General features: G+C 71.7%; 41 protein-coding genes and 1 pseudogene. 20 read left to right on the top strand and 22 right to left on the bottom strand.

The window, feature by feature from the left end; all coding sequences use genetic code 11:
- The first annotated feature begins 319 nt into the window (after positions 1-319).
- Entirely contained in the window at positions 320-1801 is a 1482-nt protein-coding gene (locus ACFVYF_RS07480; protein WP_389452258.1) for a catalase, read from the top strand.
- 392 nt (positions 1802-2193) lie between these two features.
- Positions 2194-3021, top strand: a complete 828-nt coding sequence (locus ACFVYF_RS07475) for an MIP/aquaporin family protein (RefSeq protein WP_389452255.1) — start codon at positions 2194-2196, stop codon at positions 3019-3021.
- Between the two features lie 114 nt (positions 3022-3135).
- Here ACFVYF_RS07475 and ACFVYF_RS07470 read toward each other — a convergent pair whose 3' ends face one another.
- The gene (locus ACFVYF_RS07470; RefSeq protein ID WP_389453558.1) at positions 3136-3627 is read right to left on the bottom strand and encodes a nucleotidyltransferase domain-containing protein; all 492 of its coding nucleotides are present in this window, start codon (positions 3625-3627) and stop codon (positions 3136-3138) included.
- A 221-nt stretch (positions 3628-3848) separates the two neighbouring features.
- Between ACFVYF_RS07470 and ACFVYF_RS07465 the strand changes: the two genes are divergently transcribed.
- Complete coding sequence (locus ACFVYF_RS07465) at positions 3849-4520, top strand: TetR family transcriptional regulator (protein WP_389452253.1); 672 nt, start codon at positions 3849-3851, stop codon at positions 4518-4520.
- A complete protein-coding gene (locus ACFVYF_RS07460; RefSeq protein WP_389452250.1) occupies positions 4520-4750 on the top strand; it encodes a hypothetical protein in 231 nt (76 codons plus the stop codon). Before ACFVYF_RS07465 ends, ACFVYF_RS07460 begins: the two co-directional genes overlap by 1 nt.
- Before the next feature lie 92 nt (positions 4751-4842).
- Here the strand turns inward: ACFVYF_RS07460 and ACFVYF_RS07455 are convergent, their stop codons facing one another.
- A complete protein-coding gene (locus ACFVYF_RS07455) occupies positions 4843-5241 on the bottom strand; it encodes a MerR family transcriptional regulator (RefSeq protein ID WP_389452247.1) in 399 nt (132 codons plus the stop codon).
- A 65-nt stretch (positions 5242-5306) separates the two neighbouring features.
- Between ACFVYF_RS07455 and ACFVYF_RS07450 the strand changes: the two genes are divergently transcribed.
- Positions 5307-6587 (top strand): MFS transporter, encoded by a 1281-nt coding sequence (locus ACFVYF_RS07450; RefSeq protein WP_389452244.1) that lies wholly within the window; start codon positions 5307-5309, stop codon positions 6585-6587.
- A 104-nt stretch (positions 6588-6691) separates the two neighbouring features.
- On the opposite strand, the gene ACFVYF_RS07445 is transcribed toward ACFVYF_RS07450, so the two are convergent.
- Both ACFVYF_RS07445 and ACFVYF_RS07440 read right to left on the bottom strand, forming a co-directional pair.
- Complete coding sequence (locus tag ACFVYF_RS07445) at positions 6692-7495, bottom strand: SAM-dependent methyltransferase (RefSeq protein WP_389452241.1); 804 nt, start codon at positions 7493-7495, stop codon at positions 6692-6694.
- 132 nt (positions 7496-7627) lie between these two features.
- The gene (locus ACFVYF_RS07440; protein WP_389453555.1) at positions 7628-8191 is read right to left on the bottom strand and encodes a TetR/AcrR family transcriptional regulator; all 564 of its coding nucleotides are present in this window, start codon (positions 8189-8191) and stop codon (positions 7628-7630) included.
- Between the two features lie 324 nt (positions 8192-8515).
- On the opposite strand from ACFVYF_RS07440, the gene ACFVYF_RS07435 reads away from it, so the two are divergent.
- Positions 8516-9469 (top strand): NAD(P)-dependent oxidoreductase, encoded by a 954-nt coding sequence (locus ACFVYF_RS07435; RefSeq protein WP_389452238.1) that lies wholly within the window; start codon positions 8516-8518, stop codon positions 9467-9469.
- A 75-nt stretch (positions 9470-9544) separates the two neighbouring features.
- Here ACFVYF_RS07435 and ACFVYF_RS07430 read toward each other — a convergent pair whose 3' ends face one another.
- A complete protein-coding gene (locus ACFVYF_RS07430; protein WP_389452235.1) occupies positions 9545-9985 on the bottom strand; it encodes a PPOX class F420-dependent oxidoreductase in 441 nt (146 codons plus the stop codon).
- A gap of 87 nt (positions 9986-10072) precedes the next feature.
- On the opposite strand from ACFVYF_RS07430, the gene ACFVYF_RS07425 reads away from it, so the two are divergent.
- The 3 genes from ACFVYF_RS07425 to ACFVYF_RS07415 all read left to right on the top strand — a co-directional run bounded on the left by ACFVYF_RS07425 (position 10073) and on the right by ACFVYF_RS07415 (position 13543).
- Entirely contained in the window at positions 10073-10651 is a 579-nt protein-coding gene (locus ACFVYF_RS07425) for a TetR/AcrR family transcriptional regulator (RefSeq protein ID WP_389452232.1), read from the top strand.
- On the top strand, positions 10648-12108 hold the full coding sequence (locus ACFVYF_RS07420) for an MFS transporter (RefSeq protein WP_389452229.1): 1461 nt from the start codon (positions 10648-10650) through the stop codon (positions 12106-12108). The genes ACFVYF_RS07425 and ACFVYF_RS07420 overlap by 4 nt, the downstream gene beginning before the upstream one ends.
- A 208-nt stretch (positions 12109-12316) precedes the next feature.
- Positions 12317-13543 carry a serine hydrolase domain-containing protein gene (locus ACFVYF_RS07415; RefSeq protein WP_389452226.1) on the top strand — a complete coding sequence of 409 codons (1227 nt, stop codon included), beginning with the start codon at positions 12317-12319 and terminating at the stop codon, positions 13541-13543.
- Positions 13544-13598: 55 nt separating this feature from the next.
- Here ACFVYF_RS07415 and ACFVYF_RS07410 read toward each other — a convergent pair whose 3' ends face one another.
- Genes ACFVYF_RS07410 through ribA form a run of 5 tightly spaced genes read right to left on the bottom strand, consistent with a single transcriptional unit; the run spans position 13599 to position 18648 of the window.
- Positions 13599-14762 (bottom strand): saccharopine dehydrogenase family protein, encoded by a 1164-nt coding sequence (locus tag ACFVYF_RS07410; RefSeq protein ID WP_389452223.1) that lies wholly within the window; start codon positions 14760-14762, stop codon positions 13599-13601.
- A complete protein-coding gene (locus tag ACFVYF_RS07405) occupies positions 14755-15810 on the bottom strand; it encodes a saccharopine dehydrogenase (RefSeq protein ID WP_389452220.1) in 1056 nt (351 codons plus the stop codon). Before ACFVYF_RS07405 ends, ACFVYF_RS07410 begins: the two co-directional genes overlap by 8 nt.
- Entirely contained in the window at positions 15807-16946 is a 1140-nt protein-coding gene (locus ACFVYF_RS07400; protein WP_389453553.1) for an NAD(P)/FAD-dependent oxidoreductase, read from the bottom strand. Before ACFVYF_RS07400 ends, ACFVYF_RS07405 begins: the two co-directional genes overlap by 4 nt.
- 2 nt (positions 16947-16948) lie before the next feature.
- Positions 16949-17932, bottom strand: coding sequence for an ornithine cyclodeaminase family protein (locus tag ACFVYF_RS07395; RefSeq protein WP_389452218.1), 984 nt, complete (start codon positions 17930-17932; stop codon positions 16949-16951).
- The gene (gene ribA, locus ACFVYF_RS07390; RefSeq protein ID WP_389452215.1) at positions 17929-18648 is read right to left on the bottom strand and encodes a GTP cyclohydrolase II; all 720 of its coding nucleotides are present in this window, start codon (positions 18646-18648) and stop codon (positions 17929-17931) included. The genes ACFVYF_RS07395 and ribA overlap by 4 nt, the downstream gene beginning before the upstream one ends.
- Positions 18649-18709: 61 nt before the next feature.
- Between ribA and ACFVYF_RS07385 the strand changes: the two are divergent.
- A pseudogene (locus ACFVYF_RS07385) lies at positions 18710-19540 on the top strand (creatininase family protein); the annotation flags it as partial.
- On the opposite strand, the gene ACFVYF_RS07380 reads toward ACFVYF_RS07385, so the two are convergent.
- The 5 genes from ACFVYF_RS07380 to ACFVYF_RS07360 all read right to left on the bottom strand — a co-directional run bounded on the left by ACFVYF_RS07380 (position 19423) and on the right by ACFVYF_RS07360 (position 24643).
- The gene (locus ACFVYF_RS07380) at positions 19423-20928 is read right to left on the bottom strand and encodes a lysylphosphatidylglycerol synthase domain-containing protein (RefSeq protein WP_389452212.1); all 1506 of its coding nucleotides are present in this window, start codon (positions 20926-20928) and stop codon (positions 19423-19425) included. The pseudogene ACFVYF_RS07385 and the gene ACFVYF_RS07380 sit on opposite strands and share 118 nt — an antisense overlap.
- Positions 20925-21890: a class I SAM-dependent methyltransferase gene (locus ACFVYF_RS07375; RefSeq protein ID WP_389452209.1), complete on the bottom strand. Its 966-nt coding sequence runs from the start codon at positions 21888-21890 to the stop codon at positions 20925-20927. Before ACFVYF_RS07375 ends, ACFVYF_RS07380 begins: the two co-directional genes overlap by 4 nt.
- A complete protein-coding gene (locus tag ACFVYF_RS07370) occupies positions 21887-23098 on the bottom strand; it encodes a glycosyltransferase family 4 protein (protein WP_389452206.1) in 1212 nt (403 codons plus the stop codon). Before ACFVYF_RS07370 ends, ACFVYF_RS07375 begins: the two co-directional genes overlap by 4 nt.
- Entirely contained in the window at positions 23095-23493 is a 399-nt protein-coding gene (locus ACFVYF_RS07365) for a 6-pyruvoyl tetrahydropterin synthase family protein (protein WP_389452204.1), read from the bottom strand. The genes ACFVYF_RS07370 and ACFVYF_RS07365 overlap by 4 nt, the downstream gene beginning before the upstream one ends.
- Before the next feature lie 169 nt (positions 23494-23662).
- On the bottom strand, positions 23663-24643 hold the full coding sequence (locus ACFVYF_RS07360; protein WP_389452202.1) for a zinc-binding alcohol dehydrogenase: 981 nt from the start codon (positions 24641-24643) through the stop codon (positions 23663-23665).
- 108 nt (positions 24644-24751) lie between these two features.
- Here ACFVYF_RS07360 and ACFVYF_RS07355 point away from each other — a divergent pair, with 108 nt between their 5' ends.
- The 4 genes from ACFVYF_RS07355 (at position 24752) to ACFVYF_RS07340 (ending at position 27494) form a co-directional block, all read left to right on the top strand.
- On the top strand, positions 24752-25558 hold the full coding sequence (locus ACFVYF_RS07355) for a CDP-alcohol phosphatidyltransferase family protein (protein ID WP_389452200.1): 807 nt from the start codon (positions 24752-24754) through the stop codon (positions 25556-25558).
- Between the two features lie 198 nt (positions 25559-25756).
- Positions 25757-26443 (top strand): hypothetical protein, encoded by a 687-nt coding sequence (locus ACFVYF_RS07350; protein ID WP_389452198.1) that lies wholly within the window; start codon positions 25757-25759, stop codon positions 26441-26443.
- On the top strand, positions 26440-26733 hold the full coding sequence (locus ACFVYF_RS07345; protein ID WP_389452195.1) for a BON domain-containing protein: 294 nt from the start codon (positions 26440-26442) through the stop codon (positions 26731-26733). The genes ACFVYF_RS07350 and ACFVYF_RS07345 overlap by 4 nt, the downstream gene beginning before the upstream one ends.
- Entirely contained in the window at positions 26730-27494 is a 765-nt protein-coding gene (locus ACFVYF_RS07340; RefSeq protein WP_389452192.1) for a metallophosphoesterase, read from the top strand. Before ACFVYF_RS07345 ends, ACFVYF_RS07340 begins: the two co-directional genes overlap by 4 nt.
- Positions 27495-27509: 15 nt before the next feature.
- On the opposite strand, the gene ACFVYF_RS07335 is transcribed toward ACFVYF_RS07340, so the two are convergent.
- Entirely contained in the window at positions 27510-28961 is a 1452-nt protein-coding gene (locus ACFVYF_RS07335) for an MFS transporter (RefSeq protein ID WP_389452189.1), read from the bottom strand.
- Between the two features lie 203 nt (positions 28962-29164).
- On the opposite strand from ACFVYF_RS07335, the gene ACFVYF_RS07330 reads away from it, so the two are divergent.
- Entirely contained in the window at positions 29165-29743 is a 579-nt protein-coding gene (locus tag ACFVYF_RS07330) for a TetR/AcrR family transcriptional regulator (RefSeq protein ID WP_389452186.1), read from the top strand.
- Positions 29744-29839: 96 nt separating this feature from the next.
- On the opposite strand, the gene ACFVYF_RS07325 is transcribed toward ACFVYF_RS07330, so the two are convergent.
- Together ACFVYF_RS07325 and ACFVYF_RS07320 are read right to left on the bottom strand one after the other, a co-directional pair.
- On the bottom strand, positions 29840-30679 hold the full coding sequence (locus ACFVYF_RS07325) for an alpha/beta fold hydrolase (RefSeq protein ID WP_389452184.1): 840 nt from the start codon (positions 30677-30679) through the stop codon (positions 29840-29842).
- Positions 30680-30807: 128 nt separating this feature from the next.
- Positions 30808-34029, bottom strand: a complete 3222-nt coding sequence (locus ACFVYF_RS07320) for a GH92 family glycosyl hydrolase (protein ID WP_389452181.1) — start codon at positions 34027-34029, stop codon at positions 30808-30810.
- Positions 34030-34266: 237 nt separating this feature from the next.
- Between ACFVYF_RS07320 and ACFVYF_RS07315 the strand changes: the two genes are divergently transcribed.
- Positions 34267-34707: a PAS domain-containing protein gene (locus ACFVYF_RS07315; RefSeq protein ID WP_389452178.1), complete on the top strand. Its 441-nt coding sequence runs from the start codon at positions 34267-34269 to the stop codon at positions 34705-34707.
- 258 nt (positions 34708-34965) lie between these two features.
- On the opposite strand, the gene frc is transcribed toward ACFVYF_RS07315, so the two are convergent.
- Together frc and oxc are read right to left on the bottom strand one after the other, a co-directional pair.
- Positions 34966-36222: a formyl-CoA transferase gene (gene frc / locus ACFVYF_RS07310; protein ID WP_389452176.1), complete on the bottom strand. Its 1257-nt coding sequence runs from the start codon at positions 36220-36222 to the stop codon at positions 34966-34968.
- Positions 36223-36300: 78 nt separating this feature from the next.
- Positions 36301-38049 carry an oxalyl-CoA decarboxylase gene (gene oxc, locus ACFVYF_RS07305; protein ID WP_389452173.1) on the bottom strand — a complete coding sequence of 583 codons (1749 nt, stop codon included), beginning with the start codon at positions 38047-38049 and terminating at the stop codon, positions 36301-36303.
- Positions 38050-38317: 268 nt separating this feature from the next.
- On the opposite strand from oxc, the gene ACFVYF_RS07300 reads away from it, so the two are divergent.
- Positions 38318-39910 (top strand): FadD7 family fatty acid--CoA ligase, encoded by a 1593-nt coding sequence (locus tag ACFVYF_RS07300; RefSeq protein WP_389452170.1) that lies wholly within the window; start codon positions 38318-38320, stop codon positions 39908-39910.
- Between the two features lie 35 nt (positions 39911-39945).
- Here the strand turns inward: ACFVYF_RS07300 and ACFVYF_RS07295 are convergent, their stop codons facing one another.
- Positions 39946-40878 carry a LysR family transcriptional regulator gene (locus ACFVYF_RS07295; protein WP_389452167.1) on the bottom strand — a complete coding sequence of 311 codons (933 nt, stop codon included), beginning with the start codon at positions 40876-40878 and terminating at the stop codon, positions 39946-39948.
- Between the two features lie 233 nt (positions 40879-41111).
- Positions 41112-42113 (bottom strand): 2-dehydropantoate 2-reductase, encoded by a 1002-nt coding sequence (locus tag ACFVYF_RS07290; RefSeq protein ID WP_389452164.1) that lies wholly within the window; start codon positions 42111-42113, stop codon positions 41112-41114.
- 147 nt (positions 42114-42260) lie between these two features.
- Between ACFVYF_RS07290 and ACFVYF_RS07285 the strand changes: the two genes are divergently transcribed.
- Genes ACFVYF_RS07285 through ACFVYF_RS07275 form a run of 3 tightly spaced genes read left to right on the top strand, consistent with a single transcriptional unit; the run spans position 42261 to position 45068 of the window.
- On the top strand, positions 42261-43376 hold the full coding sequence (locus ACFVYF_RS07285; protein WP_389452161.1) for a Re/Si-specific NAD(P)(+) transhydrogenase subunit alpha: 1116 nt from the start codon (positions 42261-42263) through the stop codon (positions 43374-43376).
- Complete coding sequence (locus tag ACFVYF_RS07280) at positions 43376-43687, top strand: NAD(P) transhydrogenase subunit alpha (protein WP_389452158.1); 312 nt, start codon at positions 43376-43378, stop codon at positions 43685-43687. The genes ACFVYF_RS07285 and ACFVYF_RS07280 overlap by 1 nt, the downstream gene beginning before the upstream one ends.
- The gene (locus ACFVYF_RS07275) at positions 43680-45068 is read left to right on the top strand and encodes an NAD(P)(+) transhydrogenase (Re/Si-specific) subunit beta (protein ID WP_389452155.1); all 1389 of its coding nucleotides are present in this window, start codon (positions 43680-43682) and stop codon (positions 45066-45068) included. The genes ACFVYF_RS07280 and ACFVYF_RS07275 overlap by 8 nt, the downstream gene beginning before the upstream one ends.
- The last annotated feature ends 59 nt before the right edge of the window (positions 45069-45127 follow it).

The raw sequence follows: 45127 nt of genomic DNA, 5'->3' as shown, positions 1-45127 counted from the left end.
GGTCTTCACACCGCGCGTGTCGCTCTCCGGCGGGTTCCGCGTGGGGCTGGTGTGTTTCGGGGGGGGGGGGGGGGGGGCCCGCCCCCCCCCCCCACTTTGCCTTTCCATCACTGATTCCACCCCACCCGCCACCTCCCCTTTCTGACGATCAGCACGCCACCCGTCACCTTTCGTGATGCCCGATATGACCCGGATGGTTGCCTTATAAATACTCTCTCTTGGTTTTTATATGCACTTGTCCATTTTTATCCTGAGGGAGACCGGGCCTCGCCCGCACCACAGGACCGGGCCTCTCACGATCGGACCTTCGGAGGCCGAAGTGACGACAGAACAGCAAGCCCGTCGCACCCTCACCACCGAGGCAGGCGCACCACTGGCGGACAACCAGAACACCGAGACGGCCGGTCCGGGTGGGCCGGCGCTGCTCCAGGACCAGCACATCTTCGAGAAGCTCGCGCACTTCAACCGTGAGCGGATCCCGGAGCGCATCGTGCACGCGCGCGGCGGCGCCGCGTACGGCACCTTCACGCTGACCCGTGACGTCTCGCAGTGGACCCGCGCCAAGTTCCTCTCCGAGGTGGGCAAACAGACCGAGACCTTCCTGCGCATGTCCACGGTGGCGGGCAGCCTCGGCTCCGCCGACGCCGTGCGCGACCCCCGCGGCTTCGCGCTGAAGTTCTACACCGAGGACGGCAACTACGACCTCGTCGGCAACAACACCCCGGTGTTCTTCATCAAGGACGCCAGCAAGTTCCCCGACTTCATCCACACCCAGAAGCGCGACCCGTACACGGGCTCCCAGGAGATGGACAACATGTGGGACTTCTGGGGTCTGTCCCCCGAGTCGACGCATCAGGTGCTGTGGCTGTTCGGCGACCGCGGCATCCCGGCGTCCTTCCGCAACATGAACGGGTACGGCTCGCACACCTACCAGTGGAACAACGAGGCCGGCGAGGTCTTCTGGGTCAAGTACCACTTCAAGACCGACCAGGGCATCAAGAACCTCACGGTGGAGGAAGCCGTGAAGGTGTCGGGTCTCGATCCCGACTCGCACCAGCGTGATCTTCGTGAGTCCATCGAGCGCGGCGAGTTCCCGTCCTGGACCGTGCGGATGCAGATCATGCCGGAGGCCGAAGCGGCGCACTACCGCTTCAACCCCTTCGACCTCACCAAGGTCTGGCCGCACGAGGACTACCCGGAGATCGAGATCGGCCGGCTGGAGCTCAACCGCAACCCGGAGAACGTGTTCGCCGAGGTCGAGCAGGCCGCCTTCAGCCCGGCCCACTTCGTCCCCGGCATCGGGCCCTCCCCGGACAAGATGCTCCAGGGCCGCCTCTTCGCCTACGCGGACGCCCAGCGCTACCGCATCGGGGTCAACGCCGACCACCTGCCGGTGAACCGCCCGCACGCCACCGAGGCGCGCACCTACGAACGCGACGGCGCCCTCTACGACGGCCGGCACAACGGCACGAAGAACTACGAACCGAACAGCTTCGGCGGACCGGTGCAGACCGACCGGCCGCTGTGGTCGCCGACTTCCGTCGACGGACAAACCGGCAACCACGAAGCCCCCTCGCACGCCGAGGACAACGACTTCGGGCAGGCGGGCGACCTCTACCGGCTGATGCCGGACGACGCCAAGGACCGTCTGGTCACCAATCTGGCGACTGCCATCTCCGGTGTCTCCGCCGACCGCGACGACATCGTCGACCGGGCGGTCGGCAACTTCGCCCAGGCCGACGGCGATCTCGGCAGGCGACTGGAACGCACGGTGAAGGAACTGCGCGGGCAGCACAACTAGCGTTGCGGCAGAGCCCTTTGCTCCTCGCGATCACCGGGGCATCCGGTCACCCGGGTACCTGGACATCCGGTCACCTGGATAGCTGGATACCTGGGCATCCGGCCACGTGAGCATCCGGTTCACCGCGCGGCTCCCCGATCCGCCCCTCGTCCGGCGCTCGCCTTGACGCCCTGCGTCTTTCGCGACAGCTCAACGGCGCCCTCGTGGCCGGTGTTTCGCCCAGGGCTTCGCCTCGCCGGCGGCCCCCGTCCCGGCACGCACCCCGCGGCTCCCTCGTATCCAGGGTTTCCGCTTCGCCGTTGCGGCGCCTCGCGCCCACGGCGCCCTCAGTCCCGGCGGACCTCCCGCCGGTCGCACAGCCCCAACCCGCCAGTCTCATAAGGACGCGCACCATGGCTGTACATGCCGATTCCCCCACCCGATTCCACCTCCGCACCCACCGCAGCTCCCCGCGAGCGGCCTCCCACAGCGTCGCCGGCGCCTATCTGGCCGAGTTCACCGGAACCTTCATCCTGGTCTTCGCCATCACCGCAACCGCCACGTCGGCCGGCCTGGCCCAGTCCGTCGCCGGATCCGCGTACGGTTCACTGGCCATCGTGCTGGTCAACGGCCTGGCACTGGCCGCGCTGGTCGGCGGCCTCGCCCATGTCTCCGGCGCGCACTTCAACCCGGCCGTGACGATCGCGATGGCCGTCGTCCGCAAGTTCTCGTGGCGGCACGTGCCCGGCTACGTGGCGGTCCAGATGGCGGGCGGCATCGTGGCGGCCCTCGCCACGTGGGCCATTCGCGGTGACGCGGCGCGCACCGTCATGCATCTCGGCGCGACCAACCCGAAGCCGGGTGTGAGCGACGGGCGGGCACTCCTCGTCGAGTTCCTGATCACGTTCATCCTGGTCTTCGTCGTCACCGCCGCCGCAACCGACCGGCGTTTCCCGGCCCCCGCCGCCCCCCTCGTCATCGGATTCGCCCTCGCCACCGCGGTCTTCATCGGCGGTCCGACCGACGGCGCTGCCGTCAACCCGGCCCGCGGCCTCGGCCCGATGATCGCCTCCGGTTCCTACGGCGGCTGGTGGGTGGTCCTCGTCGGGCCGGTGCTCGGCGGTGTTGTCGCCGCCGTGCTGTACCAGATGTTCGTCCGCAAGGGCCAGGCCCCGGTGGTCGAACAGGCGCCCAAGGACGCCCGCGACCTGGACAGCCACACCCGGCACGCGGTCCGCTGAGCCGCACTCCCCAGCGCGCGCAGGCCGCGCCCCGACGGAACGATCGCCCGCCCCGAATACCGAGGTCCCGCCCGAAAGCCAACGGCGGGGCCTCGGTGCCATGACCCTCGGCCGTCAGAAGTGGGTGGCGATCCCGAAGGCCTTGCGCAGGAGCGCCATGTCGTGACGGTCGCGGTCAGCGGGTTCGTAGCCCTGGTGGAAGTAGACCTGCTGTTCGGGCGACAGACACGGGACCGTCGTCCCCCGGACCGTGCCGGTCACGAAGCACTCGGCCGGGTACCGGAACGGCCTCGCTGGGTCGGGCGAGGCCTGCACGGCGGAACCGTCCGCGGCGAAGACCAGGGGGTGCAGATCGATCTCGCGACCGCCGGGGTCGGTGACCACGAAACGTACGGGGCGCCAGTCGAGCGTCTCGGTGAATCCGGCGGCGGCCAGGGCCGCCACGAGGGCCGGCTCCTGCTCCTGACGGTGCGCCAGATCCAGATCGCGGTGCGGGCGGGTCTCCTCCCCGACCAAGGCGTCGATGCCCCAGCCGCCGCCGATCCAGATGTCGACGCCGGCCCGGCGCAGCAGGGACAGGAGGGACAGGACGTCGTCAGCCGTCATCACGCTGCGCACGCTAGCGGCGACCACCGGGCCGGGCGACCGCTTTGCCACATCACCGCTGTCGCACCGCGACGGGCGTCAGGAGGACCCGGCTGTCGAGAGCGGGGCCGGGCGCAGGTCGAGGCGGACGGGGCGGACGCCCGCCAGGGCAGAATGCCCACCGCCTCGCCCCCGACCTGCTTCTACAATCGCGAGCACTGGCCCCCGCCCGAAGGAACCCGATGACCAGCGTCGAAGAACCGGCACGACCCAAAGGCCGCGTTCGCGACGCCGTGCGCACCAAGGCCGAGATCCTCGACGTGGCCACCCAGGAGTTCGCGCGTGCCGGCTACACGGGAGCCCGCGTCGACGAGATCGCCGCCCGCACCAGCACCACCAAGCGGATGATCTACTACTACTTCGGCGGCAAGGAACAGCTGTTCACGGCCGTGCTGGAGCGGGCCTACTTCGTGATCCGCGAGGCCGAACAGGAGCTGGACGTCGAGCACTTGGACCCGGTCGCGGCCATCCGCCGGCTCGCCGAGGCCACCTTCGACCACCATGAGAAGCACCCCGACTTCATCCGCCTGGTCAGCATCGAGAACATCCACGGCGCGCAGCACATCGCCGCCTCCGAGGAGCTCGGCACGATCGGCTCGCCCGCTCTGGAGGTGATCCGCCGCATCCTGGAGACCGGGCGCGGCTCCGGTCTGTTCACGGCCGAGGTCGACGCCGTGGACCTGCACGCGATGATCAGCGCGTTCTGCTTCTTCCGGGTCGCCAACCGGCATACGTTCGGTGCCCTGTTCGGCCGCGACCTGGTCGCCCCCGCCCAACGGGAGCACTACCGCACCATGCTCGGCGACATGGTCATCGCGTATCTGACCGCGGACCGCCCCATTCCAGTGGGTTGATGAGCCGGATCGCGCCCGGCTCGGCCGGCCCGCACACTCCGGGGCCCCGGCGCCTGCCCTTCTGGCATGGCGTCGCGGTCGCCGTCGTCGGCTACGTCATCCGCCGCGGCCCTCCGGACTGCGCGACCCCGCTCGACGTCATCCCGGCCTTCGTCGACCTGGGCGCGCAGGGCGCGGTCAAGGCGATCAAGGCACTGCGACGGGCGGACACCGTCCCCGCGGGCCCGTAAAGTTCGATACCGCGCACACCGGCCGGGTTCAGGGACGGCCGGTGTGCGCGGTGTTGGCGGAGGTCCCGGTCAACTGGGCGTCGTGGCACGGGTCATGGCACCGGCGTCGCTTCGCGGTCGCGCACGGGGCCGATCCGGGCGCGTACCGCGTCGAGGTAGCCGGCGATGGCGTCCCGGTTGCGGGTCAGGCAGTTGATGCGTTCGGTCATCCGGTCGCGCTCGCCCTCGAGGGTGGCCAGCATGTCGGGGGTCGCGTCCGGGAAGTGGATGGCGCGGGGTTTGTCGAGGCACGGGAGGATCTGCTTGATGATCCGGGTGGGGAGCCCGGCATCCAGCAGGCCGCGGATCTGCCGCACCCGGTCGACGTACAACTCGTCGTAGTTCCGGTAGCCGTTCGCGCAGCGGTCGGCGACGATCAGGCCCTGCTCCTCGTAGTAGCGCAGCAGCCGCCGTGGGGTGCCGGTGCGTTCCGACAGTTCTCCGATGCGCATGTGACCGCCCTCACAGGTTCTCGAGTTGACCCTCACACCGATGTGAGGGTTCGAGCATACGCAGCATGCGAAACGACCGGACCCGAGAAGCGGCACCAGCGCCGGGGCAGGGCCCCGCTGCCCCCCGTACGAACCCGCCTGCCCCGCAAGGGAGTTCAGCCGACCGAGCCGGCGGACGCGGCCTGCCCCTGTCCGCGCTGCTCGCGCTCGCCACCGCCGTGTTCCTCACCAGTCTCACCGAGACCCTGCCCGCGGGGCTGCTGCCGGCGATGAGTGCGGATCTCGCCGTCGGCCAGTCCGCGATGGGTCAGTCGGTCACCGTCTACGCGGTGGGGACCGCACTCACGGCGATCCCGCTGTCCGCGGCCACGGCGGGATGGCGGCGCAAGCGACTGCTGCTCACCGCGATGGCCGGGTTCGCCGTCGCCAACACGGTCACGGCGGCCTCGAGTTCGTACCCCCTGACCATGGTGGCCCGCTTCGTCGCCGGTGTCGCCGCGGGTCTCGCCTGGGCCCTGCTGGCCGGATACGCCCGCCGCCTGGCCCCCGCCCGGCTGCAGGGCAAGGCGATCGCCGTCGTCATGACCGGCATTCCGGTCGCCCTGTCGCTGGGCGTTCCGGCCGGGACCTTCCTGGGCGGTGCGGTGGGCTGGCGGGTGGCGTTCTCCCTCATGACGGTTCTCACCGGGGTGCTCCTGATCTGGATCGCCGTGGCCGTGCCCGACCGGCCGGGGCGGCAGAGCGAAGGGCGTGCCCCGCTGCTGCGGGTCCTCACCGTGCCGGGAGTGATGCCGGTCCTGTTCGTCACGCTGGTCTTCGTGCTGGCCCACACCATCCTCTACACCTATATCGCCACCTATCTGGAGCACCTCGGCATGGGCGGCTCGACCGACCTCGTCCTGCTGGTCTTCGGCGGCGCGTCCCTGGCGAGCATCTGGATCGTGGGCGTTCACATCGACCGGGGACTGCGCGCACCGACCCTCGTGAGCACACTCGCCGTCGCCGCCGCGGCCACGCTCCTCGCCCTGGCGGCCGACAGCCCCGTTCTGGTCTACGTCGCCGTCACGCTCTGGGGGCTCGGCTGGGGAGGCGCGCCCACCCTGCTGCAGACCGCCGTGGCCGACGCGGGCGGCGAGGTGGCCGACGCCGCGCAGGCCATGCTCGTGACCTTGTGGAACGCGGCCATGGCGGGCGGCGGCGTGGCGGGCGGGATCCTCCTCGGTCTCAGCGGCCCGAGGTCCCTCCCCTGGAGCGTCCTCGCCCTGGTGCTCCCGGTGCTGGCGGTCGTGATCGCCGCCCGCGCCCACGGCTTCCCCGCCCGGCGCCCGACGAGCGGGATGCGGTGACGCGGTGACGGTTGACGCGGCGAACCGCCGGGAGCGCCCGGCTGCATGCCGGTCGCACCAACGGGCGTGCGCGCCCCGAGGTACCGCACCAACAGCCGTGCGCCCTACGGCTTCCGGGCCAGCCCGGCGTGCACCATGACCTCCGCGTCCTTGGCGTCCGTGAGCGGTTCGCCGGGCTCCGGGTGCCAGCGGTGGGCGGTGACGATGCCGGGGTCGACGAGCTCAAGGCCCTCGAAGAAGCGGGCGACCTCCGCGCGGGAGCGGCCCTGCACGGAGATGCCGCCGGACCGGTAGACCGTCTGGACCTCGCTGAGCTGGTCCTGCTCCTCGTTCGAGAAGCCGTGGGTGAGCACGAGGTAGCTGCCGGAGGGCAGGGCGTCGACGAAGGACCGTACGAGGTCGTAGGGGCCGGCCTCGTCGGGGACGAAGTGCAGCAGGGCGATCAGACTCAGCGCGACGGGCTGCGACAGATCGAGGGTCTCGCGGAGTTCGGGCGACTGGAGGATCTTCTGCGGTTCGCGGGCGTCGGCGTGCAGATACGCGGTCCGCCCTTCCCGGGTGCTGCGCAGCAGGGCTCGGGCGTGGGAGAGCACGACGGGGTCGTTGTCGGCGTACACGACCCGGGACTCCGGCGCGATGCCCTGGACGATCTGGTGGAGGTTGGGCTCGGTGGGGATGCCGGTGCCGATGTCGAGGAACTGCCGGATCCCCGCCTCGGCGGCCAGCCACCTCACGGCACGCTGCATGAACAACCGGTTGGCCCGTACCGCGGTCCTGGCGGTGGGGGTGAGCGCCAGGATCTGCTCGGCGGCCGCCTCGTCGACGGGGTAGTTGTCCTTGCCACCCAGCAGATAGTCGTAGATACGGGCAGGGTGCGGCCTACTCGTGTCGATCCGCTCCGGTGCCATGCGGGTCTCCCTGTCTCCGTGGGCCGGCAGCCGCGGCATCGGCGCCGTGATCAACTGCCCGAGCCTGCCGGAAGCTTAAGCCCACCCGCTGCACGCCCACCGGTCAACTCCCCTTCCGCGGACAACCGTTGGTCACGTCCCGTCGGTGACGGCCGCGTCCAGCAGTGGCCCCAGCTCGCGAGCCACGGCGGTCAGGGCGCGTACGTCCCGTTCGGCTCTGGCGATCAGGACGGCGCCCTCCAGCGCGCTGATCATGAGGGTGGCGAGCGACTCGGCCCGCCCGGCCGGCACGCCCATGTCCGTCAACGCCCCTGCCACCGGCCGGTTCCAGCAGGCGAACGCGGCGGCGGCCACCTCCCGGGTGGACTCGGTGGACTCCGCGCAGTCGACGGTCGCGGCGGCCACCGGACAGCCGGAGGCGAACCCGGCCGTCCCGTACTCATCGGTCCACTGCCGCACCATCGCCGCGAACAGCCCGCTCGGGGTCGGCTCGTCCAGCCCGGCGAGGAAACGGGCGACCCGCTTGCCCGCATAGCGCCCCGCCCACGCCACCGCCTCGTTGACCAACTGCTCCTTGCCGCCCGGGAAGTAGTGCTGGAGCGAGCCGCGGGGCGCGCCCGCGTGCACGGCGACGTCCCGCATGCCCGTCGCGGCGACACCGTCGCGCCGGATGAGCTGCGCCGCGCTGAAGACCATCCGCTCGCGCGGCCCACGCACCGCCCCCTCACGCGGACCGTCGACCGCCCCCTCACGCGGGCCGTCGACCGCCCCTTCGCGCGCACCGTGGATCAACCGCTCGCGCGGACCCTCTCCAGAAACCGCCATGTCCGACCTCCCATCACGCCACGCCACATGCCACGCCCGGCCGGTGCCGCGTGCGGTTCACCGTCCACTATGACAGCCGTCATGATGGACGGTACTATGACCGTGGTCATAGCCAACGAGTGACGGCGCCCCACCGGACGCGCCGGGCAGAAACGGCGGTGCCTCGTGTACGTGGGTTTCCTGGGCCTCGGAGTCATGGGGCAGCCGATGGCGCTCAACCTGGCCCGGGCCGGCACACCCCTGGTCGTCTGGAACCGCACCGCCGGCCGGGTCGAGCCCCTGCGGGCGGCCGGCGCCGGCCTCGCGGACTCCCCCGCCGAGGTCCTCGCCCGCGCCGGCGTCACGTTCCTGATGCTGGCCGACGAGTTCGCGATCGACTCCGTCCTGGGCCGCGGTACCCCGGGCTTCGCCGCGCGGGTCGAGGGACGCACCGTGGTCCACATGGGCACGACGTCACCGGAGTACTCGCACGGTCTGGAGGCCGACATCCGGGCGGCGGGCGGGAGTTACGCGGAGGCGCCGGTCTCCGGGTCCCGGTTGCCCGCGGAGGCGGGGCGGCTGGTGGCGATGCTGGCGGGGGACGACGACGTGGTGGCGGCCGTACGCCCGCTGCTCGGCCCGATGTGCCACGAGACGTTCGTCTGCGGCCCGGTACCGAACGCGCTGACGATGAAACTGGCCGTGAACCTGTACCTGATCACGCTGGTGACGGGTCTCGGCGAGGCGTTCCACTTCGCCGAGCGGCAGGGCCTGGACCGGCGGCTGTTCCTCGACGTGCTGGACGCGGGGCCCATGGCCAGCGGGGTCTCCCGCATGAAGGCGCCCAAGCTGCTGACCCGGGACTTCGCCGTCCAGGCGGCGGCCCGGGACGTACTGCAGAACAACCGGTTGATCGCGGAGGCCGCACGGAAGGCGAGCCTCGCCTCGCCCCTGCTGGACGTCTGCCACGCCCTCTACGACGAGACCGTCACGCTGGGGCACGGCGGCTCCGACATGGTCGCCGTGCTCCGCGCGATCGAGGCACGGACCGACGGCGACCACGAGGGCGGTGGGGGGCCGGTTTCCGCACGGGACGCCGGCGACCACAAGGCCGGCGAGTCGTCGGCGTCCGCACGGGCCGACGGCGATCACGGGGGCCGTGCGGGGTGAGCGTCCGCGGGGGCCGGCGGCGATCACGAGGCCGGCGGCTCGCGGACCAACGGCGACCACCGGAGCGGTGAGCGGTCAGCGTCCCCTCGGGATGCCGTAGGCACGCTCCACCCGGAGCCGTAGCACCAGACGGCGGTCGCGGACCATGGCGGCGCGGTAGTCGTCCCAGTCCGGATGCTCGCCCAGTACGTCGCGGTAGAGCCGGATGAGTTCCTCGACCGTCTCGTCGTGCGGGTCCTGCGCGACGGGGGTGAGGTCGGCCGTCCCCTCCACGACCGTGTAAGCCCAGCGGTCGTCGCTGGTCACGTGGTACGACGCCCGTGGATCCCGGCGCAGATTGCGGGTCTTGGCGCGGTCGTCCGTGAGCGAGACCCGGACGGTCCGCTCCTCGGGGTCGTAGGCATGGCTGACGTTGGAGAGCTGGGGCCGGCCGTCGCGCTTGAGGGTGACCAGCACCCCGCCGGCGTGGTCCGAGAGCAGCTGGAGCAGTGCGTCCTGCGTCGCGTCCTGAGTCATGCAGTGATCAACGCCCTGGCGCCGCATGGCATTCCAGCCGTCCGCACGTGCGTAGACACTGTCTACTCAGACTGGTAGACAGTGTCTATGCATGAATCCGACACCGGGCTGCGTGCCCGTCTGGTCCAGGTCGGGGTCGACCTGGTCACCGCCGAGGGGGCCCAGGCCCTGTCCCTGCGGGAGATCGCCCGGCGGGCAGGGGTCTCGCACGGCGCCCCGCGCCGCTACTTCCCGACGCACCTCTCCCTGCTCTCCGCCATCGCGCGGCGCGGCTTCACCGACCTCGGGGCCCGCGCCACGAAAGCGCTCGCCGCCGGCGGGGCGAGCCCACGGGACGACCTCGCCACGCTGGGCCGCGTCTATCTGGACTTCGCGCTGACCAACACCGGGATGTACGAGCTGATGTTCCGTCACGACATGCTGCGCAGCGACGAGTTGGGGCTGCGGGAGACCAGCCTTCCGCTCTTCGGCGTGCTGGTGGACCTGGTCGGCCGGGCACGGCCCGGGGTGGACGCCCGGCTCGTCGCGGGGTCGCTCTGGGCGAACCTGCACGGCATCGCCCAGCTCTGGAGCTGGGGCAGTCTCCAACTCGCCACCGGAGCGGATGACTTCGGCCCCCTGCTGGCCACGGCACTGGACGCGCACCTCGGCCCGGTGGGCCGATGACACTCCACCGCCGTGTCATCCTCGCGAGCAGCGTCGTCGGCGCCGCGATCGTCGCCCTGGACGGCACCGTACTCACGGTCGCCCAGCCCACCCTGCGTCGGGAGCTGCACGCGTCCTTCGCGCAGATCCAGTGGATCAGCACCGGATATCTGATCGCGGTCGCGAGCCTGCTGGTGTTCGCCGGCCGGCTCGGTGACCGGTTCGGCCATCAACGGGTCTTCGCTCTGGGGGTGTTGGGCTTCGGGCTGGCCTCCGCGGGGATCGGCCTGGCACCGGACATCGGCTGGGTGGTCGGACTGCGGGTCATCCAGGGGGTGTTCGGCGCGCTGCTCCAGCCGGCGACCCTCGGGATGCTGCGTGCCGCCTTCCCGCCCGAGAGACTCGGCATGCCGATCGCCCTGCGCACCAGCGCCATCGGGCTGGCGGCAGCCGCGGGCCCGGTCGTCGGCGGGGCGCTGGTCACCGCCCTCGGCTGGCGTGCCGTCTTCTTCCTCAACATCGTGCCCACGCTCGTGCTGGGCGTGGCGGCGCTCACCGTCCGGGGCCCCGAGCGGGAACGGGCGGCGGCCGGCCGGCTCGACGTGCCCGGCGCCTGTCTGCTCGCGGCGGCTCTGGCGTGTCTCGTCCACACGCTCGTCGGGACACCGTCGAACCGGCCGGCCGCCACGGTCCTCGGGCTGCTCGCGGTCGTGGCCCTGGGCGCCGTCTTCGTGCGCCACGAACGCCGCGCCGCGAGCCCGCTGCTGCCCCCGGACGTGCGCGGCTCGGCGACCCTCGGTGCGGCGCTCGGCGTCCTGGTGGCAGCGTCGGCGGCGATGTTCGGGGCGCTCTTCACCGGCACGTACTTCCTCCAGGACGTCCTCACCCTGACCCCGCTCCAGAGCAGCCTCCGCGCCCTGCCGCTGGCCGTGATGATGGTGCTGGGCGCACCCGTCTCGGCCGTCCTGATGCGCCGCTTCGGCCCCCGCCGGACGGCCGTCACGGGCATGGCGCTCCTCACCGCCGGCATCCTCGTGCTGTCCCGGCTCGACCAGGCGTCGACGGCCGTGGGGATCGGCAGCGGCTTCCTGCTGCTGGGCGCCGGTTTCGGCGCGGTCATGGTCACCGCGACCGCCGTCATCGTGCGGCACGCGTCCCGTGAGTCGGCCGGTGTCGCGAGCGGGCTCCAGCAGACCGCGATGAACGTCGGGCCGACGGTCGGTGTCGCCGTGGCGACCACGATGCTGTCGTACGCCGGTGCCGGCGCGTCGGGCGCTGGTGTCGAGATGGGCCCCGCCCTGACCGTCCTCGCCGTGGTGTCCGCGCTCGGAACGCTGCTGGGGACGGGGCTGCCGGGACGGCCGCGCGAGGAGGGCGCGGCTCGTCACGAGCCTGCGGCGGAGGCCGGTTCAGCACTCGCCACACCCCCCGAACCGCGCCGGCGCGACCCGCGGATGGCACCTCACGACCGGGCGTGACGCGCGATGTTCGCCGTACGGCGTCGGACGCACCCCGCGCACGGCGCCGTACGACCGTGGATGTCCCGCATACGGCCCCGCGCGGCGGGAAGATGCCCTGTATGACCCGCACATGACCATGAAATGGCCGCCCCGTCCGTTCCCGCGGTCCGTCCGTACGAGACGATGAACGCGCGGTGGTCCAGGAGCCGCAGTCCGGAGGAGAGCCATGGGACACCTGCAGCAAGAGGTCGAGCCGAGCGAGGCCGGACTCGACCCGAAGGCGCTCGCCCGGCTGGACCAGCACTTCGCGGACGAGGTCGACGAGGGCCGGCTGCCCGGTTTCCTCGTCGCCGTCTCCCGCCACGGCCAGGTCGCCCATCTGACGACGTACGGCCACCGTGACCGCGCGGCCGGGCTCCCGGTCACCGCCGACACCTTGTGGCGGATGTACTCGATGACCAAGCCGGTCACCACGGTCGCCGCGCTGATGCTCCTGGAAGAAGGGCGCCTCGGCCTGGCGGATCCGGTCGCCCGCCATCTCCCCGCGTTCGCCGATCCACAGGTGTACGTCGAGGGGACGGGCGCCGGTGTCAGGACCCGTCCGGCCGGGCAACCCCTCCTCGTCCGGCACCTGTTGACCCACACCGCGGGCCTGACCTTCGGTTTCTACCACTCCCACCCGGTCGACGCCCTGTACCGGGCCGCCGGTCTGGAGTCGTCGGTGCCCGCGGGCGCGGATCTCGAAGGGGCCTGCGAGGTGTACGCGAGACTGCCGCTCCAGTTCGAGCCGGGCACGCGCTGGAACTACTCGGTGGCGACGAACGTCCTCGGCCGGCTCGTCGAGGTCGTGTCGGGGCAGCGTCTGGACGAGTTCTTCGCCGAGCGGATCTTCGGCCCGCTCGGGATGACGGACGCCGGATTCTGCGTCGACGAGGAGCAGTCCGGCCGGCTGGCCGAGCTGTACGGCGAGGACGGCAAGGGCGGGATCACCCCCGTTCCCGGTCTCCCCCTGCACGGCCGCCCGCGGCTGCTGTCCGGCAGCGGGGGCATGGTGGCCGGCGCCCACGACTACCACCGTTTCATGGAGTTCCTCCGCCGCCGCGGCGAACTCGACGGCACCCGGCTCCTCGCCGCCGGGACCGTGGACACCATGACGTCCAACCAGTTGCCGGGCGGCGTCGACATCCGCACCCACGGCACACCCGCCCACGACGAACCCGGCAACGCGGGCCTCGGCTTCGGTCTCGGTGTCTCGGTCGTGACCGACCCGGCGATCACGGCCTACCCCACCGCCCTCGGCGCGTTCGGCTGGAACGGCGTGGCCAGCACGACCTTCTGGGTCGACCCGCTGCGGGACATGACCGTGCAGTTCCTGACCCAGCTGCGGCCGACCGGTTCACACACGGTCTTCCCCGAGGTACGGCGACTGGTGCACGAGGCCGTGCTGGACTGAGCCGCCGGCCCGGATTCGGGCGCTGAGCTCGGCGCCCTGACTGCCCCCTTCACGCTCAAGTCCGCAGCGTGAACTCGACCCCGTCCGCGCGGAGTTCGCTCAGCCACTCCTCCGACCGCTCCGCCGTCTCGGCGGCGCGGCTGAGGCCCGCCGGCAGGGTGCCGTCGAGGACGTGACGGACGCCGAGAGCGAGGGTGCGGGAGACACAGCGGGCCATGGCGCTCTCCTGGGGCGTGCCCTCCAGGTCCAGGAGATACCGGCCGGACCAGGTCTCGCCCGAGCCGCCGCGCACGTCCAGGGAGACGGCGAGGACCACGCGGTCGCGGTCGGCGTCGGTGGTCGGATAGGCCGCCGCCAACTCCCGTGCGAGCGCGGCGATCCGCCGGTCGTCCCCGGCCCTCAGCTCCTCGAACACGGCGTCCCAGGCCCGCAGCCAGCCGTCGAGGCGGAGCGTGCCACGGACGAAGGTCTCGGGCTTCCAGGCCGCCGGAAGAGCGTACTGGCCGAGGAAGGGGAGGCTGTCGCGGTTGGGGTACACCTCGAAGATCTCCCCGTCGACCGGATGGGGGCGGGTGGCCTCCCACGGCCGGGCGGCGGTGGTCTCCGCGCCGTCCTCGATGTAACGGGCGGGCGAGCGCAGGGCGTTGAGGACCCCGGCGGGTGCCCAGCTGAAGCGGTACCTGAAGTCGTTCGGGATCGCGGGGACGCCTCCGCAGTACGAGGTGAAGCGGTACGAGGCGGCGGTGTCGGGGCCGATCGCCTCCCGGGCCCGGGCGACCAGACCGTGGGCGAAGAGGTGGTCGATGCCGGGGTCGAGGCCCGCCTCGGTGAGCACCACGACACCCGCCGCCACCGCCGCGGGCACCTGCTCGACGACCGCATCCGAGACATAGCTGGAGCACGCGAAGTGCGCCCCGCGCTCGATGCAGGCGCTCAGCAGCGGGGCGTGCTCGGGGGCCGGGAGCATCGAGACGACGACGTCTCCGGGCGCCAGCTCGGCCGCGAGCGCCGGCAGTGTGTACGCGCGCGGCTCGGCGCGTCCTGTCAGGCCGAGGCCGGCCAGGCTCCGCTCGGCACGCTCCTCGGTGCGGTGCCACAGGCGTACCCGGCCGGCGGCCTCGCACAGCGCGGCGAGCCCACTGCCGGTGGACAGGCCGGCGCCGATCCAGTGGACGGTGCCGCTCGCCGGGACGGTTCCCGTTTCGCTCGTCTCAGACATGGCGGAACTCCCCTTCCTTCGCGCCGAGTTCACGGCCCGCCTGGTGGAACCGTGCCAGACAGCGGTCCCACGGCCCGCCCGTCTCGAAGTCGAGGAGCAGCGGCAGCAGCGCCGCCGAGAAGTCGACGCTCGCCTCGCGCGGCAGCAGGGACGGCAGGTTGTCGATGGCGATCAGATCCAGGGCCGGCTGTTCGCGCAGCCGGCGCACGGGATGTGCCCAGTCCGTGGTGGTGTCGTAGACCGGCAGCACGTTCATGGGTGAGCCGACGTCGCAGGTGACGTCGCACAGCGTGCGCAGCCGGCGGCCGGGCTCGTCGAGGTCCTTGTCGGTGAGGAAGGGCGGGATCGGCCGGGTGGTGAGCACGGTGTTGACCATCACCTCGTGCTCCAGCAGCGCCGCTCGGTCCAGCTCGCGGGTCTCGGCCAGGTCCCAGCAGGTGGGTTCGTTGCCGGCCACGGCGAGCGCGGCGCGTGCCCCGCGGCCGCTGCGCCCGAGGGCACCGATCACCAGCGTCCTCGGCTGCCCCGTCACGGCGGCGAGTTCGGCGTCCAGCTCCTCCTTGGACGCCGGCCGCAGCGGGGTCCGCAGCCGGCCCTCGTGGTGCAGGACGGCCAGTGCCGCGCCGAGGTACCCGGCCCAGTAGCCGAACGCGGCGAGCCTGCGTCCCTCGTCGTCCACCAGGTACTCCAGGTCCAGCAGCGCCCCGCCCCCGGCGAGGAACCTGCCGAGCAGCGCGGCGGCGCCGGGCTGCTCCTTGTAGGCGTGGCCGAAGAAGACATGCCGGTGCCGCAACTCGGCGGGCTCGTCCGGGAGTTCCTTGAGTCCGGCGATCACGGTGTCCGGCGGCGCCGACACCCAGGAGCCCGGCGCTGCGACCCGGCAGCCCGCCTCCTCGTACGCCTCGATCGGGAAGATCCGCTGCGGCGAGTCCTCGACGGTGAGGGTCATGCCCCGCTCGACGAGCCGGCGGGCGTCGGACGGCACGACGGGCGTGCGCCGCTCCGTCGTACGGGACTCGTGGCGCAGCCACAGGTGGAGCTCGGTCATACGAGGTTGACCTCCGGTCGCAGGCTGTCGGTGGCGAAGCGGCCGACGCCCAGGGGGCTGATGTCGACGAAGGGTGTGCGGCCCAGGACCAGATCGCGGACGACCTCGCCGACCGCCGGGCCCTGCAGGAAACCATGGCCGGAGAACCCGGTCGCGTACAGGAAGCGGGAGGGCGTGGCGGCCTCGCCGATCAGTGCGTTGTGGTCCGGGGTGATCTCGTACAGGCCCGCCCAGCCGCCGGTGCGGCGCAGGTCGAGGAGGGCGGGGGCGCGGCGCTGCATGGCCTCGCCGAGCCGGGGGATCCAGCCGTCGTGGGTCCGGGTGGAGAAGCCGGGCTCCTCGTCGGGGTCGGACATGCCGACGAGGAGTCCGGGGCCTTCGGCGTGGAAGTAGAGGCTGCTGGTGAAGTCGATGGTCATGGGCAGGTGCGGCGGCAGCCCGGGGACCGGTTCCGTGACGGCGATCTGCCGGCGCAGCGGCTCGACGGGCAGGTCCACCCCGACCATGGCGCCGACCGCCCGGGACCAGGCGCCGGCCGCGCAGACGACCGTGTCGGTGGTGATCCGGCCCCGGCTGGTCACCACCGCCGTGATCTCGTCGCCGCGCAGCTCGATGCCGGTGACCTCGCAGTGCCTGAGCACGGTCGCGCCGTGGCGGCGGGCGCCGGCCGCGTAGCCGTGCACCACGGCCTCGGGTGTGCAGTGCCCGTCGTCCGGGGAGAAGGCGGCGGCCAGCAGTCCGTCGGTGGTGATCAGCGGGGAGAGCCGCTGTGCCTCGGCCGGATCCAGCAGGCGGCTGGGTACACCGAGGCCGTTCTGCAGCTCGACGCCCGCCTCGAAGGCGGCGACCTCCTCCGGTGTCGAGAGGAGGAAGAGATAGCCGACCCGGTGCAGTCCGATGTCATGGCCGGGCTCCTCGCCGAAGCGGGCGAAGGCCGCCAGGCTGCGGGCGCCGAGCTGAACGTTGAGCGCGTCGGAGAACTGCGCCCGGACTCCGCCCGCGGCCCGCGAGGTCGAGCCGGAGGCGAGTTCGTCGCGCTCGACCAGGAGGACGTCACGGACGCCCGCGCGGGCGAGGTGGTAGGCGATGCTCGTGCCCATCACCCCACCGCCGATGACGACGACCTGCGCGGTCATGTTCACCGCGGCCTCCTTCCGCCGGCCGCCTCGATCACGGCCCAGGCCGCGGCGGCGTCCTGCACACCGAGTCCGACGCTGTTGTAGAACACGATGTCGTCGGGGCCGGTGCGCGCGGCGCGTCGGCCCGTGACCACGGCACCGAGCGGGATCAGGTCCTCGAAGGCCAGCGGCCCCTCCCGCAGCGCGTCGACGACGGGCCCGGCGTGCTCCGCCGCGGTTGCCGGATCGTCCACCACGACGGCGGCCGCCCGTCGCAGGACCTCGGCGTCGACCTCGCTGCGCGTGGGCTCGAAGGACCCGACGCTCACCACCGTGCAGCCCGGCGTGAGCCACTCGCCCTGAACGACGGGCTTGGTGCTCAGGGTGCAGGCCGCCACCATGGGCAGCCCCGCCACCGCTTCCCGTGCCGTGTCCACGGCCTCGACGGCGACGCCCAGCTCGCCTGCCAGCAGCCGCGCGGCGCGCGTGCGGCGGCCCGGGTCGGGACTCCACAGCCGTACGGCCCGCAGGGTCCGCACCCGGTTCACGGCCCGCACATGGGCGAGCGCCTGGGTGCCCGAGCCGAGGACGCCGAGCTCGGCGCTGTCGGCGGTGGCCAGCGCGTCGAGGGCGACGGCGCTCGCGGCGGCCGTCCGCAGCGTCGTCACGGCAGTCCCGTCCATGACGGCGACGAGCTCACCGGTGACCGGGTCGAGAGCGTTGATCACCGCGTGAATGCTGGGCAGCCCGGCCGTCGCGTTGCCCGGGTTGACGCTGCCGATCTTGGCCACGGGCCCGGTGTCCGCGGACAGCCGGGCGAGATACGCGAAGACGACACTGTCGTCGAAGCGGCTCGGATGCATGATCTTTCCCGGCAGTTCGGCGCTGCCGTCCCCGAGGGCGGCGAACGCAGCCCGCTGTGACGCGATCGCCGCGTCGGTGTCCAGCAGCTCGCCCACCTGGGCCCGCGACAGGAACAGCGGGCCGCTCTCGTCTTCGCTCACTCCTCAGTGATAGCCGTCTTCACCGATCCGCAAAAGATCGCCTCCGTCTTGCCCCCGTCCAGCTGGGGCAGCACACCGCCGTCCAGGTGGGGCAGGTAGTGGTCGAGGCGCTCGCGCTTGGTCAGCAGATAGCTGAGGTTCTCCTCGCACGGCGGGATGAGCAGCGGGACCTGCTCGGGGACCTTGATGCCGTGGCGCAGCAGCGCCTCACGCTTGCGCGGGTTGTTCGACAGCAGCCGTACGGAACGGACGCCGAGGTCGTGCAGGATCTCCGCCGCGACCCCGTAGTCACGCGCGTCCACGGGAAGGCCCAGCGCGAGGTTCGCCTCGACCGTGTCGAGTCCCTCCGCCTGGAGCTTCATCGCGCGCAGCTTGGCCAGCAGGCCGATCCCCCGGCCCTCGTGGCCCCGGAGATAGACGAGTATTCCGCGCCCTTCCGCCACGATCTCGCGCAGTGCGGTGGCGAGTTGGGGCCCGCATTCGCAGTGCGTGGAGCCGAACGCGTCACCGGTCAGGCACTCGGAATGCAGCCGGGTCAGCACCCGCTCCGTACCGATGTCGCCGTACACCAGAGCCACTTGTTCGTCGCCGCGATCGTGGTCCAGGTAGCCGACGGCCTGGAAATCGCCGTACGCCGTGGGCAAGGGGGCCGTCACGACTCGGGTGACTCCCGATGACTGGGCATGAGCGCCGAGCACGCCAACGTTCTCTGTCATGATCTGATTCCTATCTGCTAAGCGCTAGCGCGGGCGGTACGAGACGAAAGGCCGTGAAAACATGAGCAGGTCGGACATCCAGGAGACGGGGTCCGGGACGGCACCGCGGGAGGGTTCTCCGGCGGTGGAAAACTCCTCCGGTCCGGCCGGGAACTCCGTGCCGCCAGTGCGGAACTCCCTGGTTCCGGCGGACACTTCGGAAGAGGTGCGGGCCCGGCGCGAGCGGGTCGGACGGGAGGTCGCCGTCCTTCCGGTGGGGAGCTACGAGCAGCACGGCCCGTACCTTCCGCTGGCCACCGACACGCTGGTGGCCTGCGCGATCGCCCGCGAGATCGCCGCCGCTCATCCTGTCCACCTCCTCCCTCCCGTGACGATCTCGTGCTCCCACGAGCACGCGGCCTGGCCGGGGACCGTCAGCATCTCCTCCGTGACCCTGCACGCGGTAGTGCGCGACATCGCCGAATCCCTCCGCCGTTCGGGAGTCGACACTCTGGTGCTGGTCAACGGACATGGCGGTAATTACGTCCTGGGCAATGTCGTTCAGGAATCCGTCGGCAGTGGTACCCGTATGGCGCTGTTCCCGGCCCTGGAGGACTGGGAAGCGGCGCGGGAACTGGCCGGCGTGGAGACCTCCCTGCTCAGCGATATGCATGCGGGGGAAATCGAGACCTCCGTCCTTCTGCACACTCATCCCGAGTTGGTGCTTCCCGGATACGAGACGACCGATTTCCTGGCCGATGACCGCAGGCATCTCCTTACCGTCGGGATGTCGGCCTATACCGAATCCGGAGTCATCGGCCGGCCTTCGCTGGGTTCGGCCGAGAAGGGAAAGGCGCTACTGGCGGGCCTGGTGGACTCCTTCGGCGCGTACATCTCTTTGCTCACCTCGGAAACGGAACTCCCGGGGGACGCCGGCGCCCGCCGCCGGCCGTGACGCGAGGGCGCCTTCGGCCGCGGTGGGGGTGAGCGCGGGAAGGTGGCGGGAGGGGCGTGGCCGCGGGCGGGCGCGGCGGTGGCCGGGGCGGGGACGACACAGCGGCCGGGCTCGCCCTCAGGGGTTGCCGCCACTCGCGGCGTACCGGCCGTACCGGGCACGTCGTGGGGCTGTACGGAGTCCGTGGCGGCCGTCGTGGAGGCGTACGGCGTCGCAGGGACCGGCGCGGCCGCGGTGGTCGCCTCCGCACGTGAGCGTCGAACGCCCGCGTACCAGCGGGCGACGAGCACGCACACGCCCGGCAGGCTCGCCGCGAAGCTGAGGACGCCGTAGACGACGGCGACGGTCAGGCCCGTGGTCGCGCCGAGGCCCGCCGCACCGAAGGCCCAGGCGGTGACACCCTCCCGGGGGCCCCAGCCGCCGATGTTCAGCGGCAGTCCCATGGCGAGCAGGGCGAGCAGGGCCAGGGGCAGCAGCACGGCCGCCGACGCCCCGGATCCGGCGACCCGGGCCGCGAGCAGGAACATCGCGAGGTGTCCGGCCAGCACCACGGTCGAGGAGACCAGTACGCCCGGCCAGTTCCCGCGGGCCAGCAGCGCGTGGCGCGCCTCGGCGAGGGTGGCGCGGACGGCCCGGCGCCGGGCGGACGGGGCGGCGGGTGCACGGCCCATGCGCAGCGCGGCGACGACCGCCAGCGCGCCCAGCACGGCGAGCGCGCCCAACTCGGTGAGGTGGCGGGCCTGCGCGAGGACCGGCGAGGGCTGGGTGAGCAGCACCACGGCGCCGACGGCGACGAGTACCGCCTGGCCCGCGGTCCGTTCGAGGACCACCGCGCGGACACCGCGGCCGAGGTCGCCGGCGCTCTGCCCGTGGCGTACCGCGCGGTGCACATCGCCGAGGACGCCGCCGGGCAGGGCCGCGTTCAGGAACAGGGCCCGGTAGTAGTCGGCGACGGCCGCGCCGAGCGGCAGCCGGATGCCCAGGCCGCGGGCGACCAGGGACCAGCGCCAGGCGCTGAACACCGTGGTGAGCAGGCCGAGTCCGAGGCCGGCCAGCAGGGTCGGGCCGTCGATGCGCCGCAGCCCGTCGACGAAGACTCCGGTGCCGAGCCGCCACAGCAGCACGGCCAGGATGACGACTCCGGCGACGGTCCCGGCATGGGTGCGGACGGCGCGGGAGCCGATGCGCGACCGGATGCCCCGTCCGCCGAGCCGGGCCCCGGGGTCCCGGGACTGCGGCGGCTCTCCGCCGCCGCGCGTCCGCGGGATCGCGGACGGCACGGTCACCGCCTCCGCACCCGGCGTCAGCGAGGTCACGGACACCGTCTGCGCGGCCGGCGCGTTCATGACCGGCCCGTCGGACCGGGCAGCGCCAGGATGTCGCTGTGGTGGACGACCACGCGCAACTCGCCCGCCTCGCACTGCTCCAGCCGGCGGCGCAGATACGCCTCGGCTGCCGCCGCCAGATCCGGCCGCTGCTCGACGGCCGCCGCGACCCAGCCCCGCAGCCACTCCGCCGTGAGCGGGGCGTGCTCGGCGCCGAGCCGCCAGGCGCTGGGGTGCACCCGGACCGTCGCGCCCTGCTGGGCGAAGGCCTCGCAGGCCGCGGTGATCGCGTCCGGACCGAGCAGCTCGCCGCGCCGCTGGTGCGCGTTGAAGGCCTCGCCGATCTCGGCGTCCAGCGGGTCGGCGGGGGTGAGTTCCACGCGTCCGGCGACCGACAGGGTGAGCAGTGCCGGGCAGCCGGCGCCGACGCAGGCCGCGGCGAGCACGTCCACCTCGTCGCGGGTCAGGACGTCCAGCAGGGCGGACGCCGTCACCAGCGAGGCGCCGGTCAGTACGTCGCCGGTCAGCCGGCCGATGTCCCCGCGCTGTGTGGTGACGGTGACCCGGCTGCCGTCGGCGGCCGCGCGGGGCGCACCCACGGTGGCGAAGTGCAGGAGATAGGGGTCGCGGTCGTGCAGGACCCAGTGCTGGGGGCCGTCGAGGTGGGGGGCGAGCCAGCGGCCCATGGAGCCGGTTCCGCACCCGAGGTCGTGGATGATCAGGCCCCGGTGGCGTCCCGGCAGGTTCGCGAGCCGGATCCGCAGCGGGTCGAGCAGGTCATGGGCCCGGGCGTCGGCGTCGGCGGCCTCGCGCAGTTCGAGCCACCGCGGGGCGAAGCGGGGCACCTCGACGGACGCCTCGCCCTGACCGGACGGCGAGCCGATCGGCGCGGCCGCCTCGCCGTCGGCCCCCGGACCGGGGACCGGCGCCTGCGCTCCGGGTATGCGGCCCGGCACCTCAGAAGAAGTCGTCGTCACGTTCATGCCGCCTTCCGGGGTTCTTGCCGAAGCCGTCCGAGCACACCCGCGAGGCTGCGCGCCGTCGCCGCCCAGCCTCCCAGAGCGGCCCGGCGGGCCCGCGCGGCCGCCTTCAGCCGGCGGCGCACATCGGCCTCGCCGAACCAGCCGCGCAACTCCGCGGCCAGAGCGGCCGGGTTCTCCGGCGGTACGAGGATTCCGGGCACCCCGCCGTCGGGCGCGCGGCCCACCGCTTCGGGGAGCCCGCCGACGTCGGTGGCCAGGACCGGGATGCCCCGGGCGAGCGCTTCGGTCACCGCCATGCCGTACGTCTCGGCGTACGAGGTGAGAACCATGAGGTCGGCCGCGGCGTAGCTCGCGTCGAGTTCGCCGCCGGCCTGCGGACCCGCGAGGTGCAGCCGGTCGCCGAGGCCGAAGCCGTCGATCAGCTTCCGCAGGCCGGCGACGTACTCCGGTTCCTGCTCCAGTCCGCCGACGAAGACGCAGCTCCAGGGCAGGTCGGTGACGGTCGCGAGGGCCTCCACCAGCCGGTGCTGCCCCTTGCGGGGGGTCACCGCGGCGACGCACAGGAGCCGCGAGACCCCGTCGGTGCCGGGCGCGAGCGGCGCGATGTCGGCGCCTGGGACGGCGACATGGACCCGTTCGGGGGCCAGTCCGTGGTGGGCGACGAGCCGGCGGACCGCCCACTCGCTGGTCGCGACGACGGCCGGCACGGCCCGCAGCGTCGCACGCTCCAGGGCGTCCAGTTCCGCGGCCACGGCCGGGTCCAGGCCCGTCTCGTCACCGAGCGGCAGATGCACCAGGACGGCCAGGCGCAGCCGTTGGGCCTCCGGGGCGATGATCTCCGGAACCCCGCAGGCGACGATGCCGTCGAGCAGGACCACGGTGCCGTCCGGCAACTCGCGGAGGGTGCGGGCGAGTTCGGCGCGGGCCGCCGCGTCCGGCCGGGGCCAGCTGCCCGCGACGGCGTGCCGGCGGACCTGCCAGCCGAAGCCGGGCAGATCGAGGCAGACCCGGCGGTCGTAGGCGTTGCCGCCGCTCGGCGCGGCCGGGTCGTCGACACCGCCCGGCATCACGAAGTGCACGGAGCTCAGGGACATGGGGATGATCTCGGCGTTCTTGAGAGCCGCGTGCTGCAGGGGCACGTAGTTCAGGGCCTTCTGGTCGGGCAGTGCCCGGCTCGGGGAGGCGTGCTCGATGGTCACGTCGGTCACAGGGCACGCTCGTAACTCGCCCAGGCGATGTGCGACTCGTGGAGCGTGACGGTGATGCCGGCCAGGCCGCGGGCGCCCTCGCCCAGCGCCCCGGAGTTCACCCGGTCGGCGAGGCGGTCGGCGATCACCTTGGCCAGGAACTCCGTGGAGGTGTTGGTGTCGGCGAAGTCGGGCTCGTTGTCGAGATTGCGGTAGTTCAGCTCGCTCACCAGGGCGCCGAGCTCCTGGGTGGCCAGTCCGATGTCGACGACGATGTTGTCGTCGTCCAGCTCGGCGCGGCGGAAGGTGGCGTCCACGAGGAACGTCGCACCATGCAGGCGCTGCGCGGGTCCGAAGACCTCGCCGCGGAAGCTGTGGGCGATCATGAGGTGATCGCGGACGGTGATACTGAACAACGGACGACCCTCCAGGTGCGGTGCGTCTGATCCCCTGCCGGGAACATGCCGTGTAGTACGGCCGCCCGGTGCGGGTTGTTCAGCCGCTCGTTCTCCTTCTTTCGGCGGCCGCCCGGAGCTCTTCCGGGACGTCCTGCCTGGTCGGAGGCCGGGCAGCTGTCCTTGAGGATCAGTCTGCGGTGTACAGGACTCGGTGGCACAGGCCCGGAATCTCACCGGAGGCGAGCCGGGGCAGCACGTCGGGCAGCTCCTCGAAGGCGCACTCTCCGGTGACCAGGGCGTCGAAGGCGGGATCGGCGAGCAGTTCGAAGGCGAGCGCGAGCCGGTCGGCGTACGTCCGGGAGGCGCGCCGGGCCGGGGAGACCGAACCGACCTGGCTGCTGCGCAGGACCAGGCGCCGTGAGTGGAAGGCCTCCCCCAGGGGCACGCTGACGCGCCGGTCGCCGTACCAGCTCAGTTCGAGGACGGTCCCCTCCGGGCGAAGCAGTTCCAGCGCCCGCGCCAGGCCGGCGTCGGTGGCGCTGGCGTGCACCACGAGGTCGCAGTCGCCCTTCGCCTCCTCGGGCAGCGCGAAGTCGGCGCCGATCGCCCGGGCGATGCCGGCCCGGGCGGGGTCGGCGTCGACGAGCTGGACGCGGACGCCCGGGAACCGGGCGAGCAGCGCGGCGACGGACGAGCCGACCATGCCGCCGCCGATGACGGCGATCCGGTCACCGACCAGGGGCGCGGCGTCCCAGAGGGCGTTCACCGCGGTCTCGACGGTCCCGGCGAGAATGGCGCGCGCCGCCGGAACTCCGTCCGGTACGACGGTCACCGCGTCGGCCGGGACGACGTACCGGGTCTGATGCGGATAGAGACAGAAGACGGTCCGCCCGATCAGCGACGAGGGCCCTTCCTCGACCTGTCCGACGCTGAGGTAGCCGTACTTGACCGGTCCGGGGAAGTCGCCTTCCTGGAACGGGGCCCGCATCGCGGCGTACTGGCTCTGCGGCACTCCGCCGCGGAAGACGAGCGTCTCCGTGCCGCGGCTGACTCCGGAGCACAGCGCGCGCACCAGAACCTCACCCTCGGCGGGCTCCGGCACGGTGTGTTCCCGGATCTCTCCGTGCCCGGGCGACCGGAGCCAGAAGGCACGAGCTGTGGGTTCCATGTGCGTCCTCCTGAACGATCGGCCGACTCCCCACGTACGCAGCTATGAGAAGTCGCGCACAAGGTACGCGGCGTTGATCGAATCTGTCACTCGGCCGGAGGGTGAACGGTGGCCCTGAACCACACGTACGACGCAAGGCTCGCGCACCAGGAGACGGCGGTGGGGGCCGGCGCACAGCTGCTGCTCCTCGCGCTCCTGGGGACGGCGATCGGGTTGGGACCCGCCGGCTGGCTCACGGGCCTGGCCTTCGGGATCGCCACCTGGGCCGTCCTCAACCGGGCCCTGCGCCGCTCGCAGCCCCTCTCCTTCGGGGTGGCGAACCGGGTCACGCTCGGTCGCGCGATCCTGGTCGGCGGTGTCACCGCGCTGGTCGCCGACTCCTTCGAGAGCTCCCCGCCGGTCACGCTCTTCGTGGGGCTGACGGCGGTGGCCCTGATCCTCGACGGGGTGGACGGCAAGGTCGCCCGGCGCACGGGTACGTCGTCCGCGCTGGGCGCCCGGTTCGACATGGAGGTCGACGCGTTCCTGATCCTGGTGCTGAGCGTGTACGTCGCCATGGCGCTGGGGCCCTGGGTGCTGCTGATCGGTGCCATGCGGTACGCGTTCGTGGCGGCGGCCCGGGTCCTGCCCTGGCTGAACGGTCCGCTGGCGCCGAGCATGGCGCGCAAGACGGTGGCCGCGTTGCAGGGGATCGTGCTGCTGGTGGCCGCCGCCGGGATCCTCCCCCACGCCGTGAACTTCGCGCTCGTCCTGCTGGCGCTGGGCCTGCTGACCTGGTCCTTCGGGCGGGACATCAACTGGTTGTGGCGCGCGGGTGCCCGCGGCGGGCACCCGGCCTGGCCCTCGGCGGCGGTCCCCGAGGCCAGGCCGGAGCGCCCGGTCGAGGTCAGCGGTGCCGCGCGAGGAAGTTCTTGACCTTGTCCCCGGACGGCCGGCTGCTCCAGCAGGATGCCGTTCCCGTGGGCGGCTCCCGAGACCACAAGCAGGCGGCCGGGCCGCACCCCGCCGACCGGGCCCGCGGCAGCGCCGCACCGTGTCGAAACCGGCGGGCCGGGTACCGGAATGGGGACGCGACCAAGCACATCGGACGCCCGGACCGGAGACGGAGCAGCGATGACGCAGAACGCGGACGACGGCGCTCGCGCACAGCGGCAGATCCCGCCCGAGCTGCACCTGGCGGCCGTACGGCCCCAGCAGGCCGGCGGCTTCGACCCGCGGGAGCCGGCGCTGCCCCTCGACCACAACCAGGCGATTCTGGAGGCCGCGAAACAGGTGGGCGCGATCCTGAAGAGGAACGCCTACGCCTTCGCCCTCGCCGGCAGCGTGGCTGTCTACGCGCACGGCGGTACGGGCAATCTCCAGCACGACGCCGACTTCTGCATCAGGCCCGAGGACGCGGACCGGGTGGCGGACACCCTGCGTGAGGCGGGTCTGGCGGTCGGCACCCCGCCGGAGGACTGGCTGCTGAAGGCCAAGTGCCTCGGCCAGGACATCGACCTGATCTTCGAGCTGGCGCACCAGCCGGTCACCTCGGAGCTGCTGGAGCGGGCCGAGACGCTCTCGGTCGACTCGGTGCGGATGCCGGTGCTGGCACCGACGGACCTGATGCGGAGCCTGCTCCCCGCGTTCTCCGAACACCACTGCGACTTCGGCGCGGTGCTGCCCATCGCCCGCGCGCTGCGCGAGAAGGTCGACTGGGAGCAGGTGCGCTCGACCTGCGGGGACGCGCCGATGCCGGACGCCTTCCTGTACCTGCTGGAGCGCATGGAAGTGATCGCACCCCCGGAGGAACGACGATGAGCGATCCCACCGAGGAGCCCGGACGCGCCACCGCGGACGTCCCCGGGCAGAACGCCGAATACCGCGTCGCCCATCTGCGCGACCGGCTGGCCGCCGACGACCTGGGAGAACTGGGCGTACGGATCGAGGTGCGCTCGGGGGCGGTGGCACTGACGGGCACCGTGCCCTCCGCGCACTGCCGCGACGAGGTCCTGCGCATCACGCACGAGGAGCTGGCGGGGCTCCCGGTCCACTGCGACCTCGTCGTGGCGGATGCCACCGCCCCCGACCACACGGAGGAACTCGCATGATCCGGGTGGCAGCCGTCGGGGACATCCACATGGGGCCCGACAGTCGTGGCCTGCTCAGGCCGGCCTTCGACACCCTGCCCGAGTGCGCCGACCTCCTGCTGCTCGCGGGGGACCTCACCCGCCACGGCACCCCCGATGAGGCGCGGGTGGTGGCCGACGAGGTCCGCGGCCTCGGCGTCCCGGTCGTCGCCGTACTCGGCAATCACGATCACCACGACGAACGGCCGGAGGAGGTCACCGCCATCCTCCGCTCCGCGGGCGTGCGGGTGCTGGAGGGCGAGGCGACCGTGCTGGAGGCCGGCGGGACCCGGGTGGGGGTCGCCGGGACGAAGGGGTTCGGCGGCGGGTTCGTCGGCAGGAGCGCCGGGGAGTTCGGCGAACCGCTGATGAAGGAGTTCGTCCGCTACTCCCGCCGGTGCGCGGACGGGCTGCGCACCTCGCTGGAGAGCCTGGCCCGGCAGGACTGCGAGGTACGGATCGCCCTGACGCACTTCTCCCCCGTGCCGGACACGCTCGCGGGTGAGCCTCCGGAGATCTATCCGTTCCTCGGGAGCTATCTGCTCGCGGAGGCCATCGACACGGCCGGCGCCGACCTCGCCGTCCACGGGCACGCGCACGCGGGCACCGAGCACGGGATGACGAGCGGTGGCGTCCGGGTCCGCAATGTGGCCCAGCCGGTCATCCGGCGGGCGTTCAGCGTCTACCGGCTGCACGCGCACGCGCCGGCCGGGGAGGTCGCCCCCAGCGGGACGGCGGGCTGAGCCCCCGCGGGCACGTCAGTCCCGGGTGCCGGAGGTGACGGCCTCGGGCCGCGCGCGGGACGTGTCGCCGAAGGCGCGGGGTGTGCCGGAGACGCGGCGGGTGCGCTGGACCGGGACGAGCAGCGCGGCCAGGGCGGCGGCGAGGCAGAGCAGGGCGAGCAGGGTGAACCCGTGGGTGTATCCGGAGGCGTAGGGCAGTCCCGAGGGTTGCAGCCGGCTGGTCACCAGGAGGCTGGTCACGGCCGCGCCGATGGAGCCGCCGATGGTCCTGATGTTGGCGTTCATGCCGGTCGCGGCGCCGGTCTGCTCGGCCGGGACGCTGCCCACGATCAGGTTGGCCATCGAGGCGAAGGCCAGGCCGATGCCGAGGCCGAAGACGCCCGCGGCGAAGGCCACCTGCCACTGCTGGTCGTGCCAGGCGGCGAGGAATCCGCAGGCCACCGCGCCGAGCGAGGCGCCCGCCGTGAGCAGCTTCTTGGCACCCAGTACGGGTTCGAGGCGGCCGCTGAGCACACCCGAGCAGAACATCGCGATCAGCATCGGAAGCATGAGCAGTCCGGCCGCCGTGACGCTCGCGCCGAAGCCGTATCCCGCGGAGCTCGGTGTCTGTACGAAGCCCGGCAGGAAGGACCAGATCGCGTACATGCCGGCGCCGAACAGCAGGGCGGCGGTGTTGGTGGTCCACACCGCGGGCAGCCGCATGATGCGCAGATCGATGAGCGGGCTGCGCGAGCGCGCCTCGGCGAACAGCCACAGCGCGAAGAGCACGACGGCTGCGGTGAACAGTCCCATCACCCGGGCCGATCCCCAGCCCCAGCGGGTCGCCTGGCTGAGCGGCAGCAGCAGGGCCACCAGCCAGCCGGAGAGCAGGACGGCTCCGAGCCAGTTGACGCGCCCCTCGGCGCGGCGCGGGGACTCGGGGACGAAGCGGAGGGCGATCAGCGTGGTGACGGCGACGACGCCGACGGGGAGCCAGAACAGCCAGCGGTAGTCGAGGGCGGTCACGATGGGTCCGGCCGCCACCATGCCGACGCCGCCACCGGCGGCGATCACGGCGGACAGGTTGCTGATGGCGGGGCTGACCTCGGCCGGGGTGAACTCGTCGCGGATGATGCCGAAGGACAGCGGGAAGAGCGCACCGCCTATGCCCTGGACGACCCGGGCGACGATCAGTACGCCGATGGTCGGCGCGAGGGCGGCGAGCAGACAGCCCACGGCCACGGTGACGAGTACGGCGACGAGGGTGCGTTTCTTGCCGATCAGGTCGCCGACCCGGCCGAGGATCGGCGTGAAGACCGAGGCGGACAGCAGATACGCCGTCATCACCCAGGTCGCGGTGGACTGCGAGGTGTGCAGGGCGTGCTGAACGGTCGGCAGGGCCGGCGCGATCAGCGACTGGAGCATGGAGAACACGCCGGCACCGGTCGCGAGGACCGCGAAGGTGAGGCGGGTGGACTTCCGGGGCATCAAAAGAGCCTCTCCGAACAGGATGCGGCCGAGGTCGACGGGCCACGGTCGTACGGACTGGAGTGGCTGCGGGCAGCACTGAGGAAGGCATGCGGGCAGCACGGTTCGAGGGGGAACGCACCTCGACTGCTAAAGTGGAGGTACGCCTCCACTCTACCGGAGGCACCCCTCCGCTTCAACCTCGTCCCGGCCAGGAGGCCCCCGTGACGGCCCAGCCGTATCCCGTCCGCGAGATCGTCGCGGCCCAGCGCCCGCACCGGAAGGACGCCGCGCGCAACTACGACGCCCTGCTGGCCGCCGCCCGTGAGGCCTTCGCGGAGCACGGCGCGGAGGCGTCCCTGGAGGACATCGCCCGCCGCGCGGGCGTGGGAATCGGCACGCTCTACCGGAACTTCCCCACCCGCCGTCAGCTCTTCGAGAGCGTCTACGCGGACGAGGTGAACACCCTGTGCCGGGTGGCGGAGGACGTCGCGGGGCTGGAGCCGTGGGAGGCGCTGTCCTCGTGGCTGCGCCGCTTCGTCGACTACGTCGTCACCAAGCGGGCCGTCCGTGAGGCGCTCAGCAACGAGTCGGAGATCCTCGTCGCCTGCCGCGACTCGATGTACGACGCGGGCGGCCCCCTGTTCGACCGCGCACAGCGGGCCGGACAGGTGCGCACGGACATCGACTTCGACGATCTCCTGCGCATGGTCGCCGGCATCACCTCGACGAACTTCCTCGACGACGCCCAGCGGGACCGCGTCCTGGCGGTCGCGCTCGACGGGGTCCGCGCCACGGGCTGACGCAGACCATCGGTCGCGCTCGACGGCGCCGACGCCGCCCGCTGACGTACACCACCCCGCGCGCTCGACCGAGCCCGCGTCACGACCTGCCGTCGATCAGTCCAGGAACGCCGCCATGGTCGCCACGAACGCGTCGGCGTCGTCGAGCCACGGGAAGTGCCCCGCCCCGGGCTGGACGACGAGCCGGGCGTCCGGGAACAGCCCGGCCAGCTCGGCCATCGCGCCCGGCGGCGAGTTCAGATCGGCCTCTCCGGCGAGCACGAGCACCGGCGACGCGAACCGGGCGAGCGCCGCCCGGGTGGCATCCGGGTCGAAGGCGCCCTCCGCGCCGTACGCGGCCGCGGCCTCGCCGTTGCGCTGCTCGGCCTCGGCGGCCCGGTGCTTCTGCGCCGCTTCGTCCCAACGGCCGTACCAGAAGGGCGCGATGGCCTGCATCCGGTCGCCCGTCGCGTTGCCCGCCATGATCGCCTCGAGTGCCTCGAAGGCCTCGGGGAACCACGGCTCGTCCCGGCGGAGCCGCGCCGCCGCGCGCCGCTGGTCCGGCGTGACGGTGACCCCGACGGCCATGACGCTCGGGGTGATGAGCGCGAGCCCGGCGACGCGTTCCGGGTGGCGGGCCGCGTACAGCAGGGCCAGATTGGTGCCGCCGGAGTGCGCGAGCAGGTCCATCGTCTCCAGGCCGAGGTGCTTGCGCAGGGCCTCCACGTCGTCGACGAGCCGGTCGCAGCGGTACGACGACACGTCCGCCGGCACCGCGGAGTCGCCGGTGCCGCGCAGATCCGGCATCACCAGCCGCCGGTGCGCGGACAGACCGCCGAGGTCGCCGAGGTACACGGAGGCCTGCATGGGTCCGCCGGGCAGGCAGACCACCGGCCGCCCGTCCCCCTGCACGTGGTACGCGAGTGTGGTTCCGTCGGGCGCGGAGTAGGCAGACATGCGCCGGAGCCTCGCACCGCTCCTGCGGTGGAGCAACCGGGTTTCCGCTGGGCGGGTGCCACGACAGCGATGAGGGGGCCCGCACGGAGGTCACTCCGTGCGGGCCCCCTCATTCGGTGCCGGCCGGGTCAGCCGACGCCGATGCCGAACAGGTGCATGTTCACGTTCTCCGGCAGCGTGACGGACTTGACGGTCCGGCCGGCGGGCGCCTCGAACGGCTTGGTGGCGTAGATGTACGCCGGACCGCCGTGACCGGGATTGCGGTACTCCGTCTTCACCACTACGGAGTTGTCGAAGACGGGTGTGCCGGAACTGCTCCCGCCCGGCATCACCCAGTCGCCGAACGACAGGTCGGTCTTCGCCGTACTGCCGTCGTCGAACGTCACCGTGGCCGTCGTCCGCACATCCCCGTAGATCGCGGCGCCCACGAACGTCAGCTTCCGCACGTCGGCGGACTGCGTGGTGAGGTCGATGGTCTGACCCGCCGCGTAGAGGTGGTCGGGCCGGCCGGCCGGGGAGGCCGGCCAGGTGAAGGAGGTGCCCGAGGCCTCCACCTTCGCGCCCGGGGTCAGTCCGGCCGCGGCCAGTGCCTGACGGGAGTAACTGCCGCCGGAGCGGTCGAAGTCACCCTGCGAGGTGTCCGTGTCGCTGGAGATGCCGGTGGCGTTGTACGCCGCCCCGAAGCTCCCCTCGGCGGCGACCTGGACGTAGACCGTCTGCTTGACGGCCGGACCGGTCGCGCCCTTGACGGTGACCGGGACGCGGTAGAAGCCGTCGGCCGTGTCCGGCCCCGCGGTGGCGGTGAACGCGACGCTGCCGGATCCGCTGCGTCCGTCGAGCTTCAGGGTCTTCCGCCCGGCGTCGAGCGTCAGTCCGTCCGGCGCCTGCGCGGTGACCTTCAGGGTGCGGTCCTTGCCGCTGAGCCGCTGCGCGTCCACGGTGAGCTTCGCCGGCTTGCCGCGGTCCACGGTTGCCTGGCTGGGCGAGACGTTCGCGAGGAACGCGTGCTCACCCGACCGGTACGACGGCGGCGCCGCCTTCGCGCCGGTCGCCCAGGTCTTGTCCGGGGTGGCGCTCAGGGTGAAGTCGAGCCTGCCTCCCTTGCGTACGGCGCTCTGCGGCAGATAGGTGCGCGCCCACTTGGCGCCGTCGAGCTTGAGACCGTGGACGTACTTTTTGTCCGCCGAGGCGCCGGGTGCGCGCAGGTCGAGGTTGTGTGAGCCGGGCAGATCGAGAACGGCGCGCTCGAACAGCGGGCTGTGCACGGTCAGGTCGGCCGTGCCCGGGGTCGCCGGATACACGCCGAGGGCGGCCCAGACATACCAGGCGGACTGCGCGCCCAGGTCGTCGTTGCCGGGTTCGCCGTCGGGCGTGGGACCGAACATCGTGGTGGCGACCTTGCGGACGGTCTCCTGCGTCTTCCAGGGCTCGCCGAGGTAGTTGTACGCCCACGGCACCGCGAAGTCGGGCTCGTTGCCGGCCCACATATAGGGCGCGTTGGGACCCGCGTTGAGCTGGGTGAGGAAGGTGTCGAGCCGCTTCGAGGCGACGTCGGAGCCACCCATGGCGGTGGTCAGGCCGGCCATGTTCTGCGGCACGAGCCAGTTGTACTGGGCGGCGTTGCCCTCGTCGAAGCCGCTCTGCCCGATCTCGCCGGAGGACGGGGCCTGGAAGGCGGGGCCGTCGGGGAAGAGCCCGTCCTCGCTGCGCGGCTGGACGTAACCGGTCGTCGGGTTGAAGAGGTTCTGCCAGTTCTGGGAGCGCTTGGTGAACGTGGCCGCGGTGCTCTTGTCGCCGGTGGCCTTCGCGAGCTGCGCGATGGCGAAGTCGTCGATCGACCACTCCAGCGTGATGGAGGCGCCGACCAGCTGGTGGTCACCGCGCGCGGAGTCGTTGTTCGCCAGATAGCCGCGCTCGACGTAACTCTCCACGCCCGGGCGCTCCTTGTACGCGCCGGCCGTGTTGTCCACCGACGTCGCGCCCTTCACGAGGTACTTCAGCGCCGTCTTCACATCGAAGTCCCGTGCGCCGTACGCGTAGAGCGCGGCGACCAGCGGCACCGAGTTGTCCCCGGTCATCTGGCTGGTGGACTGGTTGGCCATGGGCCAGCGCGGCCACCAGCCGTTCTGCTGCGCGTCGTTGACGAGCGACTGCGCCATGTCGCTCGCCTCCTTGGGGAAGAGCATGGCCTGCAGCGGCGCCAGCGAGCGGTAGGTGTCCCAGTCGGAGAAGTTCGCGTACTGGGTACGGCCCTTGGGCAGCGTACGGATCTTGTCGTCGAAGCCGATGTAGCGGCCGTCGACGTCGTTGAAGGTGTTCGGGTGCATCAGCGAGTGGTAGAGCGAGGTGTAGAAGGTCTTGAGCTCGCCCTCGTCGCGGCCGGCCACCCGGACCTTGCGCAGGGTCTTGGTCCACTGGTCGCGGGTGCTCTTCGCGACCGCGCCCAGGTCCCAGCCGGGGATCTCCGCGGCCATGTTGGCCTGCGCGCCCGCCACGCCGACGTAGCTCATGGCGACCTTGGCGTGGACGGTGCGGTCCTTCGCGCCACTGGTGTCGAACGTCAGATAGGTACCGGCGCGCTTCGCGTCCACCGCGTCGCCGCCGGGCTGCACCTTGGACCCGTCCCAGGTGCCGTGCGCGGTGAACGGGCGGTCGAAGGTGATCGCGTAGTGCACCGTGTACGTGTTGGACTTCCCGCAGAAGTGACCCGTGGTGGCGGATCCGGTCACCTGGTTGTCGCCGACGACCTTCATGTCGGCCGCGTCGTTGCCACCCAGGCTCGCGCCGCCCTTGACCAGCACCTGGGCCGCGTCCGTGGCCGGGAAGGTGAAGGCGGCGAGGCCGGTGCGGGTCGTCGCGGTCAACTCGGCGCGTACGCCGGAGTCCGCGAGGGTCACCGCGTAGTAGCCGGGCTCCGCCTGCTCGCTGTCGTGGCTGTACTTCTCGGTGCGGTCCCAGGGCGCGGAGCCGATGTCGCCGACCACGGGCAGGATCGGCACGTCACCGAAGGCGCTGCAGCCGACGGAGGCGTGGTCGAGGCTGAAGCCGCGGATCCGGTCGTTGTGGTACTGGTACCCGGCGTAGCTGTTCTGGGTGTCGGGCGAGAACTGCATCATCCCGAACGGTGTCGAGGGGCCGGGGAAGTTGTTGATCTCGCCGAACGAACTGCCGCTCAGTCCGGTCCCGATGAACGGGTCGACGTAGTCGGCGGGGTCGCTGACGAGAGACGCCGGCTTCGCCGCGCCTGACAACGTTGTCGACGCGGCCTCGGCGACGGTGCCTGCTCCCATGAACAGCGCCGCCGCGGTGGCGACGGCGCCCAGGCGACGGCGGAATCTTCGGTGTTTCACAGGGGGACTCCGGAGGTGGGACGAGCGGTGCGGGAACAGCGTTACCTTCTCCGCGTGTTCGTTCTTGGGTCAACCCCTTTGCATGCGTTGTTTTCTGTGTGTTTCCAGTGAGAAGAGCGACCCAACCTGGATATACAGCCACACAGTTGCCGACCTGGCGGGATCCCTTTGCCGCTCACGAGAAGACTGTATTCTGTATACGAGTACACCCGTGCGCAGCCCTTGCTCGGAGGAGACATGGCAGATTTGAACCCCGATGTGGTCCTGGGAATGGCCGCCCAGGCGCCCGACGGCGTAGTGATCATCGACCATGAAGGTCTGATCCGGTACTGGAACCACGGGGCTGAGCGGATCTTCGGATTCTCGGCCGACGACGTCGCAGGCCGCAGTCTGGACCTCATCATTCCCGAGCGGCACAGGAAGGCCCACTGGGACGGCTTTCACACGGCCATGGCCGAAGGCGCCACCAAGTACGGGGAGGACGACCTCCTGAACGTTCCTGCCGTGACCTCGGACGGTTCGAAGCTGTCCATCGAGTTCAGCGTGGTGCTGCTGGCCGATCCGGACGGCGGCCCGGGCCATGTCGGAGCGGTCATCCGGGACGTCACCGCGCGCCGCGCACAGGAGCGGGAGCTGCGGCGGCAACTCGCGAACGCGCCCGACCCGACAACGGTCTGACGACCGCCTGGACGTGACGGACAGCCGGACCGGTGCTCCCCTCAACGGGAGTCACCGGTCCGGCTGTTCGCGCTCACCGGCCCGCACCGGCGCCTTCCCGCTCAACGGGAGAAGGCGCCGGCACCTTGCGCGCTCAACGGCTCGCACCCGACCGGCCGTTCGCGTGCGAGCGGCACCCGCCGAGGACCCTCCGAGCCCGCACACGGGTGCTCCGCGTGCGAGGAGACGCGCGCGGAGCACCCGGGACGTCCGGGTCGGTCAGGCGACGACGTTGCCCTCGTGCAGCTTGCGGATGTCGTTCGCGTCGTAGCCGAGGTCCGCGAGCACCTCGTCCGTGTGCTCACCGAGCAGCGGCGCGCCCTTGATGTCGGGCTTGAAGGAGGAGAACTTGATCGGGCTGCCCACGGTCAGGTAGGTGCCGCGCTCCTTCTGCTCGACCTCGACGATCGTGCCGCTCTTGCGCATGTCGGGGTCCTCGGCGAGCTCCTTCATGCTGAGCACGGGAGCGCAGGGCACCTCCCACTCACGCAGGATGTCGACCGCCTCGTACTTGGTCTTGTCGGCCAGCCACTTCTCGATCTCGCCGAAGATCTCCATGATGTGCGGCTGGCGGGCCCGGGCGGTCGTGTACTCCGGGTCGTCGACCCACTCGGGGTGGCCGATGGCCTCCGCGGTGCGCTTCCAGTTCTGCTCCTGGACCGTGAAGTAGATGTAGGCGTTGGGGTCGGTCTCCCAGCCCTTGCACTTCAGGATCCAGCCCGGCTGGCCGCCGCCGCCGGCGTTGCCGCCGCGGGGCACCGCGTCACCGAACTCGCTGTGCGGGTACTGCGGGTACTCCTCCAGGTAGCCGACCTTCTCCAGGCGCTGCTGGTCACGGAGCTTGACCCGGGTCAGGTTGAGCACGGCGTCCTGCATGGACACCGATACCTTCTGGCCGAGGCCCGTCGCGTTGCGCTGGATGATCGCGGTCAGCAGGCCGATCAGCAGGTGCATACCGGTGTTGCTGTCACCGAGGGCCGAGCCGCTGATGGTCGGCGGACCGTCCCAGAAACCCGTGGTGGACGCGGCGCCACCGGCCGCCTGCGCGACGTTCTCGTAGACCTTGAGGTCGGACCAGGACGAGTCGTCGTTGAAGCCCTTGACCGAGCCGAAGATCAGGCGCGGGTTCAGCTCGTGGATGTAGTCCCAGCCGAGACCCATGCGGTCCATGGCGCCCGGCGCGAAGTTCTCGACCAGGATGTCGGACTCGCGGATCAGCTTCTCCATGACCTCCTTGCCGCCGGGGGTCTTGGTGTTGATGGCCAGCGAACGCTTGTTGCTGTTCAGCATGGTGAAGTACAGGGCGTCGAGGTCGGGGATGTCCCGCAGCTGATTGCGGGTCACGTCGCCGCCCTGGGGGCGCTCGACCTTGATGACGTCGGCTCCGAACCAGGCGAGCATCTGTGTACACGCGGGACCGGCCTGGACCCCGGTGAAGTCGATCACCTTGATTCCGGCGAGCGGCTTTTCACTCATGGTGGTTTCCTTCTCGTGAATGTTCGCGGTGCGAGTGTGGGCTCTGTGCGGGCGCAGAGGTGTCGGGGAGGGGGGCGGTCACTTCTTCGCCGTGATGTTGCCGACGGTGATGCCCTTCGGGTTGAGGTGCGCGATGTGGCCGCTCTCGGTGCCGGCCGAGGGGTCGATCACGCAGTCGATGAGCGCCGGACCACCGGAGGCGAGCGCCTCGGTGAGGGCGGCGGTGACCTCGGCGGGGGTGGTCGCGCGGTAGCCCTTGCCGCCGAAGGCCTCGATCATCAGGTCGTGGCGTGCGGAGAGCATCAGGGTGGTCGGCGAGGGGGCGTCGTCGAGCGGGTTCACGTCGTCACCGCGGTAGACACCGCCGTTGTTCATGATGACCGTGACCACGGGGAGCTTGTAGCGGCAGACCGTCTCCAGCTCCATGCCGCTGAACCCGAAGGCGCTGTCGCCCTCCACGGCCACGACGGGGGCGCCGCTCTCCACGGCTGCCGCGATCGCGTAGCCCATGCCGATGCCCATGACACCCCACGTACCGCTGTCGAGGCGGTGGCGCGGTACGTGCATGTCGATCACGTTGCGCGCGATGTCCAGCGCGTTGGCGCCCTCGTTGACGAGGTATGTCTCGGGCTGCTCGTGGATGACGTCACGTACCGCCTTCAGCGCGCCCATGAACTGCATCGGGCTGGGGTCGGCCTCCAGCCGCTTCGCCATCTTGGCGACGTTCTGCGCCGAGCGCGCCGCCAGCTCGTCCTTCCAGGCCGCCGGCGTGGCGATCTGGCCGGGCTTGGTCCGCTCCGCGATCGCGTCGAGCACCGACTCGATGTCGCCGACGAGCGGGGCGGCGATGGGCTGGTTGCTGTCCAGCTCCTTGGGCTCGATGTCGATCTGGATGAACTTCGCGTCCGGGTTCCAGCTCGGCGCCTCACCGTGGTTGAGCAGCCAGTTCAGCCGGGCGCCGACGAGCACCACGACGTCGGCCTTCTTCAGCGCCAGTGAGCGGGCGGTGGCCGCCGACTGCGGGTGGTTGTCGGGCAGCAGGCCCTTCGCCATCGACATCGGTACGTACGGGACGCCGGTGGACTCGATGAACTCACGGATCTTGGCGTCCGCCTGCGCGTACGCGGCGCCCTTGCCGAGTACCACCAGCGGCCGCTCGGCGCCGGCGAGCAGCTCGATCGCGCGGTCCACCGCCTCGGGGGCGGGCAGCTGGCGCGGCGCCGGGTCGACGAGGCGGCTCAGCGTCTTGGCGCCTTCCTCCGCGTCCATGATCGAGCCGAGCACGGCGGCCGGGATGTCGAGGTAGACACCGCCGGGGCGGCCCGAGATCGCGGTGCGCAGCGCGCGGGCGATGCCGCGGCCGATGTCCTCCACCCGGCTCACCCGGTACGCGGCCTTGACGAACGGCTGCGCGGCGGCGAGCTGGTCCATCTCCTCGTAGTCGCCCTGCTTCAGGTCGACGAGATGCCGCTCGCTGGAACCGGAGATCTGGACCATCGGGAAACAGTTCGTGGTGGCGTTCGCCAGCGCGACCAGCCCGTTGAGGAAGCCCGGTGCGGACACGGTCAGGGCCACGCCGGGCTTCTTGGTGAGATACCCGGCCGCGGCCGCCGCGTGTCCCGCGTTGCTCTCGTGCCGGAAGCCGATGTAGCGGATGCCCTGCGCCTGGGCGAGACGGGCCAGGTCGGTGATCGGGATGCCGACCACCCCGTAGATGGTGTCGACGTCGTTCAGCTTGAGCGCGTCGACGACCAGGTGGTACCCGTCGGTGAGCTCGGTCGGAACGTCGGCTGCTGCCGCGGTCTCCAGTGTCGAGGGGGCGGTCATGGTCCGAGGTCCTCCTATGGCAGGTCCTGCCTGTGCGGCTACTTCTCTCACCTTCCGCAGCCCGCTCGCCCGCGTCCAAGACCCATCGACGACCAGCCGATAAACAGCATCTATCGATGGCGGGTGGAGGCCGCCGACCTGGCCTTGCAGCACGCTTGATAGATGCCTGCTATTGCCCGTTCACCAGCGGGTATTGGACCGGGCGCCGCGCGTCACCGCAGGCTCGCAGATGACTGCTTCAGCAGACCGTGCGCGAGGAGGTGGGGTCATGGCCGTTCCGGCCGCAGCATCCGTGCGCGACGTGAACTGGTACCGGCCCCCGGAGCTCACGGGCCTGGTCGATCTTCTCGACCGGCACGTCCGCGAACGTCCGCACGCCCGGGCCCTGGTCGTCACCGGGGGCCGGGTCCAGCTGTCCTACCGCGCCCTCGCCGCGCTGGCCGACGACGTGGCGGCGCGGCTCGGCGGGACGGGGCTGCGCCGGGGCGACGCGGTCGGGCTGATCTGCGCCAACACGGCCGAGTTCGTCGTCGGGATGCTGGGTGCGGCACGTGCCGGCCTGGTGGTCGCGCCGGTGGACCCCGCCCTGCCCGAGTCCCAGCTGTCCGCCCGGCTCGAAGCGCTGGGCGCGCAGGCGGTGCTCCTCGGTCCCGCCGCGGCCGGCGCCCCGCCGATCGCTCCGGTCCGGCTGCCGACCTGGCCGCTGCGCGTGGACGTCTCCCGTGCGGGGACGGCGGCGGTGGCGCTCGACACCGGCACGCGCCTGGTGCGGCACGCCCGGGGCGCGGCACACGAACTCGTCGGCCAGGACGCCCTCGTCCTGTTCACGGCGGGCACCACCGACCGGGCCAAGATGGTCCCGCTGACGCACGCCAACGTGGCCGCGTCGGTGCGGAACATCTGCGCCACCTACGAGTTGGGGCCCGGCGACGCGACGGTCGCGGTGATGCCGTTCTTCCACGGCCACGGCCTGTTCGCGGCACTGCTGGCGTCCCTGGCCAGCGGCGGGTGCGTACTGCTCCCCGAGCGGGGACGGTTCTCGGCCCATACGTTCTGGGACGACATGCGGGCCGCGGCCGCCACCTGGTTCACCGCGGTCCCCACCATCTACGAGATCCTGCTGGACCGTTCGGAGACCGAGTGCCCGGGCCCCCAGCCGCCGCCCCTGAAGTTCGTCCGCAGTTGCAGTGCCCCGCTCAACACGGCCACCCAGCGGGCGCTGGAGCGCACCCTCGGTGCGCCGCTGCTGTCCGCGTACGGGATGACCGAGTCCACCCACCAGGCGACCAGCGAACCGCTGCCGCCGCGCGGACCCCTGAAGCAGGGGTCGGTGGGCCGGCCGACCGGGGTGGACCTGCGGGTCGTCGATCCGGACGGGCTGACCTGCCCGGCCGGTGCGGAGGGCGAGGTGTGGGTGCACGGTCCGACCGTGGCCCGCGGCTATCTGGGCAACCCGGCCGAGACGGCGCGCAGTTTCGCCGACGGCTGGTTCCGCACCGGTGACCTGGGCTCGCTGGACGAGGACGGGTTCCTGTCCCTGACCGGGCGCATCAAGAACCTCATCAACCGTGGCGGCGAGAAGATCTCACCGGAGCACGTCGAGGACATTCTCGCCGGATGCCCCGGGGTCGCCGAGGCGGCCGTGTTCGCCCTGCCCGACGCGACCTACGGGCAGCGGGTCGGCGCCGCCGTCGTCGTACGCGACGGAGAGAGCATCGGGTCCCAGCAGATCCTGCAGTACTGCCGTGACCGGCTGGCGGCGTTCGAGGTGCCGGACCGGCTCGACGTCGTCGCCGCGCTGCCGCACACCGCCAAGGGTGCGCTGGACCGGCAGGCGGTGGAGGCCCGGTACGGCCGGTGACAAGGCGGCACCGGGCACGTCACCCGGGCTCCGGCTCACCGCACGCGGTGCTCGGCCGGCAGCGGCTGGTCGAAGAAGCTGTCCAGCGACAGGCCGGTCGCCGCGTTCACGAACGCGCGGGCGGCGACCGAGCCGGGGGTCGCCGCGTGGATCGCCACCGAGACCTGGGCCCCGGCCTCCGGGTCGATGAGGGGCAGCGCGCGCGTCCTGCCGATCACCGGCATGGCGCGCAGCCAGGTGTGCGGCACGATGCTCGCCCACTCGCCGCCCCCGACGTGCGCGTACAGGGAGGCGATCGAGTCGGTCTCCACCTGCGGGGTCACCACGAATCCCTTCTCCGCGAAGACACCGTCGATGATCTGGCGGATCCGCATGTCGGGGGTCAGCAGCGCCAGCGGCATCTGGGCCGCCTCCGCCCAGGTCATCACGGAGGTCTGGGACATCAGCTGGTCGGCCGACACCAGGAGCATGTACCGCTCCTGGTACAGCGGTACGACCTGGAGGCCCTCCTGGTCGCCCGGGTCGAAGTGGGCGATCGCGACGTCCAGCTCGAAGTCGCGCAGCTGGCGGTGGAGTTCCTTGGTCGACAGACGGGAGCGGACCTGCACCTTGGCCAGCGGGTGGGCCGCGCAGAACGCGGCCACCGGAAGCGCCAGGGTCGTCGAGGCCGTGGGGTCGGTGCCCAGCCGCAGCGTTCCGCTGATGCCGGACTGCACGGCGGCGACCTCCGCCTTGAAGGCGTCCTGCTCGGCGAGGATCCGCTTGGCCCACACGACGAGCCGTTCGCCCTCCGGGGTGAGGCCCTGGTAGTTGTGACCGCGGTTGATCAGCGTGACGTTCAGCTCACGCTCCAGCTTGGCGATCGCCGCCGAGAGCGCGGGCTGGGACACGTAGCAGGATTCCGCCGCCCGGGCGAAGTGTCTCTCCCTGGCCACCGCCACGAAGTACTCAAGCTGGCGGAACAGCATCAACGACTCCTCTCTGCCTGAAGCCGCACCGGCACCTCCTGCGGGAGTCGCAAGGCCGTCAGTGCCGGCCGTGCGGCTCCGGGGACGTCGGGACGTCCCCGGAGCGGCCGAAGACGGACCAGCCGGATGCCGTGGGGCCGGCCAAGCTTATCGAGCGCGGCCGCCGCGATCATCGTGCTGCCCCACCGGGCGGTGCGGCGGTTCTCGCAGGCAGCCGCGTCGTTCCGGGAAATCTACTGCGGTGCGGCGGTGACCGCCCCCGCACCCGGCGCGCTGCGACGCGCCAGCAGATCGATGGCGGCGTGCACCGCGCGCAGGTTGGGCGCCTCGGCGCCGGCGATGTCGGCCATCTCCACCACCGCGGTCACGATGGCGTCGAGTTCCAGCTGCTTGCCCGCCTCCAGATCCTGCAGCATCGAGGTCTTGTGGTGTCCCACGCCCTCCGCTCCGCGCAGCCGCTTCTCGATCGAGATGTCCGGGGTGCTGCCGACCCGGGCGGCGATGTCGAGGGTCTCCTCCATCAGCAGGGTCACCAGGCGCCGGGCGGGCGGGTGCCGGCAGATCTCGACCATGGTCGCCCGGGTGAGGGCGCTGATCGGGTTGAAGGCCACGTTGCCCATCAGCTTGATCCAGATGTCGTCACGCAGGTTGGGCTCCACCGGGCACTTCAGCCCGCCCGCGATCATGGCCTCGCTCAGCTCCGTGCACCGCTCGGAGACCTCTCCCCCGGGTTCGCCGATGGAGAAGCGGGTGCCTTCCAGGTGCCGGATGACACCGGGTGCCTCGATCACCGTGGCCGGGTAGACCACACAGCCGATCGCCCGTTCCGGCGGCAGGACCTTGCTGGTGGCGCCGCCGGGGTCGACCGCCTCGATCTGGCGTCCTTCGTAGGGGCCCGCCAGCTTGTGGAAGTACCACCACGGGATGCCGTTCTGCCCGGCCACCACCGCCGTCCGGTCGCCCAGCAGCGGGGCGACGAGGGATCCGCTGGAGGCGTAGGAGTGCGCCTTCAGCCCCAGGAACACGAAGTCCACGGCGCCGATCTCCGCCGGGTCGTCGGTGGCGTGGGGCCGGGCGACGAAGTCACCCCGTGGGCTGTTCACCCGGACCCCGTCGGCCCTGATCGCCCGCAGGTGCTCACCACGGGCGACGAGGTGGACGTCCGCACCGCCCCGGTGCAGTGCCGCTCCTACATAGGCGCCGATCGCACCGGCTCCGAGGACTGCAATTTTCACGGTGGCTCCTCTCGAGGGGGACGTAATGAATACTGTATGCAGTATCCTCACTCGATGGGAACACCTCGTCACGGGTTACCGGACCGGGGTCGCCCTGCCCACGCCCAGTCCGCGAAGGGACATGTGCACAGCCATGAGGGACACCACATGACACGGGACACCGCAGCAGCAGAGACCGGGCCCACGGCCCTGATCGGGGTGCCCCTCGAAACGGCGGCCGGCGAACGCCGCGTCGCGCTCGTACCCAATGTCGTCGAGCGGCTGCGGGCCGCCGGTCTGGCCGTCGTGGTCGAGGCCGGCGCAGGCGCCGGCGCCCTGATCCCCGACGAGCGGTACGAGCAGGCGGGAGCCACCATCGGCGATCCCTGGGACGCCGATGTCGTGGTCAAGGTCAACCCGCCGACGGAGCGGGAGATCGACTCACTGGGATCCGGGACCACACTGATCAGCTTTCTGGCCCCGCTGACCCGGCCCGAGGTCACGGCGCGGCTGCGCGGCTCCGGCATCACCGGATTCGCCATGGAGGCCGTACCGCGCATCTCCCGGGCACAGTCCATGGACGCGCTGTCCTCCCAGGCCAACGTCGCCGGATACAAGGCGGTCCTGCTGGCCGCCGAGCGCTCCACCCGCTTCTTCCCGATGCTCACCACGGCCGCCGGCACGGTGAAGCCCGCGACGGTCCTGGTGCTCGGCGTGGGAGTGGCCGGGCTCCAGGCCCTCGCCACCGCCAAGCGGCTGGGTGCCCGCACCACCGGCTTCGACGTCCGGCCCGAGGTCGCCGAGCAGGTGCGCTCGCTCGGCGCGAAGTGGCTGGACCTGGGCGTCCAGGCGGCCGGCGAGGGCGGTTACGCCCGGGCGCTGACCGAGGAGGAACAGGCCGAGCAGCAGCGCCGGCTGACCGAGGCGGTCGCCGGCTTCGACGTGGTGATCACCACCGCGCTGGTGCCCGGCCGGCCCGCGCCGCAGCTGGTCACGGCCGAGGCGGTACGGCGGATGCGGCCCGGCAGCGTGGTGGTGGACCTGGCCGGCGAGATGGGCGGCAACTGCGCGCTCACCGAGCCGGGCGAGACCGTCGTACGGCATGACGTCACCGTCGCCGCCCCGCTCAACCTGCCGGCCACCATGCCCGAACACGCCAGTGAGCTCTACGCCCGCAACGTGCTGTCGCTGCTGGAGCTGATGGTGGTCGACGGCAAGGTCGCGCCCGACTTCTCCGACGAGATCCTCGCCGGTGCCTGCGTCACACGGGAGGAGGAGGCCTGATGTTCCTCTCCAATATCGCCCTTCTGGTGCTGGCCGGCTTCGTCGGCTTCGCGGTGATCTCGAAGGTCCCCAACACCCTGCACACGCCCCTGATGTCGGGCACCAACGCCATCCACGGCATCGTGCTGCTGGGCGGCCTGATCCTGGTGGGACACGCCGCGACCGGCTTCCTCAACCAGCTGTTGCTGGTGATCGCGATCGCGTTCGGCACGATCAACGTGGTCGGCGGCTTCCTGGTGACGGACCGCATGCTCGGCATGTTCAAGAACAAGCCGAGCCCCGCCGCGAAGGGAGCCGACGACCATGAGTGACCTGATCCACGTGCTCTACATCATCGCGTTCAGCCTGTTCATCTACGGTCTGACGGGCCTGACCGGGCCGCGGACCGCGGTGCGCGGCAACCTCATCGCCGCGGCCGGCATGGCGATCGCGGTCGTCGCCGCCCTGCTCACCCCCGGCACGGGCAACTGGTGGCTGATCGTGCTGGGCATCGGCCTGGGCACGGTCCTCGGGGTGCCGAGCGCCCGGCGGGTCAAGATGACCGCCATGCCACAGATGGTGGCGCTGTTCAACGGGGTCGGCGGCGGCGCCGTGGCGCTGGTCGCCTGGGTCGAGTTCCGGGACACCCACGCCTACGCCTCCGAGGCCTCGTACGTGGCGATCGCGTCGCTGTTCGGCGCGGTCGTCGGCTCGGTCTCGTTCTGGGGCTCGCTGATCGCCTTCGGCAAGCTGCAGGAGATCCTCCCGGGCCGGCCGATCAGCCTCGGCCGCGGTCAACAGCCGCTGAACATCGTGCTGTTCCTCGCCGCCGTCGGCTGCGCCGCGGCCATCGGCGCGGGTGCGGACGCCGAACTGCTCATCATCGGGGTGCTGGTGTTCGCCGCGGTGCTCGGTGTCATGGTCGTCCTGCCGATCGGCGGCGCCGACATGCCGGTGGTGATCTCGCTGCTCAACGCGTTCACCGGACTGTCCGCGGCGGCCGCCGGGCTGGCCCTCGACAACACCGCGATGATCGTGGCCGGCATGATCGTCGGGGCGTCCGGCTCCATCCTGACCAACCTGATGGCCAAGGCCATGAACCGGTCGATCCCCTCGATCATCGCCGGCGGCTTCGGCGGCGGTGCGGTGGCCGGGGGCCCGGGCGCCGGCCCGGTGGACCAGACGGTACGGCGGACGAGCGCGGCGGACGCGGCGATCCAGATGGCGTACGCGAGCCAGGTCGTCATCGTGCCGGGGTACGGCATGGCGGTCGCGCAGGCCCAGCACGCGGTGCGGGAGATGGCCAGGCATCTGGAGGAACGCGGCGTCGAGGTCAAGCACGCCATCCATCCCGTCGCCGGGCGGATGCCGGGCCATATGAACGTGCTGCTCGCCGAGGCCGACGTGCCCTACGAGCAGCTGCGGGAAATGGACGACATCAACGGCGAGTTCAGCCGGACCGAGGTGGCGCTCGTGATCGGCGCGAACGATGTCACCAACCCGGCCGCCCGCTCGAATCCCGGCTCGCCGATCTACGGGATGCCCATCCTGAACGTGGACGAGGCGCACTCGATCATCGTCCTCAAGCGGTCGATGAGCCCGGGCTTCGCCGGCATCGACAACGAGCTGTACTACGACCCGAAGACCACGATGCTCTTCGGCGACGCGAAGAGCTCCGTCGCCGAGATCACCGAGGAACTCAAGGCTCTCTGACCCTCCGAGACGACGTACCCGCGCTGGGGCGGGGTGGAACAGCAGCTGCTGTTCCACCC

Source organism: Streptomyces sp. NPDC058274 (assembly GCF_042881375.1).
Classification (GTDB): Bacteria; Actinomycetota; Actinomycetes; order Streptomycetales; family Streptomycetaceae; genus Streptomyces.
Note: the sequence above shows the minus strand (reverse complement) of the source record. Positions and strands in the feature narration are given on the sequence as shown.

Excerpts from the sequence above, each read along its gene's own strand:
- ACFVYF_RS07475 (WP_389452255.1), top strand. The coding sequence starts at position 2,194 with ATGGCTGTACATGCCGATTCCCCCACCCGATTCCACCTCCGCACCCAC.
- ACFVYF_RS07470 (WP_389453558.1), bottom strand. The coding sequence starts at position 3,627 with ATGACGGCTGACGACGTCCTGTCCCTCCTGTCCCTGCTGCGCCGGGCC.
- ACFVYF_RS07465 (WP_389452253.1), top strand. The coding sequence starts at position 3,849 with ATGACCAGCGTCGAAGAACCGGCACGACCCAAAGGCCGCGTTCGCGAC.
- ACFVYF_RS07460 (WP_389452250.1), top strand. The coding sequence starts at position 4,520 with ATGAGCCGGATCGCGCCCGGCTCGGCCGGCCCGCACACTCCGGGGCCC.
- ACFVYF_RS07455 (WP_389452247.1), bottom strand. The coding sequence starts at position 5,241 with ATGCGCATCGGAGAACTGTCGGAACGCACCGGCACCCCACGGCGGCTG.
- ACFVYF_RS07450 (WP_389452244.1), top strand. The coding sequence starts at position 5,307 with ATGCGAAACGACCGGACCCGAGAAGCGGCACCAGCGCCGGGGCAGGGC.
- ACFVYF_RS07445 (WP_389452241.1), bottom strand. The coding sequence starts at position 7,495 with ATGGCACCGGAGCGGATCGACACGAGTAGGCCGCACCCTGCCCGTATC.
- ACFVYF_RS07440 (WP_389453555.1), bottom strand. The coding sequence starts at position 8,191 with ATGGTCTTCAGCGCGGCGCAGCTCATCCGGCGCGACGGTGTCGCCGCG.
- ACFVYF_RS07435 (WP_389452238.1), top strand. The coding sequence starts at position 8,516 with ATGGGGCAGCCGATGGCGCTCAACCTGGCCCGGGCCGGCACACCCCTG.
- ACFVYF_RS07430 (WP_389452235.1), bottom strand. The coding sequence starts at position 9,985 with ATGACTCAGGACGCGACGCAGGACGCACTGCTCCAGCTGCTCTCGGAC.
- ACFVYF_RS07425 (WP_389452232.1), top strand. The coding sequence starts at position 10,073 with ATGCATGAATCCGACACCGGGCTGCGTGCCCGTCTGGTCCAGGTCGGG.
- ACFVYF_RS07420 (WP_389452229.1), top strand. The coding sequence starts at position 10,648 with ATGACACTCCACCGCCGTGTCATCCTCGCGAGCAGCGTCGTCGGCGCC.
- ACFVYF_RS07415 (WP_389452226.1), top strand. The coding sequence starts at position 12,317 with ATGGGACACCTGCAGCAAGAGGTCGAGCCGAGCGAGGCCGGACTCGAC.
- ACFVYF_RS07410 (WP_389452223.1), bottom strand. The coding sequence starts at position 14,762 with ATGTCTGAGACGAGCGAAACGGGAACCGTCCCGGCGAGCGGCACCGTC.
- ACFVYF_RS07405 (WP_389452220.1), bottom strand. The coding sequence starts at position 15,810 with ATGACCGAGCTCCACCTGTGGCTGCGCCACGAGTCCCGTACGACGGAG.
- ACFVYF_RS07400 (WP_389453553.1), bottom strand. The coding sequence starts at position 16,946 with ATGACCGCGCAGGTCGTCGTCATCGGCGGTGGGGTGATGGGCACGAGC.
- ribA (WP_389452215.1), bottom strand. The coding sequence starts at position 18,648 with ATGACAGAGAACGTTGGCGTGCTCGGCGCTCATGCCCAGTCATCGGGA.
- ACFVYF_RS07380 (WP_389452212.1), bottom strand. The coding sequence starts at position 20,928 with ATGAACGCGCCGGCCGCGCAGACGGTGTCCGTGACCTCGCTGACGCCG.
- ACFVYF_RS07375 (WP_389452209.1), bottom strand. The coding sequence starts at position 21,890 with ATGAACGTGACGACGACTTCTTCTGAGGTGCCGGGCCGCATACCCGGA.
- ACFVYF_RS07360 (WP_389452202.1), bottom strand. The coding sequence starts at position 24,643 with ATGGAACCCACAGCTCGTGCCTTCTGGCTCCGGTCGCCCGGGCACGGA.
- ACFVYF_RS07350 (WP_389452198.1), top strand. The coding sequence starts at position 25,757 with ATGACGCAGAACGCGGACGACGGCGCTCGCGCACAGCGGCAGATCCCG.
- ACFVYF_RS07345 (WP_389452195.1), top strand. The coding sequence starts at position 26,440 with ATGAGCGATCCCACCGAGGAGCCCGGACGCGCCACCGCGGACGTCCCC.
- ACFVYF_RS07340 (WP_389452192.1), top strand. The coding sequence starts at position 26,730 with ATGATCCGGGTGGCAGCCGTCGGGGACATCCACATGGGGCCCGACAGT.
- ACFVYF_RS07335 (WP_389452189.1), bottom strand. The coding sequence starts at position 28,961 with ATGCCCCGGAAGTCCACCCGCCTCACCTTCGCGGTCCTCGCGACCGGT.
- ACFVYF_RS07325 (WP_389452184.1), bottom strand. The coding sequence starts at position 30,679 with ATGTCTGCCTACTCCGCGCCCGACGGAACCACACTCGCGTACCACGTG.
- ACFVYF_RS07315 (WP_389452178.1), top strand. The coding sequence starts at position 34,267 with ATGGCAGATTTGAACCCCGATGTGGTCCTGGGAATGGCCGCCCAGGCG.
- frc (WP_389452176.1), bottom strand. The coding sequence starts at position 36,222 with ATGAGTGAAAAGCCGCTCGCCGGAATCAAGGTGATCGACTTCACCGGG.
- oxc (WP_389452173.1), bottom strand. The coding sequence starts at position 38,049 with ATGACCGCCCCCTCGACACTGGAGACCGCGGCAGCAGCCGACGTTCCG.
- ACFVYF_RS07300 (WP_389452170.1), top strand. The coding sequence starts at position 38,318 with ATGGCCGTTCCGGCCGCAGCATCCGTGCGCGACGTGAACTGGTACCGG.
- ACFVYF_RS07295 (WP_389452167.1), bottom strand. The coding sequence starts at position 40,878 with ATGCTGTTCCGCCAGCTTGAGTACTTCGTGGCGGTGGCCAGGGAGAGA.
- ACFVYF_RS07285 (WP_389452161.1), top strand. The coding sequence starts at position 42,261 with ATGACACGGGACACCGCAGCAGCAGAGACCGGGCCCACGGCCCTGATC.
- ACFVYF_RS07280 (WP_389452158.1), top strand. The coding sequence starts at position 43,376 with ATGTTCCTCTCCAATATCGCCCTTCTGGTGCTGGCCGGCTTCGTCGGC.
- ACFVYF_RS07275 (WP_389452155.1), top strand. The coding sequence starts at position 43,680 with ATGAGTGACCTGATCCACGTGCTCTACATCATCGCGTTCAGCCTGTTC.